This is a genomic window from Ruegeria sp. YKSE079 (assembly GCF_059612845.1).
This window is the reverse complement of sequence record NZ_JBXWRJ010000014.1, coordinates 1-53625: the sequence shown is the minus strand read 5'-3', so window position 1 is coordinate 53625 and position 53625 is coordinate 1. Positions and strand designations below refer to the sequence as shown.

Annotated in this window: 64 protein-coding genes and 2 pseudogenes (1 of these 66 only partly in view); 32 read left to right on the top strand and 34 right to left on the bottom strand. The window is 61.7% G+C overall.

Annotation, left to right across the window (positions count from 1 at the left end; genetic code table 11):
* The 11 genes in view from AC2FMY_RS14115 to AC2FMY_RS14065 are tightly spaced (at most 43 nt apart) and all read right to left on the bottom strand, a layout consistent with a single transcriptional unit that may run on beyond the window.
* Positions 1-1123, bottom strand: the 5' portion of a protein-coding gene (locus AC2FMY_RS14115) for a TraB/TrbI/VirB10 family type IV secretion system protein (RefSeq protein WP_496807621.1). 257 nt of this gene lie to the left of the window's left edge; 1123 of the gene's 1380 nt are visible here — the first part of the coding sequence; the start codon lies at positions 1121-1123; the stop codon falls past the left edge of the window.
* A complete protein-coding gene (locus AC2FMY_RS14110; protein ID WP_496807585.1) occupies positions 1120-1815 on the bottom strand; it encodes a TrbG/VirB9 family P-type conjugative transfer protein in 696 nt (231 codons plus the stop codon). The genes AC2FMY_RS14115 and AC2FMY_RS14110 overlap by 4 nt, the downstream gene beginning before the upstream one ends.
* A 2-nt stretch (positions 1816-1817) precedes the next feature.
* Positions 1818-2471, bottom strand: a complete 654-nt coding sequence (locus AC2FMY_RS14105; protein ID WP_496807620.1) for a VirB8 family type IV secretion system protein — start codon at positions 2469-2471, stop codon at positions 1818-1820.
* 17 nt (positions 2472-2488) lie between these two features.
* On the bottom strand, positions 2489-3298 hold the full coding sequence (locus tag AC2FMY_RS14100) for a type IV secretion system protein (protein WP_496807584.1): 810 nt from the start codon (positions 3296-3298) through the stop codon (positions 2489-2491).
* Positions 3295-4452: a lytic transglycosylase domain-containing protein gene (locus AC2FMY_RS14095; protein WP_496807583.1), complete on the bottom strand. Its 1158-nt coding sequence runs from the start codon at positions 4450-4452 to the stop codon at positions 3295-3297. Before AC2FMY_RS14095 ends, AC2FMY_RS14100 begins: the two co-directional genes overlap by 4 nt.
* Positions 4442-4609 carry a hypothetical protein gene (locus tag AC2FMY_RS14090; RefSeq protein WP_496807582.1) on the bottom strand — a complete coding sequence of 56 codons (168 nt, stop codon included), beginning with the start codon at positions 4607-4609 and terminating at the stop codon, positions 4442-4444. Before AC2FMY_RS14090 ends, AC2FMY_RS14095 begins: the two co-directional genes overlap by 11 nt.
* The gene (locus tag AC2FMY_RS14085) at positions 4606-6969 is read right to left on the bottom strand and encodes a VirB4 family type IV secretion/conjugal transfer ATPase (protein ID WP_496807581.1); all 2364 of its coding nucleotides are present in this window, start codon (positions 6967-6969) and stop codon (positions 4606-4608) included. Before AC2FMY_RS14085 ends, AC2FMY_RS14090 begins: the two co-directional genes overlap by 4 nt.
* The gene (locus AC2FMY_RS14080; RefSeq protein ID WP_008327373.1) at positions 6959-7237 is read right to left on the bottom strand and encodes a VirB3 family type IV secretion system protein; all 279 of its coding nucleotides are present in this window, start codon (positions 7235-7237) and stop codon (positions 6959-6961) included. The genes AC2FMY_RS14085 and AC2FMY_RS14080 overlap by 11 nt, the downstream gene beginning before the upstream one ends.
* Entirely contained in the window at positions 7230-7523 is a 294-nt protein-coding gene (locus tag AC2FMY_RS14075; protein WP_496807580.1) for a TrbC/VirB2 family protein, read from the bottom strand. The genes AC2FMY_RS14080 and AC2FMY_RS14075 overlap by 8 nt, the downstream gene beginning before the upstream one ends.
* Positions 7520-8134, bottom strand: a complete 615-nt coding sequence (locus AC2FMY_RS14070) for a lytic transglycosylase domain-containing protein (RefSeq protein WP_496807579.1) — start codon at positions 8132-8134, stop codon at positions 7520-7522. The genes AC2FMY_RS14075 and AC2FMY_RS14070 overlap by 4 nt, the downstream gene beginning before the upstream one ends.
* A gap of 43 nt (positions 8135-8177) precedes the next feature.
* A complete protein-coding gene (locus AC2FMY_RS14065; protein ID WP_012187165.1) occupies positions 8178-8531 on the bottom strand; it encodes a hypothetical protein in 354 nt (117 codons plus the stop codon).
* A 203-nt stretch (positions 8532-8734) separates the two neighbouring features.
* Between AC2FMY_RS14065 and AC2FMY_RS14060 the strand changes: the two genes are divergently transcribed.
* The 3 genes from AC2FMY_RS14060 to AC2FMY_RS14050 all read left to right on the top strand — a co-directional run bounded on the left by AC2FMY_RS14060 (position 8735) and on the right by AC2FMY_RS14050 (position 9773).
* A complete protein-coding gene (locus tag AC2FMY_RS14060; RefSeq protein WP_035252604.1) occupies positions 8735-8995 on the top strand; it encodes a hypothetical protein in 261 nt (86 codons plus the stop codon).
* A 124-nt stretch (positions 8996-9119) separates the two neighbouring features.
* Positions 9120-9377, top strand: a complete 258-nt coding sequence (locus AC2FMY_RS14055) for a helix-turn-helix domain-containing protein (RefSeq protein ID WP_093994222.1) — start codon at positions 9120-9122, stop codon at positions 9375-9377.
* A gap of 168 nt (positions 9378-9545) precedes the next feature.
* Complete coding sequence (locus AC2FMY_RS14050) at positions 9546-9773, top strand: hypothetical protein (RefSeq protein WP_496807578.1); 228 nt, start codon at positions 9546-9548, stop codon at positions 9771-9773.
* Positions 9774-9893: 120 nt separating this feature from the next.
* On the opposite strand, the gene AC2FMY_RS14045 is transcribed toward AC2FMY_RS14050, so the two are convergent.
* From AC2FMY_RS14045 to AC2FMY_RS14035, 3 genes are all read right to left on the bottom strand, one after another.
* Positions 9894-10640, bottom strand: coding sequence for a hypothetical protein (locus AC2FMY_RS14045; RefSeq protein ID WP_496807577.1), 747 nt, complete (start codon positions 10638-10640; stop codon positions 9894-9896).
* A gap of 372 nt (positions 10641-11012) precedes the next feature.
* A complete protein-coding gene (locus AC2FMY_RS14040; protein ID WP_496807576.1) occupies positions 11013-11342 on the bottom strand; it encodes a chaperone modulator CbpM in 330 nt (109 codons plus the stop codon).
* Positions 11339-12283: a DnaJ C-terminal domain-containing protein gene (locus AC2FMY_RS14035; RefSeq protein ID WP_496807575.1), complete on the bottom strand. Its 945-nt coding sequence runs from the start codon at positions 12281-12283 to the stop codon at positions 11339-11341. Before AC2FMY_RS14035 ends, AC2FMY_RS14040 begins: the two co-directional genes overlap by 4 nt.
* 175 nt (positions 12284-12458) lie before the next feature.
* Here AC2FMY_RS14035 and AC2FMY_RS14030 point away from each other — a divergent pair, with 175 nt between their 5' ends.
* Genes AC2FMY_RS14030 through AC2FMY_RS14020 form a run of 3 tightly spaced genes read left to right on the top strand, consistent with a single transcriptional unit; the run spans position 12459 to position 15528 of the window.
* On the top strand, positions 12459-13649 hold the full coding sequence (locus tag AC2FMY_RS14030) for an efflux RND transporter periplasmic adaptor subunit (protein WP_496807574.1): 1191 nt from the start codon (positions 12459-12461) through the stop codon (positions 13647-13649).
* Positions 13649-14854, top strand: a complete 1206-nt coding sequence (locus tag AC2FMY_RS14025; protein WP_496807573.1) for an ABC transporter permease — start codon at positions 13649-13651, stop codon at positions 14852-14854. The genes AC2FMY_RS14030 and AC2FMY_RS14025 overlap by 1 nt, the downstream gene beginning before the upstream one ends.
* Positions 14851-15528 carry an ABC transporter ATP-binding protein gene (locus AC2FMY_RS14020; protein WP_496807572.1) on the top strand — a complete coding sequence of 226 codons (678 nt, stop codon included), beginning with the start codon at positions 14851-14853 and terminating at the stop codon, positions 15526-15528. The genes AC2FMY_RS14025 and AC2FMY_RS14020 overlap by 4 nt, the downstream gene beginning before the upstream one ends.
* 17 nt (positions 15529-15545) lie before the next feature.
* Here the strand turns inward: AC2FMY_RS14020 and AC2FMY_RS14015 are convergent, their stop codons facing one another.
* From AC2FMY_RS14015 to AC2FMY_RS14000, 4 genes are all read right to left on the bottom strand, one after another.
* Positions 15546-16301, bottom strand: a complete 756-nt coding sequence (locus AC2FMY_RS14015) for an SDR family NAD(P)-dependent oxidoreductase (protein ID WP_496807571.1) — start codon at positions 16299-16301, stop codon at positions 15546-15548.
* Between the two features lie 409 nt (positions 16302-16710).
* Positions 16711-17022 carry an ElaB/YgaM/YqjD family protein gene (locus tag AC2FMY_RS14010; RefSeq protein WP_496807570.1) on the bottom strand — a complete coding sequence of 104 codons (312 nt, stop codon included), beginning with the start codon at positions 17020-17022 and terminating at the stop codon, positions 16711-16713.
* An 81-nt stretch (positions 17023-17103) separates the two neighbouring features.
* Entirely contained in the window at positions 17104-17535 is a 432-nt protein-coding gene (locus AC2FMY_RS14005) for a cupin domain-containing protein (RefSeq protein WP_456039443.1), read from the bottom strand.
* Positions 17536-17780: 245 nt separating this feature from the next.
* Positions 17781-19601, bottom strand: coding sequence for a PHA/PHB synthase family protein (locus AC2FMY_RS14000; RefSeq protein WP_496807569.1), 1821 nt, complete (start codon positions 19599-19601; stop codon positions 17781-17783).
* Between the two features lie 268 nt (positions 19602-19869).
* Here AC2FMY_RS14000 and atpD point away from each other — a divergent pair, with 268 nt between their 5' ends.
* The 17 genes from atpD (at position 19870) to AC2FMY_RS13915 (ending at position 33408) form a co-directional block, all read left to right on the top strand.
* The gene (gene atpD / locus AC2FMY_RS13995; RefSeq protein WP_496807568.1) at positions 19870-21348 is read left to right on the top strand and encodes a F0F1 ATP synthase subunit beta; all 1479 of its coding nucleotides are present in this window, start codon (positions 19870-19872) and stop codon (positions 21346-21348) included.
* Complete coding sequence (locus AC2FMY_RS13990; protein ID WP_496807567.1) at positions 21345-21755, top strand: F0F1 ATP synthase subunit epsilon; 411 nt, start codon at positions 21345-21347, stop codon at positions 21753-21755. The genes atpD and AC2FMY_RS13990 overlap by 4 nt, the downstream gene beginning before the upstream one ends.
* A complete protein-coding gene (locus tag AC2FMY_RS13985) occupies positions 21752-22045 on the top strand; it encodes an AtpZ/AtpI family protein (RefSeq protein ID WP_496807566.1) in 294 nt (97 codons plus the stop codon). The genes AC2FMY_RS13990 and AC2FMY_RS13985 overlap by 4 nt, the downstream gene beginning before the upstream one ends.
* Positions 22042-22332 (top strand): N-ATPase subunit AtpR, encoded by a 291-nt coding sequence (locus AC2FMY_RS13980; protein WP_496807565.1) that lies wholly within the window; start codon positions 22042-22044, stop codon positions 22330-22332. The genes AC2FMY_RS13985 and AC2FMY_RS13980 overlap by 4 nt, the downstream gene beginning before the upstream one ends.
* Entirely contained in the window at positions 22329-23042 is a 714-nt protein-coding gene (locus tag AC2FMY_RS13975; protein ID WP_496807564.1) for a F0F1 ATP synthase subunit A, read from the top strand. The genes AC2FMY_RS13980 and AC2FMY_RS13975 overlap by 4 nt, the downstream gene beginning before the upstream one ends.
* On the top strand, positions 23042-23287 hold the full coding sequence (locus tag AC2FMY_RS13970; RefSeq protein WP_213633090.1) for a F0F1 ATP synthase subunit C: 246 nt from the start codon (positions 23042-23044) through the stop codon (positions 23285-23287). Before AC2FMY_RS13975 ends, AC2FMY_RS13970 begins: the two co-directional genes overlap by 1 nt.
* 4 nt (positions 23288-23291) lie before the next feature.
* Entirely contained in the window at positions 23292-24029 is a 738-nt protein-coding gene (locus tag AC2FMY_RS13965; protein WP_496807563.1) for a F0F1 ATP synthase subunit delta, read from the top strand.
* Entirely contained in the window at positions 24019-25542 is a 1524-nt protein-coding gene (locus tag AC2FMY_RS13960) for a F0F1 ATP synthase subunit alpha (RefSeq protein ID WP_496807562.1), read from the top strand. The genes AC2FMY_RS13965 and AC2FMY_RS13960 overlap by 11 nt, the downstream gene beginning before the upstream one ends.
* The gene (locus AC2FMY_RS13955) at positions 25539-26393 is read left to right on the top strand and encodes a F0F1 ATP synthase subunit gamma (protein ID WP_496807561.1); all 855 of its coding nucleotides are present in this window, start codon (positions 25539-25541) and stop codon (positions 26391-26393) included. Before AC2FMY_RS13960 ends, AC2FMY_RS13955 begins: the two co-directional genes overlap by 4 nt.
* A 64-nt stretch (positions 26394-26457) precedes the next feature.
* Positions 26458-26979, top strand: coding sequence for a hypothetical protein (locus AC2FMY_RS13950; protein WP_496807560.1), 522 nt, complete (start codon positions 26458-26460; stop codon positions 26977-26979).
* 63 nt (positions 26980-27042) lie between these two features.
* The gene (locus AC2FMY_RS13945; RefSeq protein ID WP_496807559.1) at positions 27043-27405 is read left to right on the top strand and encodes a hypothetical protein; all 363 of its coding nucleotides are present in this window, start codon (positions 27043-27045) and stop codon (positions 27403-27405) included.
* A 381-nt stretch (positions 27406-27786) separates the two neighbouring features.
* Entirely contained in the window at positions 27787-29238 is a 1452-nt protein-coding gene (locus tag AC2FMY_RS13940; RefSeq protein ID WP_496807558.1) for a YfcC family protein, read from the top strand.
* Positions 29235-30458: an arginine deiminase gene (locus AC2FMY_RS13935; RefSeq protein ID WP_496807557.1), complete on the top strand. Its 1224-nt coding sequence runs from the start codon at positions 29235-29237 to the stop codon at positions 30456-30458. Before AC2FMY_RS13940 ends, AC2FMY_RS13935 begins: the two co-directional genes overlap by 4 nt.
* Positions 30459-30468: 10 nt before the next feature.
* Positions 30469-31470 (top strand): ornithine carbamoyltransferase, encoded by a 1002-nt coding sequence (gene argF / locus AC2FMY_RS13930; RefSeq protein WP_496807556.1) that lies wholly within the window; start codon positions 30469-30471, stop codon positions 31468-31470.
* On the top strand, positions 31448-32488 hold the full coding sequence (arcC, locus tag AC2FMY_RS13925; RefSeq protein ID WP_496807555.1) for a carbamate kinase: 1041 nt from the start codon (positions 31448-31450) through the stop codon (positions 32486-32488). The genes argF and arcC overlap by 23 nt, the downstream gene beginning before the upstream one ends.
* 535 nt (positions 32489-33023) lie before the next feature.
* A complete protein-coding gene (locus AC2FMY_RS13920; protein ID WP_496807554.1) occupies positions 33024-33164 on the top strand; it encodes a hypothetical protein in 141 nt (46 codons plus the stop codon).
* Between the two features lie 79 nt (positions 33165-33243).
* On the top strand, positions 33244-33408 hold the full coding sequence (locus AC2FMY_RS13915; RefSeq protein ID WP_496807553.1) for a DUF3309 family protein: 165 nt from the start codon (positions 33244-33246) through the stop codon (positions 33406-33408).
* Positions 33409-33415: 7 nt separating this feature from the next.
* Here AC2FMY_RS13915 and AC2FMY_RS13910 read toward each other — a convergent pair whose 3' ends face one another.
* A complete protein-coding gene (locus AC2FMY_RS13910; RefSeq protein ID WP_496807552.1) occupies positions 33416-34159 on the bottom strand; it encodes a Crp/Fnr family transcriptional regulator in 744 nt (247 codons plus the stop codon).
* Between the two features lie 168 nt (positions 34160-34327).
* Between AC2FMY_RS13910 and AC2FMY_RS13905 the strand changes: the two genes are divergently transcribed.
* Positions 34328-34549 carry a hypothetical protein gene (locus AC2FMY_RS13905; protein ID WP_496807619.1) on the top strand — a complete coding sequence of 74 codons (222 nt, stop codon included), beginning with the start codon at positions 34328-34330 and terminating at the stop codon, positions 34547-34549.
* A gap of 63 nt (positions 34550-34612) precedes the next feature.
* Here the strand turns inward: AC2FMY_RS13905 and AC2FMY_RS13900 are convergent.
* The 3 genes and pseudogenes from AC2FMY_RS13900 to AC2FMY_RS13890 all read right to left on the bottom strand — a co-directional run.
* Positions 34613-34717 (bottom strand): annotated as a pseudogene (locus tag AC2FMY_RS13900) (IS110 family transposase); the annotation flags it as partial.
* A gap of 116 nt (positions 34718-34833) precedes the next feature.
* Positions 34834-36264, bottom strand: a complete 1431-nt coding sequence (locus AC2FMY_RS13895) for a dihydrolipoyl dehydrogenase (RefSeq protein ID WP_496807551.1) — start codon at positions 36262-36264, stop codon at positions 34834-34836.
* On the bottom strand, positions 36251-36628 hold the full coding sequence (locus AC2FMY_RS13890) for a cupin domain-containing protein (protein WP_496807550.1): 378 nt from the start codon (positions 36626-36628) through the stop codon (positions 36251-36253). Before AC2FMY_RS13890 ends, AC2FMY_RS13895 begins: the two co-directional genes overlap by 14 nt.
* A 144-nt stretch (positions 36629-36772) precedes the next feature.
* Here AC2FMY_RS13890 and AC2FMY_RS13885 point away from each other — a divergent pair, with 144 nt between their 5' ends.
* The 4 genes and pseudogenes from AC2FMY_RS13885 to AC2FMY_RS13870 all read left to right on the top strand — a co-directional run bounded on the left by AC2FMY_RS13885 (position 36773) and on the right by AC2FMY_RS13870 (position 40336).
* A complete protein-coding gene (locus tag AC2FMY_RS13885) occupies positions 36773-37063 on the top strand; it encodes a sll1863 family stress response protein (RefSeq protein WP_496807549.1) in 291 nt (96 codons plus the stop codon).
* Between the two features lie 36 nt (positions 37064-37099).
* Positions 37100-37207: pseudogene (locus AC2FMY_RS13880) on the top strand (DUF302 domain-containing protein); the annotation flags it as partial.
* 179 nt (positions 37208-37386) lie between these two features.
* A complete protein-coding gene (locus AC2FMY_RS13875) occupies positions 37387-37890 on the top strand; it encodes a rhodanese-like domain-containing protein (protein WP_496807548.1) in 504 nt (167 codons plus the stop codon).
* Between the two features lie 112 nt (positions 37891-38002).
* Entirely contained in the window at positions 38003-40336 is a 2334-nt protein-coding gene (locus AC2FMY_RS13870) for a heavy metal translocating P-type ATPase (protein WP_496807547.1), read from the top strand.
* A gap of 31 nt (positions 40337-40367) precedes the next feature.
* Here the strand turns inward: AC2FMY_RS13870 and AC2FMY_RS13865 are convergent, their stop codons facing one another.
* The 11 genes from AC2FMY_RS13865 to AC2FMY_RS13815 all read right to left on the bottom strand — a co-directional run bounded on the left by AC2FMY_RS13865 (position 40368) and on the right by AC2FMY_RS13815 (position 50812).
* Positions 40368-42950, bottom strand: a complete 2583-nt coding sequence (locus AC2FMY_RS13865; protein WP_496807546.1) for a cation-translocating P-type ATPase — start codon at positions 42948-42950, stop codon at positions 40368-40370.
* A 317-nt stretch (positions 42951-43267) separates the two neighbouring features.
* Positions 43268-44194, bottom strand: a complete 927-nt coding sequence (locus tag AC2FMY_RS13860) for a transglutaminase family protein (protein ID WP_496807545.1) — start codon at positions 44192-44194, stop codon at positions 43268-43270.
* A gap of 48 nt (positions 44195-44242) precedes the next feature.
* Positions 44243-44452 carry a hypothetical protein gene (locus AC2FMY_RS13855; protein ID WP_496807544.1) on the bottom strand — a complete coding sequence of 70 codons (210 nt, stop codon included), beginning with the start codon at positions 44450-44452 and terminating at the stop codon, positions 44243-44245.
* Positions 44452-44985 (bottom strand): hypothetical protein, encoded by a 534-nt coding sequence (locus AC2FMY_RS13850; protein ID WP_496807543.1) that lies wholly within the window; start codon positions 44983-44985, stop codon positions 44452-44454. Before AC2FMY_RS13850 ends, AC2FMY_RS13855 begins: the two co-directional genes overlap by 1 nt.
* Before the next feature lie 346 nt (positions 44986-45331).
* Entirely contained in the window at positions 45332-46138 is an 807-nt protein-coding gene (locus tag AC2FMY_RS13845; RefSeq protein ID WP_496807618.1) for a transglutaminase-like domain-containing protein, read from the bottom strand.
* Between the two features lie 31 nt (positions 46139-46169).
* The gene (locus AC2FMY_RS13840; RefSeq protein ID WP_496807542.1) at positions 46170-47150 is read right to left on the bottom strand and encodes a hypothetical protein; all 981 of its coding nucleotides are present in this window, start codon (positions 47148-47150) and stop codon (positions 46170-46172) included.
* Complete coding sequence (locus tag AC2FMY_RS13835) at positions 47147-47626, bottom strand: hypothetical protein (protein WP_496807541.1); 480 nt, start codon at positions 47624-47626, stop codon at positions 47147-47149. Before AC2FMY_RS13835 ends, AC2FMY_RS13840 begins: the two co-directional genes overlap by 4 nt.
* Positions 47627-47896: 270 nt before the next feature.
* Complete coding sequence (hflC, locus tag AC2FMY_RS13830; protein ID WP_264773796.1) at positions 47897-48985, bottom strand: protease modulator HflC; 1089 nt, start codon at positions 48983-48985, stop codon at positions 47897-47899.
* Positions 48982-50049, bottom strand: a complete 1068-nt coding sequence (hflK, locus tag AC2FMY_RS13825; protein ID WP_496807540.1) for an FtsH protease activity modulator HflK — start codon at positions 50047-50049, stop codon at positions 48982-48984. Before hflK ends, hflC begins: the two co-directional genes overlap by 4 nt.
* A gap of 107 nt (positions 50050-50156) precedes the next feature.
* Positions 50157-50501 carry a hypothetical protein gene (locus AC2FMY_RS13820; protein WP_298976163.1) on the bottom strand — a complete coding sequence of 115 codons (345 nt, stop codon included), beginning with the start codon at positions 50499-50501 and terminating at the stop codon, positions 50157-50159.
* A complete protein-coding gene (locus AC2FMY_RS13815) occupies positions 50498-50812 on the bottom strand; it encodes a hypothetical protein (RefSeq protein WP_496807539.1) in 315 nt (104 codons plus the stop codon). The genes AC2FMY_RS13820 and AC2FMY_RS13815 overlap by 4 nt, the downstream gene beginning before the upstream one ends.
* 274 nt (positions 50813-51086) lie before the next feature.
* On the opposite strand from AC2FMY_RS13815, the gene AC2FMY_RS13810 reads away from it, so the two are divergent.
* From AC2FMY_RS13810 to AC2FMY_RS13800, 3 genes are all read left to right on the top strand, one after another.
* Positions 51087-51512, top strand: coding sequence for a hypothetical protein (locus tag AC2FMY_RS13810; protein WP_496668431.1), 426 nt, complete (start codon positions 51087-51089; stop codon positions 51510-51512).
* Complete coding sequence (locus AC2FMY_RS13805) at positions 51509-51922, top strand: hypothetical protein (protein WP_496668433.1); 414 nt, start codon at positions 51509-51511, stop codon at positions 51920-51922. The genes AC2FMY_RS13810 and AC2FMY_RS13805 overlap by 4 nt, the downstream gene beginning before the upstream one ends.
* 213 nt (positions 51923-52135) lie before the next feature.
* Positions 52136-52324 carry a hypothetical protein gene (locus AC2FMY_RS13800; protein WP_496807538.1) on the top strand — a complete coding sequence of 63 codons (189 nt, stop codon included), beginning with the start codon at positions 52136-52138 and terminating at the stop codon, positions 52322-52324.
* A gap of 56 nt (positions 52325-52380) precedes the next feature.
* On the opposite strand, the gene AC2FMY_RS13795 is transcribed toward AC2FMY_RS13800, so the two are convergent.
* Positions 52381-53115 carry a Crp/Fnr family transcriptional regulator gene (locus AC2FMY_RS13795; RefSeq protein WP_496807537.1) on the bottom strand — a complete coding sequence of 245 codons (735 nt, stop codon included), beginning with the start codon at positions 53113-53115 and terminating at the stop codon, positions 52381-52383.
* Positions 53116-53264: 149 nt separating this feature from the next.
* Here AC2FMY_RS13795 and AC2FMY_RS13790 point away from each other — a divergent pair, with 149 nt between their 5' ends.
* Positions 53265-53507, top strand: coding sequence for a hypothetical protein (locus AC2FMY_RS13790; protein ID WP_274838673.1), 243 nt, complete (start codon positions 53265-53267; stop codon positions 53505-53507).
* The last annotated feature ends 118 nt before the right edge of the window (positions 53508-53625 follow it).

The following is a 53625-nucleotide window of genomic DNA, read 5'->3' as shown; positions in this document are numbered from 1 at the left end:
TGACGCCAGAACGGCCCAGTTCATCACCTCCGAAGGAGCTGATCTGGACGGTCTGGTTGTCGGGCAGGATGATCCGGTCCCAGGCGATCGTGACGCGGCGCTGCGCGATATCGACGCCAGTGCGGTAGCGCCCGACGAGACGGGATCCGCGGGGGATCAAGAGGCGCACGCCATCGACGCTGTAGACATCCTCGGACACCACGGCACGGGTCTGGCCGGGCAGGGAGCTGTCAAGGGCAGTTTCCATGACGGCCTGGATCATGGTGCCCTGTAGAATCGTGTTGGAGGGATTGGCGATCACCTCGGCCTGCGTCACGGTGGAGGGCAACGCACCGTTCAGCACGAAATCCGTCACCTCGCCAAAAGTGCGTTCGGTCAGAGCCGTTTCATTCGCTCCGGACGTGCCGCCAAACGCGATGGTGGGCGAGGCGATGCGCCGCTCCTGGAAGGCGCGTTCCTCCGCGGCGCGGCGCTCCAGTTCGGCCATGCGCCGGCCTTCTTCCTCCCGGCGCAGTCGCTCTTGCTCGCGTGCGCGCAGCTCATCTTCCGTGGGGCCCGCTGGCGCGGCTTGGGGTCGGCTGGCCTCGAGTTGGGCCAGTTCCAGATCCATGCGGAGTTGCTCAAGGCCGCGATCCCGCGCCGTCAGTTCGTCCTGGAATCGTTGCTGTGCGGCTTCCGAGGCGGCTTGTAGCGCAGCGATCTGAGCGGTCAGCGCGTCGATCGCCTCTGCGGCGGCGGTGTCTTCCTCGACGACCGGTTCGGGGGCGTTGCGCAACTCCTCGATCTGAGCCTGCAGGGCGGTGATCTGCGCCAGAAGCTCCGCGTTGGGCTCGACGGGGTCTGGTCCGACGAACACAACCTCGGGCTCGGGCGGGGGCAAGGTCTCGATGGCGCCGAACCCGTCGCCTTCGTTCTGGAACACGTCCGGTGTCGCTGTGGGCAGGGCTTCCTCTTCCTCGGGTTGGGACAGGTGATAGAGTAGGGAGCCGCCAGCGGCTATCACGAGGACAACGGCCAATGCGAGCAGTGGCGAGCGCCGAGGGGTAGGGGGCGATGCTGCGCCTTTGCCTTGCTCGAGAGCAGCGAGGCGTTTCTCAAGTTCCGCGTTTCCAGTGTCGCTCATGATCCCACCCCCGCAGGCGGCGTTGCCTCGATGCAAACCACCTCGTCACCGATCCGCAGCACCCATTGACTGTTCACCCCGGAAACCCGGATCACGCCGTCCTCGGTAGCTTGTGTGTTGACCGTCCGTTCTCGGCCATTCGCGTAGCGGAAGATCGCAGGCACCGGCGCGTTCTGCGGAAATTCGAAATACGTGAACGTCCCGTCATCCCAGATGCGGGTTGGCGTGAACTCGGTCCGCGCGCTGGCACCGTAATTGTAGTTTGGTGCTTGGGCGGCGATGGCCCGGGTCGGGCGCGCATTGTCGTCCGGATAGCGGAACTGCACCACGTAGAAGGTTGGGCTGCGGACCTCCTGGACGTTGAAATAGTAGCTCCGCCTGTTCGTGTAGATGGTAACGTTTGTATGGACACCGCGCGCCACCGGCTTGATCGCGAAGGCCTGACCGCCGGGCACGCCGTCAATCTCGAAGCCTTCCGTGTCGCCGGCGATGATCGAACGGATGCTCTCGCCTTCGCCGAACTCGATGGTGGTCACATGCGTGAGCGAGACATTGAGGCGATAGACCTGGCTCTCCTGATAGGTTGCCAGCCGCACACGGTTGTCATTGGGTCCACCGCGCGGGATGGCTTCGGCGGAGGCAAGGCCGGGCAACAGGGCAATGACAAAAACAAGCGATCTTGTGAACAACAACGTCAGTTCTCCAATCTGTCGGAGCGGATGGAATACTCGAGGACCGTGAAGCCGAAGGGGTTGGTCCAGACCTCATCGATGGAGCGACGGGTTTCGGGGCTGAACTCGAAGAGAAGCGTGGCGGTGAAAAGGCCTGTCTGGACGCCGTTGATGGAGGTCAGGCGCTTGCGCAGGCGCACGGTGGCGCGGTTCGTACCGATCCGGTTGATGCTGAGGATTTCCACATCAAGCCGGGCATTGGGGCCATAAACTGTCGGCGGGTAGTTCTCATTGGCGCTGTTCCAGATCTGGCGCAGCCCGCTCTCGGCAGTACCATCCGAGCGGCGCAAGACGCTGCGGATGCGCAGATCGTTGTCGAGCTGGTTATAGACCTCCCGGTCGGCCACATAGCGGAACACCTCCGCCTCGATGATCGCCTGGTTGGCTGTGACCGATGTCGCGCCCACCGAGGCCTCCGGCAGGGCAAAGCCGGTGGCGGGATCATAGGGCACGACCACAGGTGGCGGATCTACATCGAGGATCGCGACAGCCGCCGCGCTCAGGCATCCGAGAATGCCAAAGATGAGCCCGATGAGACCAAGGCGCTGCCAGAGCCGTTCGCGGCGCAGCGCGCCATAGACCAGCTCTTCCTCGATGATTTCATGTTCAGTCGCCACCACTCATGCCTCCACAATCAATCTGCGCGCAGATCCGGCAGCGTGAAGTCCATGAAGCGCTGCTCTTCGGCAATGGTGGCAGCATCGATCACGCCACCGGTGCCATCGCCCACGGTCTGCACCGCTTCGAGCTGCCACATAGCGACAAGCGCGATCGCGAGTTCCGCCGTGACGCGCGTGTTGAGATCGATGCTTTCCTTGAGTTCGTCCATGTCATCGATCAGCCCGACCAGCCGGTCGACACGTTCCAGCGACTGGCCGGCGTCCTCATAGCTGTTCTGGGCGGCGGCCGAGACGAGTGCGCCGGTTGTGGCTTGGGTTGCCACGCGATTGGCTCCGGGATTGCCGCTCGTGGCCATTTTCGAGAGGGTGTCCTCGTCAAAGCCGAGATCGGCCAGCACCCGGTCCATCTGTGTTTCAATCTCGCCCGCGCTGGAACCAGAGAGGCCAGAGAAGTCTCCGGTCTTGATGGCTTCGATCGTCGCAAGGATGTCGCCGAACTCCTGATCGAGCAAGCCGTTCAGCTCGTCCTCCATCTCGGTGCGGATGATTTCCGGCAGTTCGGCGAGGCGGGTGAGGGCTTCATAGGTGCGTTGCAGCTCCGCGAGTTGGTCCGTGAGAGTGGCAAGCTGTTCACGGAGCTGCGTCAGCTGCTCGTTTTGCAGGATCTCGTCTTCGATCATCTGCCGGAGCTGCTGGATGTTTTGCGCGATGTTCTGAGTGTCGACGACGGGCACACCTTGCGCCTGGGCAGGGGACAGGGTGCCGACATGCAAACCGATCCCAAGCGTCGTGGCCAAGGCCGTTCTCACGAGCAAATCTCTCATCGGTCTATCTCCCTGATCGTGAATTCCATGAACGCGCCCTCGGCCATGCGAGCGCTGGCCTGGGCCAACTCTTCGGCGGAGAGCACGCGGGTCCGCGCCGCCTGTAGCCGGATGCGCGCGGCGACGAGACGCACGAGTTCAGCGCGGGCATAGGTGTTGAGCGCGATGCTTTCTTGAACATCTTCCGTCTCGGAAATCTGCTCGACGATATCCGCAATGCGCAGGGCGGCCTGTCGGATCGCGGCGGGGGAGTTGTTACCATAAAAGGCGGCCCCATGCCCGGTGATCGAGAGGTTGGCATTGGCCAGTAACGCCGGATCAATCGTGCCGAGCGCTTCGATCCCGCCGATACGGCTCAGGTACAGATTATAGCGTTCGGGGATGACCTGAACGTAATGCAGTGTCTCGGCGAAAGGCGGCACGCCCCCATATTCGAACACGCGGCCTGGTCCGGCGTTATAGGCGGCGAGTGCATTGATGATATTGCCGTCGAAGGTGTTGAGCTGGGCCGCGAGATAGCGCGCGCCGCCATGCACCTGTAGGTAGGGGCTGTCATAGTATTCCGGATTGATACCGAGATCGCTGGCGGTGCCAGGCATGATCTGGGTGAGACCGAAGGCGCCGACGGGTGAACGGGCACCGATAGTGAAGCGGCTTTCCTGCCAGATAAGAGCCTGCAGCAGAGCCCGCCATTGAACCGGGGAGAGACCAGCGCGGCCAACACCGGCAAACCCGCTGGTCTCCTGAGCGACGCGGATGATGAGCTGCTCGATATTTTCTGCCGCATCCCCGAACATCTGCGCGCCGCCGGGATTGGGATCGATTTCGGCATTGCCATAGACGGCCTCGACGGAACGGTTCGGGTCGCCGCTGCCACTTTCCAGCCGGGAGACCATGGCCGGCAGGCCCTGACCGCCAAAGCTGGTCTGGGCATCGAGGATGCGCTGCAGTGTTTCCAGCTGCTCCCGTTCGATCTCGGCGATGAGTTCGCGCACGGCAAGCTTGTCCGCCTGAACGGCCAAGTCGGCCTCGCGATCGCCGGTCTCGACGATATCGCGCGCGGTCAGCCCACTGTCATTGGTCGGCACGCCTTGGGGCGAGGCGAGACCGGGCAGCAGGCAAAGGGCCAAGATATGGGGCAGGCTAGACTTCAATGTCGTCCTCCGGTGCGCCGAGGGGCGTGAAAGTGCAATCCGGCGCGACGGGGGCCGTTGAGGCGAGGAAGGTGAAGCAATTGGCCTGCGGTTCCTGATACTGGGCGCAGGAGGCCAAAGCGCCGAGGGCGGCAAGCAATAACAAGATACGGATCATGAAAGCCTCCAGAAGTCCGGGCGGTTGCGGTAATCGGCGCCGACAAGCGCCTCGCCTTTTTCCATGCCGCCGAGGATGGTGAGATTGGGCCCGAGGGCGCTCAGATCGGCATCGACGACGATCGAGCCCTGGTCGTCGCGGATGAGCGCAAGGCGGCTGTCGCTGCCGGTGTTGAGAAGCACATCGAGTTCCTTCTCATAGAGGTTCAGCATCGCGTAATCGGCGGCATGGGCGCGGATGTTCGGAAGCAGGATTTGTGTGGGCACCGCTTCGACGATGGTCTTGCCGGTTCGGGTGCGCTCGAGCTGGCTGGCGTATTGCGTCATCATCACCGCAACGGTGTTCTGCTTGCGCGCGGTCACGAGCCAGTTCGACAGCCGCTCGGCGAAATACGCGTTATCGAGCGCCTTCCAGGCCTCGTCGATGACGATGATGGTGGGGCGGCGATCCTCGATCTCGCGCTCAACCCGGCGGAAGAGATAGGAGAGGACCGCCATGCGTTCCTTCTCGGCCTCGCTGTCGAGAATGCCGGTCAGATCGAAGCCAACCACATCGCCCTTCAGCGAGAAGGTGTCTTCCAGCGTCTGTCCGAAAATCCAGCCGTAGCGGCCCTCTTCGGTCCACTCGAGCAGGCGCTGGTGCAGATCGCCGCCATCATCGGTGGACACAAAGAGCGATGCGAAATCCCGCCAGTTGCGCAGGGCCGGGTTCGTGGCTTGTGCGTTCTGGCGGACGACTTCCTGGATGCGGTTGGTCTGCGCCGGCGTCAGCGGCTTGTCGGAACGATAGAGTAGGGTGGCGAGCCAGTCCGACAGCCATGCTGTGCCGCGACTATCGGTTTCGGTCCAGAGTGGGTTAAGGCCCGTGGGCTGCCCTGCTTTCAAAGATGCATAGCGCCCGCCATTTGCGCGGACCGCCATCTCCATACCGAGACGGTAATCGAAGACGAAGATCCGCGCCCCTGCTCGACGGGCCTGTGTCATGAGGAATGCCGACAGCACCGATTTGCCAGACCCGGGCCGTCCCATGATGAGCGTATGCCCGCTGGTCGGTTCTTTTTCGGGGCTACCCTGTTCGTGATAGGAAAACCGGTAGGCGCTTTGTTCGGGTGTGGGCAGATAGGTGATGACCTTGCCCCAGGGTGTTTTCCCTGCCGGCTTGCCGAGTTGGGTCCGATGGAACGCCGCGAAATCCGCGAAGTTGCGATTGGTGACGGCGCTTGCGCGCACCCGTTTTGGCTGGTTTCCGGGATGCTGGCTGAGGTAATGCGCCTTGGCAGCGACGCGCTCACCGATCATCTTAACACCTTCGGCGGCGGCGGCGTTTACGATCTCGGCGCTAAGAGTCTGCAATTCGTCCAACGTATCGCAGAAAATCGTCACGACCATGTGGTGCTCGCCGAAGCTCTGCCGCTTGGCCTCCAGATCATCGGCAGCGATATCGAGGGCTTCCATGAGCGAGAGGGCCGCGTCCTGGCTGGCCTGCATCTGGCGCTTCTGGCGCTTGATCCGGCCCGCCATGAGGTTCGAATTGATCGGCGTGAAGGAATGCGTGACGATCATGTCGACCGGCAGGTTCAGCATGTCGAACATGGTGCAGGAGGTGCCTTCCGAGTATTCCCCGATGGTGAAACTCTTGCCGTAGCGGTGTCCCACGACGCCTTCGGAGAGTTCGAAGTGATCGCCTTGAAACGTCACTCGCGTGTTGGCGACGTTGAAGGACAGGAAGCCATAGGTGTTCGCCGGATAGAGCGGCAGTTCCTGGCCAGTGTTGAGGGCCCCTAGGAAGCCAATCAACTCGCCGGACTTGGCCGAAAGCACACGTGGGTTAAGCTCCGTCAGGCCAGACAGGAACACGTTCACGGCCTCGCCCAATCGGCGAAGGCGCTTCTCGGTCGCTTCCTTGAGGCGATCCGGCGCGCTGCGGTTCAGGAATGGCAGGACGCTTTTTGGAGGCGGGCGATGGATGATCGTAAGGGTGAGCGTCTTGTCGCGCAGCCCGCTGGTCTCTAGCTTCTTGCGCCAGAGCCGGTCGACTTCTCCCGCGAAACTGTCCTCGCGCAGCGGCTCGAGGTCCGGCGTGATCGCCTTCGAGACCTTATGGACGTAATAGCTGAACTCCGGCCCCAATTGCGCAATGATCCGGGCAAAGAGCGCGGTCACCTTGTCGAGATAGGCGTCATCGGTCGTATAGCTATTGACCCCGTCGAGCCGGATGCACTGGAAAAGCTCGTTGACCCGGGTCCGCACGGTCTGGTGATCGACGAGGCTCACATAGGGCAGCATGTGCGCGAGGCGGGTCTCGCGCGCATACCACTCCGGCGTCATCGTGCGGAGATCAAGCGCGGCTTCACGGGGCATAGCTGTCCCCGCCGTGGATGGAGCGGTTCCGCGTGGGCGGCGTCTCTTGCAGCGCCGTCATCATCACGTCGATGAAACGCGGATCCCAGTCCGCGGCCTTCCAGAGAACCGGGTAGAGCAGGGCGGCTACGCCCAGCACCGCAATGTGCTGGACCCAGACGAACAAGAGCACCGAGCCGAAAAGCCAGACCATCGCGTACATGATGGGCAGGCCCAGAAGCTTCGGCGGGCGCACGAGGCCCAGAAAGAGAGGCGAGCGCTCAGCCACCGGCGAAAACCGCGGCGACGATGGTGGGAGCGGCCGCAACACCAGCGATCCCGACGAGGACCCAGAGCGCCTGACGCAGATCGATGATATTGAAGAACCAGCTCAAGAAAACGCCCAGCACGGCAAGCGTGGCGATCACCACACCAAGCGGGCCGGTTAACGCATCGACGATGCCCTGCAACAGGCTCTGAATCGGTGAGAGATCGATGCTTTGTGCGAGGGCCGGTTCGGCAAGGAGCAGGAAGATCGCCAGTGAGGCGACGAATAGGTGTGAGATCTGTCTCATGAATTTGATCCTTCCAATCGGGCGACGACGGCCATGACACGGGCCACGTGGTTCTGGGTTTCTCGGTAGGGGGGAATGCCGCCATACTGGCGGACCGAATCCGGGCCGGCGTTGTAGGCAGCGAGGGCAAGACGCGGATCGCCGAACGTCTCCAGCATCATCGCGAGGTATCGGGCGGAGCCGTCGAGGTTTTGTTGAGGGTCACGCGGGTCAACGCGGAGATCGCGCGCGGTCGCGGGCATCAATTGACCAAGGCCAATTGCGCCTGCACTCGAGATCGCATCCTGCCGGTAGGCGCTCTCGACCTCGATATTGGCGCGGTAGAGGGTCAGCCAACCACGAACCGAGAGATCCGCGCGGCGCAGCCCGGGATGCCCGGCGTAGCGTAGCGCAGTGGTCTCGATGGCCGAGAGAACATCGGCGCGGGGCAGGGGCGCAGGCCGCGAGAGGGCTGCTATCTGGATTTCGTCTGGTCCAAGGTCAGTCTCACCGAGGATCGCCAGCTCATCAGCAGCGGACCTCTGACCAATGCCGTCATTGTAGTTGCGGGCAAAGCTGTCCTGGGAGCGGGACGGGGTCAGAGAGCCATCGCTCTCCATGACCAGTACCATCTGCGCAGTGGCGGGACCCGCGAGATACCAGATAAGGAGGAGGCTACTTGCTGCCGCCCTTGTCGGTTGCAGCCAGCTTGTGTGTCGTCCGCTGGCCTTCTTCGAGCGGCACATCGGCATGGGAGAAGCCGATCCCGATGAGGAAGGAAACCACGCCGGTGATGGTTTTGAATTCGCGGATCTTGATGTCGTTGTAAGTCGTCCGGGTGCGCGCAGTAACAAGCAGCTTTTCCACGCCCTCGTCAGAGACGACACGCATGATCCAGACCCCATAATAGCTGGGGCCCTTCTTGTGTGCCGACTCCTGGCAGAGGATTTCAGCGCTATAGCCGCTTTCCACGAGTTCGCGGAAACGTGCTTCCGTAACCACATTTGGTGCTTCGATGTCCCAGTTCATGGCCCGGCTCATGCTTTCTTCAAACGCGCAACGCCTGGGCATTCCCACTTGAAGCCCAGTGTTACGATAGTATATTATTAACCGCAAGATATAATGCGGCAGATACGGCTGTATCTCGGTTACTCAAACTCTAGGCACGGCCATTGGCGTCTATCAAGGAAAATAGGGGTTTCAGAAACCTGCGGTTGAGCCGATGGGTGACGATGCAGGCTGTGGCCTTGCTGATGCTCGTTCCGGTCGCAAGCCAAGCCGGATCCTGTCTTGCCCCGGTCCGGCCTTTTGTCCCAAGCGATTCGCAAGCGGCCCGGGATTATGCGGACATCATCCGACGCGACTTTGAGGTCTACATCGCGGACATTCAGGACTACTTTCGCTGCCTCGAGCAGGAGCGTGCGCGTGCTTTTGAGGAAGCCCGCGAAGTCAGTCAGGACTACGGTCGGTTTCTCGAACTGGTGGGGGATTGATGGGCTTCTGGGCATGCACCAGACTTGCAACCCTTGGAAACCAGACGCCGATAACAACCTCAAATATCTACTTTTTAGATAACAGATTTCATCCGCTAGCGACGTCACAAAAGGTATGTGACGCGTGTCGAAAACAATCTGGAGTACCGGGCATCTGGCCCTTTGTCAGTCTTTGGTCGAGGCCCGAAAACACGCGGGTCTGGGGCAGAAAGACTTGGCGGACAGGCTCGACTGTCATCAGTCTCTCGTCGCGCGCATTGAAAGTGGCCAGCGACGGATCGACGTTGTCGAGTTCATCGTATTGTCCCGAGCGCTTGGCTTCGACCTATCGGAGGTTCTGGCGATCGTCGAAGCCGCCACGGAGCCCGACCACAAGATTTGAAAGCAATTCAATTTTGGGGCGTTCCGCTTTGGATGTCCCCGCGTGAGATCAGCTACCTCAATGAAGAGCAGTTAGCCAACATCCACCACGTGCGGCCTACGGCGCGAGTGAGCGCCTTATGACACCATGCCGCAAATTCAGCGCCAGAGTGCAGGAAGTCAGTAAACAGTGAACGATGATAAAGGTGAGGGCGTCGCGATCGCCAATCTGATCGGGACCGATGGGTGCAGCGTGGTTGGTTGGGTGTATCGCTGGAGTACAGGCGGGCATGCGGTGATGTGGGACGTCCACGGGCCACAGCCGGTGTCGGAAATCCGGCCGGATCTTACTGCGGAACAAAAGCAGGAAATTGACTTCGACGGATTGACGCGGATCGGGATAGACGAGGGCGGCTGAGGAGGGTGTTCTCGCGGCGTTTGCCGAAGTGCCAATCTGCTCTTCGACGACCAGGCGCGCGAGGTGTCATTTCACATGACGGCGAAACAGGTCTCACGGACCCAGCCAATTGCCGTTGGCTTAGTAGTTTACCTGTTCAAAGCCGTAGTTGCCCTCGTAGTCACGCCAATCGACGAAGACGGATCGATGATAAATACCAGGACAATTCTGGCCCCATCGTTCAAGTCCCACATGGGCTTCGGGCAGGGCGGTAATGGAAGATCTCTGCCAAGCGAAATCGCCTTGGGTTCCGTATGTGCCGAGGACCACGGTGGCGCTACGATTGCAGTCGCCGTCACGTCCGGATTCGTGCTGTCGCGCATACCGGACATCAAAGACGCGGATGGACCGCACGAAGTTGAATTCAGGTCCGCTGATATCTATGTCCGCGCGATCTTGAACGAGCCGGAGGGCCTGATCGGCGGGAACAAGGTAGTCTGGGGCTTCCGGGGTGCGCCAAGCAGCCGCAATTGGGTCAGCGGCGCCGCGCGCTGGAAAGGATTGTCGCGGTCCAGTGCTGTTGTTCTGGAAGAACGCTTCAAAGATGCGGTCTACACTGTTTGCTGCTGGAGCTGTCTCAAAGGACGCGCCCATAGGACAGCGCCAGATTTGAAGCGGGGGTTCCACCGGCCACGGCGTAATGCGTCGGATGAATTCGGCGCGCGCTCGTGCGCAAGGGACGGAAGCAGGCCAGCCGCCAGACAGGCACAGGAGGATCGCGCAATCGATCGGGTATGTCTGCGCGCGGGCGGGCATCGGCAACGAAGAAATAGTCACAGTCAAAGCGACTGCGACTGAGGGGAGGAGCTTCTTGAGTAGATGACGCATGCTGAGGACCCTCTGTGACAGGCTTCAACATACATACGAAAATGTACTATCGCAACATTAAGTATATTTGCGCATAATGAAGTTTATGTTAAGTAATTTGTGGTGCCAGTATCCGCACAAGGTTTGCTGAGCCAGATCTGCTAACCAGAAGAAGCATAGAGCAAATCCATCCGATCTTCCATCGGCGCCAGAAGCGACTGAGTCTCAGAAAGACCTTAGCAAAGACGTTGCGACGATTATGCGACAAGAAAAACCATTCTTCTTTGATGGGGCAGGCGCTGCGTGACCCGCATGCCAACGTCGGCGCCGGGAACAGGCGTAGCGTTTTGTTGGACGTAGGAACACCGCTTCTCGGTCCCGCTGGAATTCCGCTCAAGGCCTTTTCATTTCCGCCATGATCCGGGCCTGCAGTTCGGCCGGCAGGGCGGCTATCACGCGTGCCATGGTCGCGAGATCCTGCCGCGCGGTGTGCAATTGGTCGATGAGCGAGATCACGATGCCCAGGCCGGTCTCATCCAGATCGAGATCTTGGGATAGATCGCACAAAAGCTCCAGCCGCGCGAGATCGATGCGGCGAAAGACATACGCGCCCGCTTCGCGCTCTGGCCTGACGAAATCACATTCGATGAAGGTGACAAGCTGGCTGCGGGTCAGCCGCGTCACGCTGGCAACGACGTCGTCTTCGGAATAGCGGTCTGTCATGTCCCTGCCCCTTTCTTCAGATCGGCGCGCGGGTCGTAGGCATGGGTCTTGCGCCATTCCGCAAGGAACTCGCGCAGTCCAACGTCCACGTCAGGCGGCGCGACGATCTTCAGCTCGACCCGCTGGTCGCCCTTTGTCTGGCGCCCTGCCCGTGCGACCCCGCGCGCCCGCAGACGCAGAACCTGGCCCGAGCTTGTCCCCGGGGGAATGGTGAGACCTACGGGGCCGTCGATGGTCGGTGCCGTGACCTTGCCGCCGAGAACAGCCTCGTCGATGGTGATCGGGAGCGTCAGGAGAATGTCGTCGCCGTCACGACGGAACACCGGGTGGGGCCGCACCAGAACGGTGACGAGCGCATCCCCTGCCGGACCACCACCGAAGCCGGGCGCGCCTTTTCCGCGCAACCGGAGCGTCTGGCCGTCCTCGGTGCCCCTTGGGATCTTGACGGCGAGGCTCTGGCCATCCGGCAGTGTGATACGGGTCTCGGCACCTCGTGCTGCATCCAGAAACGGCACCTCAAGCGTATAGCGCACATCCGGGCCATGGGCTGAAAACCCACGGTCAGAAAAGTCGCCACCGGACGACCGCGAACGATTGCGCAGGATCTCCGCGAAGATGTCAGCCGGATCGGCATTCTGCCCGTACCCGCGCGTTTGCTGGTAGGCGTTATCCGACGCGTCTGCAAAATCACGATAGTACTGCCGCTGTGGGCGCTCTGCGCCGCGCCCGTCGATCTCTCCCGCATCATATCGGGCGCGGGTCTCGGGATCTTTCAGGATCTCATAGGCAGCAGAGATTGCCTTGAACCGCGCCTCGGCCCCGGCATCGTCGGGATGCAAGTCAGGATGGCTTGTCCGCACCAGTTTCCGATACGCCTTCTTGATGTCGTCGGCCAATGCGGCCTTGGTCAGGCCAAGCACCTCATATGGATCGTCGGGCATCGGGGCCTCCCATTGGACAACCGGCTCAAGGCCGGGCGACGCGCGCGCAGGTGGCCTCTTCCCTTTCTAAATGCCATGGCGATGCCGGTGGCGTCCCTGATCCATGTCAGGGCGCGGTCGCGCTGGCCGGATATCTTGTCCCGGCCGCTGTCTGATCGGAGCCATCACTCCGCCCATGCGGAATGACGTTCGGAAAGGATCCAGCTTGGCCTCGGCAAACACCATGGAGACACGGGATAACCCCCGCGCCGCAACGGAAAACGAGGCTGCATCCGCGCCGCGCGTGCCAGCCCTGCGCCCGGTCGCGCCCGCGCCTGTCAAAAGGCGTCGCCGATGGCTTTGGGGGGTTGCGGGCCTGCTGGCCCTTGCGGTTGGCGGCCTGGTCTGGTCGCAGGTCTGGATGGCACGGCCGACCGTTGTCACGGTCGAGATCGCGACCCTCGCCCCGGTCACGCGTGTGCTTGCCGTCAACGGCCGGATCGCGGCGGTTCGGTCCGTCGATGTCAGATCGGTGGTTTCCGGCACCCTCGCGCAGCTTCCGGTGGCAGAGGGTGACATGGTCGAGGCAGAACAGATCCTCGCGCAGCTCGATGCGGGCGCGCAGACCGCCGCCGTCCGGCAGGCCATGGCCGCGCTCGACGCTGCGCTCGTGACGCAGCAACAAGTGTCGGCGGCCTATGATCGCGCTGTCGTGCTGGGCGACAACGTCGCTCGGACCGTGCTTGAGGCAGATGCCTTCGCCCTGCGATCCGCGGCACAGGAGGTGGCGCGCCTGACCGCGCTGCTCGACCAGGCGCAGATCGTGCTTGGCACCTACACGATCCGGGCGCCCGTTGCGGGTACCGTCCTTGAGCTTGACGCCGAGGCGGGGCAGATCGTGGGCCCGTCGGCACGTTTGCTGACCCTGGCCGATCTCACGGAACTGGTCGTCGAAGCGGATGTGGACGAGGCCTATGCGACGCAGATCGAGGTCGATCTGCCCGCCATCGTGCAACTGGCCGGGGAATCCACCACGCGCGAGGGTCACGTCAGCTTCGTGTCGAACCGCGTGGACGAGGCCACCGGGGGCCTTGCCATTAAGATCGCCTTCGACAGCCCGGTTTCGGCCCCCATCGGCCTTACCGTGGCGACGAATATCATCGTCGAGCAGCGCGAGGCCGCGATGACCGTGCCGCGCACCGCCCTGCTGAACGGCGACGGGGTTTTCGTGGTGTCGGACGACGTGGCGGAGTTGCGGCCCGTGACGGTGGTGGACTGGCCAGCCGCGCGCCTGATCGTGACCGGGGGCCTTGAGGCGGGCGAGGCGGTGATCGTGGACGCCACAGGCATCGCGGATGGGCAGACGGTCGCGGTGGATCAACCCTGATGCTCTATGTCCTGAAGATCGCGACCCGGTACCTGACGGCGAGCAAGGCCCAGACGGCCCTGTTGGTCACAGGCGTGGCGGTGGGCGTGTTCATCTTCATCTTCATGTCGGCCCTGATCGGGGGGCTGGCCGAATTCATCTTGTCGCGCACCGTCGGCGACATCAGCCATATCACCATCGAGGCCGAGACCGACGACCCGTCCGTGCTGATCTCGCCCGAGGGCCATGTGCTGGTCGTGGCCGAACGGGGGCGCACGCGTACCGCGACGCTGTCCGAGGCCGCGACCTGGCTGCCCCTGATCGAAGGGGTTCCGGGGGTCAGGGCCGTCTCGCCGCAGATCAGCGGCGCGGGGTTCGTCACGCGCGGGGCGCAGGTCGCACAGGTCAGCGTGACCGGGGTGGAGTCGGGTCGCGAATCCGCCATCCTCGATCTGGCGGGCTACATGGTCGAGGGGGATGTGCGGCTTGGGTCGGGCCTGATCGTGCTGGGTCGCGATCTGGCCGATGATCTGGCGCTGTCGATCGGCCAGACGCTGCGGCTTGAAAGCTCGAACGGTGTCACGGCGGCGCTGACGCTCAGCGGTATCTTCAAGACCGGCAATGGCGGCATGGACAGCGCGCGGGCCTTCGTCAGCCTGGCGACCGCCCGGACGCTCTATGCCATGCCGCAAGGCATCACGCGGATCGAGATCAAGCTGGACGATCTGAACGCGGCCGATGCCACGGCCCTGCGGATCCGCGCCCTGACGGGCCTTGACGCGGTGCCCTGGACGGACGGGGCGGAGCAACTGATGGAGGCGCTGAACGCACAGGCGCAGACCGGGTATTTCCTCAAAACCTTCGCGCTCATCACCATCGTGATCGGCGTCGCCTCGGCGCTCTTGCTGTCGACCTACCGCCGCCGCCCCGAGATCGGGATCATGCGCGCGATGGGAGCCGGGCGCGGGTTCGTCATCTTCGTCTTCGTCACGCAGGGCGCGCTGATCGGGCTGATGGGAGGTATCATGGGCGCGGCGCTGGGATACCTTGCCCTTCTGCCGTTTCCGTCGCGCGACGCGTTTGAGCCGGGAACCCTGCCGATGGACATCACGCAAGGATCCTATGGCCTGGCCATCACGCTGACCGTGATCGGCGCGATCCTCGCCTCGATCCTGCCCGCACGTTCGGCCGCCCGCGTGGATCCCGTCACGGCGATAGGCCAATGAGCGCGCTTCTGGAGGTAACCGACCTGTTCAAGACCTACGGGACGGGAGAGGCCGCGACACGGGTCCTGCGCGGCCTTTCCTTGCGCCTGGACACCGGCGAGATGGCGGCACTGCTGGGGCCGTCGGGGTCGGGCAAGAGCACGCTCTTGACGATACTGGGCACCTTGATGAAGCCGACATCGGGCAGCTATGTCATGCTGGGCGAGGACATGATTTCCGCCGATGACTGGGCCCTGACTGAGTTTCGCAATGCCCACATCGGCTTCGTTTTCCAGTTCCACAACCTTTTGCCGGATTTCACCGCGCTCGAAAACGTGGTCTTCCCCACGGCCGTACGTGAAGGGCGCGAGACGCCTGCCGCCCGTGCGCGTGGCCGCGATCTCTTGTCCCGCATGGGGCTCGCCGACCGCATCGAATTCCCCTCGGCCAACCTTTCGGGCGGGCAAAAGCAACGAGTCGCTGTTGCCCGTGCCTTGATGAACAGCCCGGAACTGGTGCTGGCGGACGAGCCGACCGGGAACCTCGACCGAGACTCGGCAAACCAGGTGATGGACCTGATCGGACAAATCAACCGCGAGGAAGGCACGACCTTCCTTATCTCGACCCATGACGAAAAGATTGCCGGTTTCTGTCGGCGACAGATCGTCGTGGGCGATGGGGTTGTTACCGGTTAGGCCCACGCAGCGGGTGCTTACTGCGCGGTATAGCCCCCGTCGACGAGGTGGTAGCTTCCAGTGATGAAACTGGCCTGATCCGAGAGCAGGAAACAGGTCATCGCCGACACCTCCGCAGCCTCACCGAGCCGCCCGATTGGGTGCAGGGCGGCGATGCCGTCCAGCGCCGCTGCGTCGAGGTTCTTTTCCAGAAGCGGCGTCGCGATGAAGCCCGGACCAACCGCGTTTACCCGAACCCCGGCCTTCGCGCATTCGATGGCCGCGACCTTTGTCAGGCCAACGACCCCATGTTTCGCGGCGACATAGGCACCGGCCGTCGCAAAACCGACCGACCCGAGGATAGACGCCATATTGACGATCGCGCCGCCGCCCGCCTTGACCATTTCGGGAAGGCCAAAGCGCATGCCATGAAACACACCGGTCAGGTTGACGTCGATGACCTGCTGCCATCCATCCAGAGGATATTCCCCAACCGGGTGCGCAGGGCCACCAATACCAGCATTGTTGACAAGCAGGTGCAGTCCACCCGTCTGCGCTACAGCAAAAGCCACAGGAGCCTCCACATCAGCGGCAGCACTTGTGTCGGTCTTGTGGATGAAAGCGGTGCCACCGGATGCCTCGATCTTTTTGACCACGGCGGCCATCCCCGCCTCGTCCATATCCACCAAGATAACCCTAGCCCCAGAGCCTGCCAGATCCTGCGCAATTGCGGCACCAATTCCCGACGCCGCACCAGTCACGATGGCTGTCTCGTCGTTGAAATCAAAGGTCATTATGAGTCTCCTGCAAATGGATAATTCTGGGAGAGGCTGCACAGATTGAATCGTGGCGCGCCAACTTGGGTGAACCGGGCCAATTTCAGTCCCGCCTGCCCTCGCCCAGGGATCGCGCCAGAACAAATGCTGCCGTGAACGCAATCTGAGAGGCTAATCCGGTTTCGCCGGTTGCAGGTGCCGCCGGTTGGGAGACCGGTGGGTCGGTCAGAGCCCTTTTCGCAAATCGACTTCTGGCGAAGACCAGAAGGACCGCAGCCAAAATTGTTAATCCGAGGCCGATCAAGAGGGACGCCGGACCTTGCCCTACCGCGATACTGAGCGTGAGATACGCCCAGGCCGTCAGGAACGCCACTCCTGCGGCTGCGGTCAGTCCCCCGGCCAGAGCAAGCAAGATCGGCAATACCCATCAGCGCCGCGACAGGGCGCCAACCAAAAAACCCGCACCCGCGGCGAGGCCAATTGTCATGAAAGGGTGGGCCGCAACGGACTCCTCCAGTTGCGCCTCTGCAGAGCGGCCCTTGCTTGCTGCATAATGCTTCGCTTCGTCAAAGCCTTCCGCGATGTCCGCGGCCATGCGGCTGCCGCGCCGTCCCGCGATCCCGCTGACAGTCTCGCTGAGTCGCGACAAATCCTCTCGCAGGGCGGCCAATTGACGGCTGACCGCCTCGATATCAGTTGCGGCGGTAGCTTGAGGGTTCGTCTTGCTATCAAGTGACATTTTGATTTCCTTTGTTTGTTGGGGAGTGGGGTATTGTGCCGCCTGACCTTCTGTCCGAGAGCGGCCTGAATGCATCGCGCATCATGTTTGGGCCGATACCCGGACCACCTCTGCCGTCTGCTCGGTGGCTTCTCCCGAGAAAGCCTCGTCGGATGCATCCGCCTCGGCCTTGGTCTTTTGAACCAGTTGGTCCTCGTGATGCGGTGGACCGTAAAGGGTATAAAGCTTGAGCGCCTCATGGCCCGTGCAGATCACGTTGTGATGGGCACCTGCGGGCACAACCACACCATCGCCGGGGCCAACCTTGTGCGGCGTGCCGTCGATCACGACACGTCCCTTGCCGTCTTCGATGCGAAAGAACTGGTCCGTGTCAGCGTGTATCTCGCCACCGATTTCAGTCCCCGGCTCGAGTGACATCAGAACCAGTTGCAGCTTTGTTCCTGAATAAAGAACACGCCGAAAGTCGGTGTTTTCTTCCGTCAGTTCCTCGATATTCGCAACATATCCGATCATGACGCCTCTCCGTTCATTTCATCGTCTGGCTGGACGACACGAACGTGTGTGCCGCAGATAAATCTTCACCGCACTGATCGGCGTTAGCTGCGTGCTACGTTTATCTTCACTGCGGTGCGGTTGGCCATTATCCGCCTTAGGTCGAAAGTCCCCACCACGGGGTTCATGAATCGCGCCGCTTCGTTTCATGGCCCGATGACGCGTCCACTCACTGCGGCCTACCACCGTCAAAAGTGGGCGTGGTATCAGGTTTGGTGAACGTAGGCGCCAGGTGCCGACACGAGTGGGACCAAGCCCTTATCTGGCACACCGACGGAGGGTGCCGGCGTGACACCGCTGCTATTCTCTTCCAGCCAGGTCGTCCACGCGGGCCACCAAGAGCCTGGTTGCGGCGTATTTTGCGCAACCCAAGCTTCGGGACCCACGTAAAGAGACCCGGCAGTACGACGCGAGATCCGATGGTGACCGCGCGCCAGCTTTGGCTCGTTTATGATCCCGCTGTTGTGGCCGCCGCTCGTCAAAACAAAAGTCATATCGCTGTCGGTAAACAGTTGGGTTTTGTAGACGGACTTCCACGGCGCGATGTGGTCGGTTTCTGTGCCCACGGCGAATATCGGAGCCGAGATGTCCTTGAGCGCGATCACTCGTCCGTTGACGGCAAACCGGCCTGCCGTCAGCCGGTTTTCAAGGAACAGGCCGCGCAGATACTCTGAATGCATTCGGGCTGGCATCCGGGTCGTGTCCGAAACCCAGACTCCCATGTCGGTCGGCAGGTCCTCTTTCCCAAGGTAATAGCGCCGCACGGCACGGGAATAGATAAGGTCTTCCGACCTGATAGCAGAAAAGGCGCGCGCCATTTGGGGCCGGTCAAGATAGCCTTTCTCCCACATCATGTCCTCGAGGAATGCGATCTGGCTTTCATCCAGAAACAACAGCAACTCGCCCGCCTCGGCAAAGTCGACCTGTGCTGCCATGAGCGAGATCGACGCAAGCCGTTCGTCGTTTTCACGCGCCATCGTGGCCGCCGCGATCGCGAGGATTGTGCCACCCAAGCAATAGCCGACCGCATGAACCTTGCGCTCCGGCACGATGGCATTCACCGCATCGAGAGCCGCGATCACGCCGCGTTCGCGGTAGTCCTCCAGCGACAGGTCTGCTTGATCAGCGGTCGGGTTGCACCACGAAATCATGAAGACGGTAAATCCCTGATCCACAAGGTGTTTGACCATTGAATTATGCGGCGAGAGATCAAGAATATAGTACTTCATGATCCAGGCCGGAACGATCAGGATCGGCTCGGCCTGCACTTTATCGGTCTGTGGCGCATACTGGATCAACTCGAAAAGATCATTGCGGAACACCACCTCGCCGGGTGTACAGGCCAGATCCTTACCGATCTGAAAGCCCTCTGGTGCGGGTTCATGGACCTGAGCAACGGTGTTTACAAAATCATGCATGAAGTTGCGCGCACCCTCCACCAAATTCTTGCCGCTGCTCTTGCGCGTTTCCTCGATGATCTCGGGATTAAGGGCGGGGAAATTGGACGGAGACAACAGGTCCAACACCTGGCGCGCCATGAAGCGGGTCCTGTCTGCATCCTCAGGACGCAATCCGCGCAGATGGTCGGTTGCATAATCCCACCAGTCCTGCACCGCGAGAAACCCCTGCTGCATGTTTCTGAACGGCGGCTTTTCCCATCCGGGATGCCGGAAACGATGATCGTAGGCCTTTGGCACAAAGGCCGGTTCCGCGTCGCTGTTTGGCAAAAGCGACTGCCCTAACAGCCTTGTCATGTTTTCCTGCGCGCGCTCGGCCAGTTCAAGCTGGCGACCCGGAGCCTTGGCCAGATGCTGTGCCCAATCGCTCCAGGCTTCGATGAACGCATGCGGCGACACGCCGGCCGACATATAGGCGACCGCTGCCCGTGACGCGCGATCAAGGTTTTCATGCGAATGCGCCTCTTTTGACTCGGCTTTCTGCTGTGACGCAGCGGCGATCTTGGCGGGAAGTTGGACCTGCTGTGCGTCTGGCGTAGGTGCTTGGGGCTGCGGCGTGCGCTTGGTCATCTTTGCGGTCCTATGCTTATGCGTTTTGTGTCTGACCGCCTCTTCTGGATTGATCTGTTCGTGCTGACCAAAGCCGGAGCGGCGCATACGCCCTGTGTGGCAAACGACCGTGGTGGACGCATTGATGCAGGTTAGCGCCCACCGACGCTGAAAATTCTATGCTGCTTTCAAGTGTTCCCCGCAGGCTGTTGTTTTCTGACTGGCTGCCCGCGACAGGCAAACTAAGAGGCCCCGTTTGACACCCAAAAGCTCAGATCAGACACCGAACATGGACACTACCCGGGTCGGGAACGGCGCACAGGTGGATGATTGCGGCTTGCCTCTCGACGGTGTTGTGCATGCCGTCAGAGGGGCGGTTGTAGATGTTGTCTTTGCCGGGGCCGAGCTGCCACCGATCAATTCTGCCCTGGTCGTGAAATGGGACCGCCCGACCGTCCTTACTCTCGAAGTCCACAGCCACCTCGATCAAAAGACAATACGCGCGGTGGCGTTCCAATCCACCGCGGGCCTTGCCCGTGGCGTTTTGGTTCATTCCAGCGGCGGGTCGGTTACCGTGCCCGTGGGCGAAGCCGTTCTTGGAAGGCTTCTGGATGTCGTGGGCAACGTGCAGGACGACGGGCCTGCCCTTCCTGACGATACACCGCGACGGTCGATCCACGCCCTGCCACCGCTTCTGAAATCCCAGACTGGCGCCACCGATGTGTTCGAGACGGGGATCAAGGTGATCGACCTGCTGACGCCGATGGCTCAGGGCGGCAAGGCCGCGATGTTCGGCGGCGCAGGCGTGGGCAAGACCGTTTTGGTGATGGAACTGATCAGCGCCATGGTCGAGAAATACGAAGGTATCTCGGTCTTCGCGGGCGTCGGTGAGAGATCACGCGAAGGGCATGAGCTACTGACTGAAATGCAGGACTCGGGCGTGCTGGAGCGCACCGTGCTGGTCTACGGCCAAATGAACGAGCCACCCGGAGCGCGCTGGCGGGCTCCGCTGACAGCCTTGACGATTTCGGAATACTTCCGCGACCAGAAGCACAAGAACGTCCTTCTTCTAATGGATAACGTATTCCGCTTTGTTCAGGCCGGGGCCGAGGTATCGAGCCTTTTGGGCCGCCTTCCCTCGCGCGTGGGCTACCAGCCGACGCTTGCGACCGAAGTGGCGGGCCTGCAAGAGCGTATTGCCTCTGTGGCAGGCTCTGCCGTGACCGCCATTCAGGCGGTCTATGTGCCTGCCGACGATTTCACGGACCCCGCTGTGACCACGATTTCCGGGCACATGGATTGCGTCATCATGTTGTCCCGCGCCCAGGCGTCCGAGGGGTTTTATCCGGCGATTGATCCGCTGGGCTCGTCATCGATGCTGCTCGATCCGCTGGTTGTCGGTGACGAGCATTACCAGACCGCCGAGGCGGTCCGGCAGGCGCTCGCAAGGTTCCGCGAGTTAACTGACATCATTTCACTTCTGGGGGGCGAGGAACTGGGCACCGCCGACCGCTTGATCGTCAAACGCGCACGCCGGTTGCAACGGTTCCTGACCCAGCCCTTCATGGTGACCGAGGCCTTTACCGGCACACCGGGCGCCAGCGTGCCCCTCTCCGAGACCTTGTCGGGGTGCCGCGCCATTCTGGACGGCGAAGCCGACGCGTGGTCCGAAAGCTCGCTCTACATGGTCGGAACGCTGGAGGACGCAAGACAGAAAGAGGCCGCCGCAAATGCCTCGGAAGCCACCGACGCCGAGGCCGCTGCATGAGATTGCGGATCGTGACCCCCCTGTCCGTCGTTGTGGACGAGGATGCCGAAAGCTTGCGGGCTCAGGACGCTAGCGGCAGCTTCGGCATTCGGCCAGGCCACGCCCCATTCCTGACCGCGCTCTCGGTTTCCATCCTCAGTTGGAAGACCGTCGGTCTCGAGCGGTTCTGCGCATTGCGCGGCGGGGTGCTGACTGTGACTGGCGGTAGCAGTGTCGCGATCGCAACCCGCGAGGCCGTAGCGGGCGACGATCTGGCCACGCTGGACGCGGAGGTTCTGACCCGGTTTCAGACCGACGCCGACGAAGAACGGGTCGAACATGTCGAGACGATGCGCCTGCAGATGGACGCCATCCGCCAGATGGTCAGCAGGTTGCGCCAGGGCGCGGATACGGGACGGTTCCGATGACCGAAGACCCATCAAAGCCCCCCGAAACTGATCCTCTGATCGAGGAAATCCGCAAGCATCGCAGCCGTCACGAGAAATGGCTGCGAGAAGGTGACATGTCCGTCGGTCGACGTTTGGCGCAGATCGGCGTGCTGGGCTGGATCTTCGTGGTGCCGACTCTGGCGGGCCTGTTCTTCGGACGCTGGCTCGATACGCAATTTGAGACGGGCATCTTCTGGAGCGCCCCGATGATGCTGCTCGGGCTTTGCATAGGCGGCTGGACCGCTTGGAAATGGATGAACGCACGATGACCGATCCCTCCACTCTCCCGCTAATCGTCCTTCTTCCGGTTTGCTTTCTGGGTGGGTTCTTCATCGGATGGGGCTATTTCCGCGCACTGCGCGAGACTGCCAACCTGATCGTGGGTGGTGGCCAACCGCTCGGGGCGGTCGTCCTGACCCTCGCGCGCATCTCGCTTCTGGCCACCGGGTTCTTCATCGCCGTGCTGGCAGGCGGCCTTGCCCTTTTGGCGACCCTTGCGGGCGTTCTTTGCGCTCGGTGGATCATGCTGCGCAACCTGCGGGGAACCCAACCATGAACTCTCCGCTCGACTCCACCGTCCTGTTCCAGATTGGACCGGTTCCGATCACGCAAGCCATCGTCACGACATGGGCGATCATGGCGATACTGGTGTTCGGGGCTTTTGCCCTGACCCGCCGCTTAGACCTCAGACCAACCCGGCGGCAGGCCGCGCTGGAACTGATGGTCGCCACGCTCGACACCCAGATTAACGAGACAACGGGCGCGGCGCCCGCACCCTACCGAGGGTTTATCGGCACGCTCTTTGTGTTCATCCTCGTGGCGAATTGGTCCTCGCTTGTCCCGGGGGTCGACCCTCCGACCGCACAGCTTGAAACCGACGCAGCCCTCGCCGTTCTGGTGTTCCTGTCCGTGATCTGGTTCGGCATACGCGCGGGCGGCGTTGGCGGCTGGCTGAAAACTTTCGCCGCGCCCAATCCGGTGATGATCCCGCTGAACATCCTGCAAAGCCTGACGCGGGTCTTTTCCATGTTCGTCCGACTGTTCGGCAACGTGATGAGCGGCGTGTTCGTCATTGGCATCGTCGCCTCGCTGGCGGGCCTGCTGGTACCGATCCCATTGATGGCGCTCGATCTGCTGACCGGGCTGGTGCAGGCCTACATCTTTGCGGTGCTGGCGATGGTGTTCATCACCTCCGCAGTCGAGGACGGCGCGCGCACCCCACCGAATACCGACCTTGCCCCTTCCACAACGAAAAAGGATTCATGATGGACTATGCTCCGCTTGCCAGTATCTTCTGCGCCGCCTTTGCGGTGGCCTTCGGCGCTATCGGCCCCGCACTTGCCGAGGGGCGCGCCGTTGCCGCCGCGATGGATGCCATTGCCCGTCAGCCCGATGCCGCAAACACGATTTCGCGCACGCTGTTCGTTGGGCTTGCGATGATCGAGACGACGGCAATCTATTGTCTGGTGATTGCGCTCCTGCTGCTCTTCGCCAACCCGCTACTGGCATGAGCGCATGACCCTCGATTGGTGGGGACTGGGTCTTCAGGCCATCAACGTCCTGATCCTCGTCTGGCTGCTCAGCCGCGTTTTCTGGCGGCCGATAGCCGGGGCGATCACCCGGCGCCAGGAAGCGGCGCAAGCCATGTTGGATGAAGGCAAGACAGCACAAGCGAAAGCCGACGCTGCGCTGGCCGAGGTGGTTGAGACCCGCGCAGGAATCGCGGCGGAACGCGATGCCATACTTGTCGAGGCCAAGGCGGCGGCGGACAAAGTCGCGAAAGCCACGCTGAAGGATGCGCAAACCAATGCAGACTCCCTGATCGCTGCCGCGCGCGCCGCCATTGACCGCGACCGAAACACCGCGCGGAAAGAGAACGCAACGAGGGCCGCCGAATTGTCGGTCGAGATTGCTGCCCGGCTTCTGGGACGGTTCAACACAACCGAGGTTCAGGCGACGTTCCTTGCGCAACTTGTCGAGGCGATCGCGGAAATGTCCGATTCCGACCGAACGGCGCTTTTAGCCTCGGCAGGCGATATCGAGATCATCACCGCGACAGCCCCGGAGGGTGCGGAAAGGGCCAAGATCGAACAAGCGGTAAAGGATGCGTTGGACGGCACGCCCAGCGTTCGTCTTGTCACCGATCCCGATCTGATCGCCGGACTGGAACTCCGCAGCGGGCATTTCGTGCTTCACAACAGCTGGCGGGCCGATCTGGAGAATATCCTGAAGGAGGTCGAGGATGCCGGTTGATACACCGGATTGGTTCGCATCGGCGCAAGGCGCAGTGCGTCGCGCGGCACTGGGTCCGCGACCCGAACACAGAGGCCGTGTCGAAGAGATCGGGGACGGTGTGGCGATGATCTCGGGATTGCGCGACGTTCGGCTTGACGAAGTCCTGCGGTTCGAGGGCGGCCAGTTCGGGTTCGCCCGGGTTCTGGACCCCGATCTGATTGGCTGCGTGTTCGTTGATGCCGCGACCAAGGTCGAGGCGGGCGATGCCGTTTTCGGCACCGGCGAAGTGGTAAGCGTGCCTGTCGGAGAGGCGCTGCTCGGGCGCATCGTCGACCCGCTCGGCCGCCCGCTGGACGGAAAGGGGGCAATTGAGGCCGAAGAGCGGTGGCCGATCGAGCGCCCAGCGCCGTCGATCATCGAACGAGATCTCGTGACCCAGCCGGTGCAAACCGGGATACTCGTGATGGACACACTGTTCGCGCTTGGCCGGGGCCAGCGCGAGTTGATCGTCGGCGACCATTCCACCGGAAAGACGACACTGGCCACCGACACGATGATCGCCCAAGCGCACAGCGACATGATCTGCGTCTATGTCGCGGTGGGGCAAAAGACATCCAGCGTGCGGCGCGCCATCGACGCGCTGCAGGCGCATGGGAATTTCGCGCGCTGCATCGTGATTGTCGCGGGCTCCGCCTCGGCGCCGGGGCTGCAATGGATAGCACCCTATGCGGGCGTCACGATGGCGGAGTATTTCCGCGACCAGGGCGGTCATGCCCTCGTGGTGATCGACGATCTGTCCAAACACGCCGCCACCCACCGCGAGATCGCCCTTCTGACCCGGCAATCTCCGGGGCGCGAGGCCTATCCGGGGGACGTGTTCTACATCCATGCCCGCCTGCTGGAACGGGCGGCTAAACTGTCTCAGGCGCGTGGCGGCGGGTCTTTGACCGCCTTGCCGATCGCCGAAACTGATGCCGGGAACCTGTCGGCCTATATCCCGACCAACCTGATCTCGATCACCGACGGGCAGATCGTGCTGGATTCGAGCCTGTTTCATCAGGGGCAGAAACCGGCGGTGGATGTGGGGCTGAGCGTCAGCCGTGTCGGCGGCAAGACCCAAGCGCCCGTGCTGCGCAAGGCGGCCGGCACGCTGCGGCTCGACTATGCGCAGTTTCTGGAGCTCGAGGTCTTCACCCGGTTCGGAGGCATGCCCGAAGGTCGCGTGCGCGACCAACTCAGACGCGGGAAAAGGATCCGCGCAATCCTGCGTCAGCCGCAGAACGCACCGCTTCGCCTGGCAGATGAGGTGGCGCTCCTGCTCGCTGTGCAGTCGGGACTGCTTGACCCCCTGTCACTCGATGCTGTTGCCACCTTTCGGGATGAACTGCCGGATATCCTTGACCGGGACGCCGCCGATGTCTTGCGCGTCCTTTCCGAGACCGGGGAACTGAATGAGACGGCGCGGGCCGCCTTGATGGCCGCGATGACCCGCCTTGCGACGCAGCTTGAAGATACGGAACCAGCGACATGACCGAACGACTGGCCGATGTCAGCGCCCGGATCGACGGCATTCGCCAGTTGGGAGCCGTGGTAAACGCGATGAAGGGCATCGCCGCCGCGCGCGCCAGCACCGCCCGCGCCGAGATCAAGGCCGTCGACAGCTATGCCGCAACAATTGCCGCCGCCATATCCAACACGCTTGGACCCGCAGGTCCTATGTCACCGGCCGAGACCTCTCGCGGCCGAACCGACGGTCGCATCGGTCTTTTGGTGTTCTGCGCCGAACAGGGCTTCGCCGGTGCCTTCAGCGAACGCGTTCTTGACAGCATCCAAGACGACCTGCCGGCCACCAGCCTGTTTCTGATCGGCACCCGTGGTCTGTCGATCGCTGCCGCGCGCGGTCTCCATCCGGTCTGGTCCGCGCCGATGTCCTCGCGCACGCCTGGCATCCCGAGACTGGCCGATCAGATTGCCAAGGCGATCTACCGCGCCCTGGGCGAGGGTCGTTTTGAGCGTATGGATATGATCCATGCCGGATGGGCGTCCGGGCGACCTCAAGTCCTCCGGCAGGTTCTGTTGCCGGTCGATCTGTCGGCCCTGCCGCCGCCTGGAACGACACGTCCGCTGACCCAGCTACCCACCGACGCCCTGATCAATAGTCTCAGCGGTGACTATCTCCATGCCCTGGTGTGCAAGGCGGCGCTTCATGCTTTTGCCGCAGAGAACGAGGCAAGAATGGAGGCCATGTCCGCCGCGGGCAGCCAGATTACGCGCGAGTTGGGCGAATTCGAGGCGACGCTGCGCCAGGTACGACAGGAAGCGATCACAGCCGAAATCATCGAACTGGGGACCGGCACGGCGTCGGCACGCGACGCAAGGTGAGCGCTACGGGGCTATCGTAGCCTTCTATTGATCTGCGTCAACACAAGGTGGCGCGGTTTGGGTCATGTTGGTCGTGACCAAAGGTGTGGCACCCGCCCGTTTTGGTTCGACCGGCACCATGACATCGGCCAGTTCGGCTCATGCAAACGGCGCCAGCAAGGATCCCGCAATGGCATACGCCCCGACGCAACTTGGACAAGACCCGCAATTTGAACCGTTTCTGTACGCGCCCTTGGGTGAAGATCGACGCGGAAGCAGCGTCACCGTTCTATCGATGCTCGCCCGGCTCGGCGTTGATCCCTGGAGCGAAGCCTCGGAGCTTTCCAGGTTGCCCGCAGCGGCAGCACGGCAAAGGTTGGAGGCGCTGATGACACGTTTCCATGATGTACCGACCCCTGTTCCGGATCGGAGCAGGATTGTCTCGGGACTTCTTGCCCTGCTGCCGAGGCGGGCGACGACCGCAATTTCACCCCAGGACGGCACTTCGGCCAAGCTTGCACTGCCACCGCAGGGATCCCCATTCTACTGGATCATTGCTGCAGCCCTGTTCGTTGGCTGGGTCGCCATGCTTGCACAAGGCCAGTGAGATGAACCCCTGCGCGAAACAGCCATCACCCAGCACAACCGCCAATCTTGAAAGGAGCCTTGAATGACTGCAGATGACACCCTCTGGGATCTGGAAGAACGCTTCTGGACACAAGGCGCTGACAGTGCGCGTCACGCGACGGCAAAGGGCGCTGTCTTCGTCTTGCCGTACCCTGCAGGCATTCTTCAGGGCGACGCGCTCTGGAGAGAAAAGGACGTCGCCCAACGGTGGCGTTCGGTCGTGATGAGCGAGCGTTACCTGTCACGGCAAAACAACATTGCCGTGTTGGCCTATCGCGTCTCCGCCGAACGGAGCGACGAGCCGATCTATGAGGCGCTCTGCACCTCGACCTACCTGAACGACGATGGCAAGTGGCTGCGCCTTGCGCACCAGCAGACGCCGGTTGAGGGTGCAAGTGACGGGTGAACTTGGGGGAGGGATTGTCCGCTTCGAGCCCTTTGCCGTCATCCGATTTCGGACACACAGAGGGCCGCGCCCGACCGCGGGTGGGCGTCACCACCAGATCAGGCGGGCACTTTATGGTGCCAAATTTCCGGTGTGCAATCAATGCAGTGCCACCCTCACCAAAGCGCCCGCCCATGGGGCGGTCGGGCGCTGCCCGGCGGCGCAAGCGCCTTGATTCCGGGCATTGTGGTTGTCGTCAAAGGTCCGCTTTGTCCGCACTGCGGACTCCTCAGCCTTAAACATCCCCACTAACCTCCGTCAGTCCGCCATCTGCCATCCTCGTCTAGCCTTGCTGCAACAGTCGCGCACCAAATCGCGGCCCTTGCTGGCAAAGGACACCCAATGGCAACCCCCACAGCGCCCAAACCCGAAACCGCCACCCGTTTTCACTTCCCCTCGGCCTATACCATTCTTTTCGCGCTGATCGTCATCATCGCAGGGCTGACATGGGTGATCCCGGCCGGCCAGTACGAGCGCGTGACGTCCGAGGCGCTTGGCAAGGAAGTTCCGGTGGCGGGAACCTACGCGCCCACCGACGCCAATCCGCAAGGCTTCTTCGACGTCATCCTCGCTCCCATCGCAGGCTTCTACGATCCGGGCAGCTACTCTGCAAATGCCATCGACGTCGCGTTGTTCGTCCTGATGATCGGCGGTTTCATCGGTGTGGTGACGGCCACTGGAGCCATTGATGCGGGCATCAAGCGGGCGATGGCACGGCTCGAAGGGCGGGAAAAGTGGATGATCCCGATCCTCATGGCACTCTTTGCGGCGGGCGGCTCGACCTATGGCATGGCCGAGGAAACGCTGGCCTTTTACGTCATCCTGACGCCGGTGATGATCGCGGCTGGCTATGACGCGCTGACCGCCGTGGCGGTGATCCTGCTGGGCGCCGGGGTGGGCGTGCTCGGCTCGACCGTGAACGCCTTTTCGACAGTGATCGCGTCGGACGCCGCCGGCGTACCGTTCACGGAGGGGCTAATGCTGCGGCTGGTTCTGTTGGCGCTCACCTTCGCCGCAGCCGTCGCTTACGTCATGCGCTACGCCGCCCGGGTCAAGGCCGATCCGTCGCGGTCGCTGGTCTTTGACAGAAAGGCCGAGAACGAAACGCATTTCCTGAGCGCGACCGAGGCCGCGGCGAGCGACTTTACGGGTTTGCACAAGATCGTCCTGCTTCTCTTCGGCGCGACCTTTGCAGTGATGATCTGGGGCGTGTCCTTGGGCGGCTGGTGGATGGCCGAAATGAGCGGGCTGTTCCTCTTCGCCGGTATCGCCATCGGGTTAATAGGACGGCTGGGAGAAAAGGGACTGGTCGACGCCTTCGTCGGCGGTGCGCGCGACCTGCTGGGCGTGGCGCTGATCATCGGGCTGGCGCGTGGCATCGTCGTGATCATGGACGCGGGCCACATCACCGACACGATCCTGCACTGGGCCGAAGGCACCGTCGCGGGCCTCAATGAGGTCGTCTTCATCAACGTGATGTACTGGATTCAGGTCGTCCTGTCCTTCTTCGTGCCCTCGACCTCGGGCCTTGCCGTCCTGTCGATGCCGATCCTTGCCCCCGTGGGCGATTTCGCCGGAGTATCTCGCAGCCTCGTGGTGACCGCGTTCCAGTCGGCAGAAGGCGTGGTCAATCTGGTCACACCCACCTCTGCGGTTGTCATGGGTGGCCTCGCCATCGGGCGGGTGCCCTATGAACGCTGGCTACGCTTCGTCTGGCCGGTGCTCTTGGGCCTCACGATCATTGTCATGGCCGCCCTCAGCCTTGGCGTACTTTTGCAAGGATCCCCCACATGACCATTTCCTACGGCGTCCATTCCGAAGCGGGCAAGCTGCGCCGCGTCCTCGTTCACAAGCCAGGGGCCGCCATGGCGCGACTGACGCCCGCCAACTGCGCCGAGCTGCTGTTCGATGACGTGATGTGGGTCAAACAGGCGCGGATTGACCACATGACGTTTACCGATGCCATGCGCAATCGCGGGGTCGAGGTGGTGTTCCTGCGCCAGTTGCTGATGGAAACGCTCAGAGACATGGAGGCCCGCCGCTGGCTGCTGGAGGCGCGGATCAGTGACAATACCGTGGGCGTGGGTCTGGCCGATGACCTCATGGCCCACCTGATGGAAGTCGACGCCGATCTGCTGTCGACCATCCTGATCGGCGGGATGAGCAGGGCCGAACTTCCGATCCCGGACAAGGGTGTGCTGGCCCCCATGCTGGAGCCTGCCGACTTCATCCTGCCGCCACTGCCCAACCACATCTTCACCCGCGATACGACGGCTTGGATCTATGGCGGCGTCACTCTCAACCCGATGCACTGGCCCGCGCGGCGGCTGGAGACGCTGAACCTCGCCGCAATCTATCGCTTTCACCCCGACTTCAAGGACGCGGGTTTTCCCGTCTGGTGGGGAGATCCAATGCAGGATCATGGCCCGGCAACGGTTGAGGGTGGTGATGTCATGCCGATCGGCGGCGGCACTGTGCTGATCGGCATGGGCGAACGCACGACACCCCAGGCCGTCAGCCAGATTGCTCGGGGGCTGTTCACCGGTGGCGGTGCGACACGTGTCATTGCCTGCCAGTTTCCCCGTGCGCGCGGCTCCATGCACCTCGATACGGTCTTCACCTTTTGCGACCGCGATCTGGTCACGGTCTTTGCCGAAGTCACCGAAGCCATCCGTTGTTATAGCCTGCGCCCCGGCAAGGGTGAGGACGTCGTCGTGGAGGCCGAGACGAAACCGTTTCTGGAGGTGGTAGCCGCCGCACTTGGCCTCAAGAAACTGCGCACCGTGCCCACGGGCGGCGATGCCTACGAATCCGCCCGGGAACAATGGGACGATGCCAACAACCTGCTTTGTCTCGAGCCCGGCGTTGTCGTCGGATACGAACGCAACGTCTACTCCAACACCCTTCTGCGCAAGGCGGGTGTTGAGGTCATCACCATCCCCGGATCGGAACTTGGACGCGGGCGCGGTGGATCACACTGCATGACCTGCCCCCTGATTCGCGACCCCATTTAAGGAACATCCAATGCCACAGAACCTGCGCGGACGTAGTTTTATCAAACTGCTCGATTTCACACCGGACGAGATCCGGCACCTGTTGCAACTCGCCGCCAGCCTCAAGATGGCGAAAGCAGGCGGTTATGAACAGCAAATGCTTCAAGGCAAGAACATCGCCCTGATCTTCGAGAAGGACAGCACCCGCACCCGCAGCGGGTTCGAGGTCGCAGCTTACGATCAGGGTGCACACGTCACATATTTGGGGCCATCGGGCAGCCATATCGGCCACAAGGAAACCATGAAAGATACGGCGCGGGTTCTGGGCCGATTTTATGATGGGATTGAGTATCGAGGCTTTGGTCAGAAGGATGCCGAGGTGCTGGCGGAGTTTTCCGGCGTGCCCGTGTTCAACGGGCTGACGGATGATTTCCACCCGACACAGATCCTCGCCGACCTGATGACCATGCGCGAGTTCACCCACAAACACCTGTCTGATATCGCTTTTTGCTTCATGGGGGATGCAGGCAACAACATGGGCTCAAGCCTGATGGTTGGTGCTGCCCTGATCGGCATGGACATCCGCCTGTGTGGCCCACAGAGTTGCTGGCCTGACGCGGGCCTCGTCACGCAGTGCCGAGACCTAGCGGAATCTACAGGAGCCCGGATAACCCTGACCGAGAAGCACGCCGAAGGGCTTGAAGGAGCCGATTTCGTCTATACGGATGTCTGGGTCTCGATGGGCGAACCAGACGAGGTCTGGGAAGAGCGGATCGCCCTCCTGTCGCCCTATCAGGTCAACACAAAGGTCATGGAGATGACCGGCAACGCTTACGCCAAGTTCCTCCACTGCCTTCCTGCCTTTCACAACCGTGACACCGAAGTGGGCGACGCGACGTTCCAGAAATTCGGCATCGACTGCATGGAAGTGACCGAAGAGGTGTTCGAAAGCGCAGCCTCGGTCGTTTTTGATCAGGCGGAAAACCGAATGCACACGATCAAGGCCGTTCTTGTCGCCACGATGGGGTCCTGAGATGCGGGTGGTGGTGGCCCTTGGCGGCAACGCGCTTTTGCAACGAGGCGAGCCTATGACGGCCGCAGCGCAACACACGAACGTCCGGATCGCGGCAACCGCGCTGGCGGACCTGGCCCGCGATCATCAGATCATCGTGGCGCACGGCAACGGGCCGCAGGTCGGTTTGCTGGCGCTGCAAGGGGCGGCCTATGATCCGGCAAAGCCCTGGCCGCTGGATGTGCTGGGCGCCGAGACCGAGGGCATGATCGGATATCTGATCGAGCAGGAGCTAATGAACGCCCTGCCTGAGGGCTCGCAATGCGCCACCCTCCTGACCCGGGTCGAGGTCGATCCGAAAGACCCGGCGTTTGAGACCCCAAGCAAGCCCATTGGACCCGTTTACACAGAGGCCGAAGCAAAGCAGGCGGCGCAAGATCATGGCTGGGCCATGGTGACTGAGGCATCCGGTGGCCAGCGTCGCGTCGTTCCCTCGCCGTTGCCGCTCAGGATCGTGGGGCTGGACGCAATCAAGGTGCTGCTGGCCGGCGGGCACACCGTGATCTGCGCCGGGGGGGGCGGCATTCCCGTCGTGCGGAACGCGGATGGAGAGATGACAGGCGTGGAAGCGGTAATCGACAAGGATCGGACGTCGGCCTTGCTGGCTTTGGGGCTGGGCGCGGACGCGCTCTTGCTGCTGACCGATGTGCCGGCGGTCTTCCGCAACTATGGCAAGGCGGATCAAAGCGCGATTGGCGCAGCGACACCCGAGGCGATGGGCGACCTCGAGCTCTCACCGGGGTCGATGGGTCCGAAGGTCGGTGCCGCAGTCGCCTTTGTCCAGGCCAGCGGCAAGCTTGCCGGCATTGGCCAATTGACAGACGCTCGCGCGATCTTGGAAGGCAAAGCCGGAACCCGCATCCTGCCGGATAAGGTCAAAACCAGTAGAAACGCCAAATTCGGCCTAAAAACCTCCGGATTCACGGGCCAAGACCAACCTGTATCAGTGTGGCTCGACGACGGCGGTGCGATCGTCTGAGTGTTAGCCGAATATCGGTGGACATGTACCAGTACGAGTGAGCCAGAGACACGCTAGGCAAGTTGTCCCCTCGTTCCCCTGCCTTGCGTGTTTCTCGTTTCCGGACCGTCCGAGAAAGAACAATGCAATGACACCCGAAACAAACAAATAGACCAACGCTGCCGCTTGGCGATCGCGCACGAGCCAAATTCCGTCCGGAGTATCGAACAGATTTCCGCCCCAACAGACCAAAGGATTATCAGATGTACTTCAAAGCCATTCTTCTCCTGCCGGTCTTGTTTGGCCTCGGTGGATGTCTCGGAAGCGATACAGAACGCGGTGTTGCCGGTGCTGCAGGCGGCGCGGTGATTTCCGGAGCAACTGGCGGAAGCCCTGTTACCGGCGCTGTTATCGGCGGCGCTGCGGGTTACTTTTGCAGAGACCTGAACGTGCCCGGATGCCGCAACGAATAGTGGGTCAAAAGCCATCGGAGTGAGCTCTTGATGCACTTCACCTCGGACACGCCTAACACCGGAAAGCTGAAAGGAAGACGGCAATGAGTCGCAACTTCTTGTTCGTCTTGATTGGAGTGCTTGCCGTCTGCGCCGTCGGGGCAGGCTACCTCTACTATCAGGAACGCCAAAGCGGCATCGACCTCAAGATCGATGAGCACGGCTTGACCATCGAGGGGAACTGAAATGGTCGACCACGCCCCAAAATTTTGAAATCCGGGACCGTCGCATGACGAGCCGCGCCCCATCAAAGGAGAAATCACTATGTCACTCGGTACGATACTCGTTGTTCTACTTATCATCTTCCTTCTGGGCGGATTCAGCGGGCGCTTCGGGGGTTATGGCTATGGCTTCGGACATGCCGGGACCGGTGTGCTTGGCACGGTTCTGATCATCGTCGTCATTCTGATGCTGCTTGGCCGCATCTGACGGCAGGCTAACGCGCAGCGACGTCAACGGAGAAGCGGCCCTTTTGATCCATGTAAGACGGATCGAACTGGGCGTACTTGGCCAGTTGGTCGTAGTCGTCGAACGCAACAAACCCGTCCCGAAACGTAACCATTCCTGCTTCGCGCAACTGCCTCAGCACCCGGTTGACGTGGACGGCGCTCAGCCCGAGCGCGTCGGCCAGAAGGTATTGAGACAGCGGACAGGCATAACCGTCCTTGCTCCCCAATCCGATCAGGGCAAGCCTGGCGCCCAGCTCCAGCAGAAAATGCGCCATGCGTTCGGCCGCATCGCGGCGTCCAATGCCCACCAGATGCTCGACCACCATCGCCTCGTCCCGGGACGCGGCCCACAGAACCGCAGTGGCCAGCCGGGGCGTTTGCGCAAATGCGTCCAGAAGGTCGGCAACATGAATTTCCGTCACCTCGATGTCCGTCACTGGCTCGATGCTGTGATCCGAGACATGCAACAGGACGCTGCGCAGCCCCAGGAAATCGCCGGGGATCTGGAAATCCACGATCTGCCGCTGCCCGTCCTCAAGAAGCTTGTAGGAACAGGCCCAACCAGAGGCGAGGATATAGGCAGCCTGATCCGATTGGCCCTGATGGACAAGATCGCGCCCCGCCACGAAGGTGCGGCGGCGTTTGTGCAAGGATGCAAGCACGGAAAGTTCGGGATCCGACAGGGCGACGAATGCGCCAAGCTTGCGGACAAGTGGGGTGTTTTCGATCATTTGTCCCTCTTCGACACACATTGAATTTCTAACAAAAGAAATCGCACCTGTGACTGATGTCTATCAGCACAGTATAGCAGAATCCTTGCCAGTCTGCTCCGTAAGCAGCAGGCGCATCCCCCGCGTCGCACTTGTCGGAAAGGTCAATACCCTATGACGGACGACCAAATGCATTCAGGAATGGCTGCACTTACCATCTGCGAAGCCCTGCTTCTCGCTCTGAATGACGCGCAAATTTTGCCCGAGAAAGAAATCATGGGCGTTCTGACAGACGCCGCGGCAACCCATGAGAACGCGGTGGGGTCCGAGGCCGATGCCGCAAAACACCGCGCCGCTGCAGCACTGATCCGTCGGATCATCGCCGGAGGAAACTCGGTCCGCAGACCGTGACTTTGCACTGCCGCGCTCGGGCTGGCACGGAGACTGCCCCGCCATGAACCGCCCGAACTAAAGCCGCGACAGCTTCTTGCGGAACACGACGGACCCGTCCGCCGACGCCGCTTGCAACTGGAACACGTTCTTTGCCAGATCGACACCGATGATGCTAACTTCTCCCATGGATGACCGTTCAGTCTGACCGCCCGACCGACGGTGTGCCTGGGAGATAGTGTCCATCGGTGGATGCAGCATCCATTATCGAAGACGCAAATCATACCGGCACGACAGGGCCGTCGTCAGTCCAGGGCATCATGACCCATCGGCTTGCAGTCGGACAGGTCCGAGCCACCGACGGCCGCCACACCCTCCGCAAGATCGCGCAGGGCACGGCGCAGACCCTCCTCCAGCACCGGATGGTAGAACGGCATGGCCAGCATGTCCGCCACGGTCATCTGCCGTTCGACCGCGAGGGCCAGCAGGTGCGCCAAGTGTTCGGCGGCTGGCACGCACATCTCGGCGGCCAGGAGCCGCCCGGTCTCGCGCTCGGCGTGAACGCGCAGCAAGCCCGCAGCGGTCTGGGTCATGCGGGCGCGCGGCTGATCCGAGAAATCCGCCCTCCCCGTAGCGATGGTGTCTTCATTCAAAACCGACAGAGGTGGCCCGATCCGCGCCACCTGCGGCGATGAAAACACGATCGACAGGGCCGTGCGCCGGCACAATCCGTGATCCGAAGCATCCGGTGCAGCCATGCGCCCGGCGATATGCCCCTCGTCGGCGGCCTCGTGCAGCAGCGGGCGATAGCCGTTCGCATCGCCGACAAGAAACATCTGCAAATCGTCGATACGCAGCGTGGCGGGATCGATCCGGGGCATCCCCTTGTCGTCAAGCGGAACACCCAACGTGTCCAGACCCAGCCCATCGATGTTGGGGCGACGCCCTATCGCGACCAGCACGGCATCAGCCTCGAAGACCCCACCCGCGCCGCTCACCCGGATCGCGCCGCCCGCGTCCTCGAGTTCGGCGGACGCGCCCATATGCAAGCCCATCTCGGCCTCGATCAAGGGACGGAAAGCCTCCAGCACCTGACGGTCGTCAATGCCGCCCAGCGTTTCGGCCGCGTCGAACCCGGACACATCCAGCCCCAACCGGGCCAGGGCTTGGGCCATCTCGACCCCGATGGCGCCCATACCGACCACCGCAACGCGACGGGGCAGGTCGTCCTGCTCGAACAGGCTGTCCGTGGTCAGGATTCGGTCTCCGAAGTTCCGCCAGAGTCCGGGCACCACAGGGCTGCTGCCCGGCGCGAGGATGATCGCGCGCGCCTCGATCTCGTCGCCATTCACCTCCAGCCGGCCGGGCCCCAGAAGTCGCGCGCGGCCCGAAACGGCGCGGTCGCCCAGCTTGTCTGGCACGCTCTCTGGCCCCTTGACGAACCCGTCACGCATCCTGCGCACTCGGGCGAGCACGGCCGGGATGTCGGCGCGCAACCCCTCAACGCCCTGAATGCCGAATTCCTCGAAGGTCAGGCGTCGGTGAAACGCGTGCGCCGCCTCGATCAGCGCCTTCGACGGCATGCAGCCCACGGCGGCGCAGGTGGTCCCCCAATGGCCGTCGTTCACCACAAGAAAATCGTCGGTATAGCGGCGCACCTCACGCAGGGCGGACAGCCCGGCGCTCCCCGCGCCCACGATGACGGTGTCGACCTTCATGGGCTTATTCGTCTGCATCAGCCTCAGCCTTGGTGGCGTGCTCAGTGCCCGGCTCATGCTCAGGCGGGCTGTAGGTAGTGAACAATTTCAGCATCCCGGACCCGGTATTACGGAAGTTGTGGAAGACGCCCGAGGGCACGATGCCGACATCGCCATCGGCGATGTCCGTTTCCACATCGCCAATCCTGGCCACACCTGTGCCCGCGACGAAGTAGAGCAGCTGGTCGTGTCCCTGATGCACCTCGCCGCCGATCTCGCCGCCCACGGGGATGGCCATCAGCACCAGCTGTGTCTTTTCGCCGGTCCACAGGACCTTGCGGAACTCGTTATTTTCGCGGGCGAGTTCGACGACAGGCAGCGTCATTTTTTCCGTATCGGGCATCTATTCGTTCTCCATCACTCAAAGCCACAGGATGGACGTCAGAGATGTGCGCCGTCACTAACCCAAGTCAGTCGGGCAAACCCAACTGTGAGCTACGCTTCAACTTCTCAGGTTTTTCAGGTCAAAATTAGAAGGAGATCATGAATGTCCGAACGCGAACAGTATATCGAGAAGGCCAAGGCGCGCATCAACCAGTGGAACGCCGAGATCGACAAGATGAAGGCCAAGGTCGACGAGGCCGAGGCCGACGCCAAGATCAACTATCAAAAGCAGCTCAAAGAAATGCGGACGCAACGCGACGAGGCCGAGGCCAAGCTGAAGGAATTGCGCGAAGCCAGTGACGACGCCTGGCACGACATGAAGTCAGGCTTCGACAAAGCGTGGGACAGCCTCTCCAGCTCTTTCAGCAGTGCCATGTCGCGGTTTAAGGGCTGAGGTCTCCGATGTCTTTGTCTTCCCCGAAGATCCTTCAGCGCCGTCGACCCGGTGGCGTCGGTGAAGGCTATCGAAAACGCTGAACTGACGGCCGTCGCGGGCGAGCTCCGCGACCTTCTGGCGACGGCCGTCGAGGCAATTTGAGACGAACCTCCGCGCCGTCATCCTTGCTGCGATTGCAGTCTTGGGGTTCGCCGCATTCGGGGTCGGGTGGTTTGAACTGTCGGTCTTGGCCGACACCCGGAGCCTGATGCAGCGCGAGACTCTGAAGGTGCTGATGGCGCGGGCAGCTTAATGAAACAGAACCGGACCGGAGATTGATTGTGGTTGAACTGCTCGAAATCACGGCGGACGAGACAAAACGGGTGGTCGAACTGACTGGCGGACCGGTTGGAATCGAACGCCACCGGAACGACATGCAACTCATTACCGGGTATCTGCAACCGATGGTTCCGATAGACGGCGTTACACCTGTCGGGGAGCTTGAGGTTCTGGACTGCCTGGGAGATGACGACCATGTCGTGGTAGACATGCGAGATCCCGATTGGCGGCTGAAGGGAACGATTCCGGGAAGCATGTCAATTCCGTTTGGAGAAGTTGCCGACCGTCTGGACGTGCTGGGATGTGTACGTTCATCGTCAGGTTGGAATTGTGACGCCGCCAAGAAAGTCGTGGCGTTTTGCAATGGCCCGGCCTGCCCTCAGAGTTCGATCGCGATGCACGCAATGGTCGACAACGGCTTTCCGCCGGAAAAAATATATTACTACCGCGGCGGAATGCAGGACTGGCTGGTGCTGGGCCTGACGACACAGGCTCCGGCCGCGTGACCGTGCCCTGCGGTCATGTGGGGATTGCCGCCGACCTCTCGGAGCGAAGGTTCCGGCAGGGCCGATCACTGGAGGCGTAAAACTGCAACAGAACCAGAAAGGCTGGCACCCCATGGATCACGATCATCCTCACGCCGCGCCCGACATTCCGGCGGGAGCCGAGACGGCAAAGGACCCGGTCTGCGGGATGACGGTCGCGGTCAAACCCGACGGGCGGCACGCCGAGTTTCAGGGCGAGACCTTCCATTTCTGCTCGGAGAAATGTCAGACCACCTTCAAGGCTGATCCGTCATCATATGCCTCTGGTGACCCTGAGCGGCAAGACAAGGCCACCCCGGCCAACGGTCAGTATACCTGCCCGATGCACCCCGAGATCATCCGAGATGCGCCGGGCGCCTGCCCGATCTGCGGCATGGCGCTTGAACCGATGGAGCCGACGGACGAGCCGAATCAAGCGTTGATCGACTTCACCCGCCGCATGTGGATCTCGGTGGCTGCGGCTGCCCCGCTGATCGTGCTGACGATGGGGCCGATGGTGGGTTTGCCCGTGCGCGACTGGCTTGGGGCTAAGACCGCGGGCTATCTTGAGTTTGCGCTGGCGACGCCCGTCGTCCTTTGGGCCGCGTTGCCGTTCTTCAAACGGGGATGGGCTTCGGTCGTCAACAGGTCGTCGAACATGTGGACGCTGATCTCGCTTGGCGTCGCGGCAGCCTATATTTACTCGCTATTCGCGGTGTTCCTGCCAGACTTGTTCCCCGCGCAGTATCGTACGGGCGATGGCGTCGGCACCTATTTCGAAGCATCGGTGGTGATCGTGGCGCTGGTCTTTTTTGGCCAGGTACTGGAACTGCGCGCGCGCGAACGCACGGGCGATGCGATCCGAGCGCTTCTTGATCTCGCGCCAAAGACCGCGCGGCGCATCGAGGCAGATGGCTCCGAAAGCGACGTTCCGTTGGACTCCATCATAGAGGGCGATCGCCTGCGTGTGCGACCCGGCGATGCGGTCCCGGTCGATGGCGTGGTGATCGAGGGGCGATCCTCCTTGGATGAAAGTATGCTGACCGGCGAGTCGATGCCGGTGGAAAAAAGTCTGGGCGATGCTGTAACGGGTGCCACGATCAACAAGAACGGCAGCCTTGTGATCGAAGCGAGCAAGGTCGGTGCCGATACCGTGCTGGCGCAGATTGTTGAAATGGTGTCGAATGCGAAGCGGTCGCGTGCGCCGATCCAGGGTCTGGCCGACAGGGTCTCGGCAATCTTCGTGCCAACCGTGGTCGGGGTGTCGATCTCTGCCTTTACCCTATGGATGATCTTCGGCCCCGAACCCGCGCTGGTCTTTGCCATGGCCGCAGCCGTGTCGGTGCTGATCGTCGCCTGCCCCTGCGCGCTTGGGCTGGCGACACCGAGCTCGATCACAACGGCGGCGGGGCGGGGCGCGCAGGCTGGCGTTCTGATCAAGGATGCCGAGGCGCTGGAACGCATGGCGGGCGTCGACACGCTGATCGTCGATAAGACCGGCACGCTGACCATGGGCAAGCCGAAGCTGACCGATATAGTGGTGCTGGGGGATGTGGCCGAGGCCGAGCTGCTGTCACTGGCCGCGGCACTGGAACGCGGCTCGGAACACCCGCTGGCCGAAGCGATCGTGGAGGGGGCCGAAGCGGTAGACGCCGCCCGGCAAGAAGCATCAGATTTCGAGGCGCTCACCGGCAAGGGTGTTCAGGGTACAATCGACGGACGCTCAGTCGCCCTCGGCAACGCGGCGATGATGAAGGAGATGGGACTGGACACGGGCGCGGCCGAGGAAAAGGCCGACGCCCTTCGCGCCGAGGGAAAGACGGCTATGTTCATCGCGGCAGATGGAACCCTCGTGGGTATCGTGGCCGTGGCCGACCCGATCAAGGACAGCACCGCGCAGGCCATCAAGGAACTTCATGCTCTGGGCCTGCGGGTCATCATGGCAACCGGCGACAATGAACGCACGGCGCAGGCTGTGGCAGGCGAGCTGGGCATCGACGAGGTGCGTGCGGGTGTCCTGCCGGAAGCCAAGAAGGTGCTGATCGACGAGTTGCGCAAGGCTGGCCACAAGATCGCGATGGCGGGCGACGGGGTGAACGACGCCCCTGCCCTAGCCGCGGCAGACGTCGGTATTGCCATGGGCACCGGAGCCGACGTCGCGATGGAGAGCGCAGGCATCACTCTGCTCGGTGGCGATCTGATGGGCATCGTGCGGGCGCGGAAACTGGCCCGCGCCACCTTGCGCAACATCAAGCAAAACCTGTTCTTCGCCTTCGCCTATAACGCGCTTGGCGTGCCGATTGCTGCAGGTTTGTTGTACCCCGTCACCGGCCTGTTGCTATCACCGATGATTGCGGCGGCGGCGATGAGTCTGTCCTCCGTCTCGGTCATCACCAACGCGCTTAGGTTGCGGCGCGTCGATCTCTAGCGGCTACGGGACCAGACGGCAGAACAGTCGATCAAGCTGGTTCCGCTTTCACCGCCGCCGGTTCGCTCGCGCTCAAGACCATGCGCCAGAACGGCTTCAGCGCCTCCAGCGCCAGCAAAACCCCGATCCCGGCCAAGGGCGGCACGGCCAGCCAGACGCCACTTAGTACGCCAAAGCCGAACAGATCACGCGCCGGTGCCCAAAAGAGCGTCACTGCCAGCAGTGACGCGATGATCGGGAGCACAACCGCCAGCGCCTTGTTGGGTCGCAAGAGCGCCGACAGGATTGAGTTGGAGTTGGACCGATCAATCAGGATCAGCGCCACGACGCCCAGAACCAGCGTGGCGAACGCCAGTCCGCGCACCTGATCGGGGTCAAGGCCATAGCCCGGCGCAAACCACGCGGCAGACCCCGCAACACCCAGCACCATCACGCCCTGAAGTAGGCTCCAGACCACTGTGGGCCAGGAAAACAGTGGCTCATCCGCCGGACGCGGCGGGCGCTGCATCACGCCGTCCTCTTCGCGCTCGGCCTCGAAGACTAGCGCACAGACAGGGTCGATCACCATCTCCAGAAAGGCGATATGAACCGGGCCAAACAAAAGCGGCATCCCGAACAGCAGCGGCATCAGCGCAAGGCCCGCAATCGGCACATGGACGGCGAGGATAAAGCTCATCGCCTTGCGCAGGTTGTCATAGATGCGCCGCCCCAGCCGTACCGTTGTGACGATCGAGCCGAAATCATCGTCCAACAAGACAATCGACGCTGCCTCGCGCGCAACATCCGTGCCACGTTCGCCCATCGCCACGCCGATATCGGCGGCCTTGAGGCTGGGTGCGTCGTTCACACCGTCGCCAGTCATCGCCACGACGGCACCTTCGGCCTTCAGGGCATTGACGATCCTCAGCTTTTGTTCGGGCAGGATACGGGCAAAGATCGTCACACTCGTGACCGCCTTGGCAAGGTCATCATCGGCCATCGCGGAAAGATCATCGCCCGTCAGCACAACATCGCCGCGCAACCCCGCCTCAGCGGCAATCGCGCGCGATGTTACCGGATGGTCGCCGGTGATCATGATGATCCGAATCCCTGCGGCCTGACATTCAGCCACCGCGGCGGGCACCGAGCCGCGCAACGGATCAGCCAGACCCACGAGGCCCAGAAGCCGAAAGGTAAACCCGGTCTGCGTCTCGGGCAGGTCTTGCCCCATTGGCCATGATGCCTCGGCCACAGCCAGAACGCGCAGACCCTTGGCGGCCATCGCGTCCAGTTGCGCCTTGATAACCGCGCGCTGATCTGGTTCCAGTTTGCACAGATCGGCAATCGCCTCGGGCGCGCCCTTGGCACCTATGGCAAAGCCATCACCGGCCTGCCAGACCTGCGACATTGCCAAAAGATCGGGGGATAGCGGATAGCTGCGGATCAGGGTCCGCCCTGCCCCCGGCAAGGTTTCACCTTCCCGCAGGTCGTCAGCCGCCAGTGCGTGAAACGCCACTTCCATCGGATCGAACGGCTCGAGTGCCGAGGCCATGACACCCGCCGCGGCCAGCTCGCGAAAGGCGGGGGGCAAGGGCACTTTCCCTGCAATCTGGTGGGCTGAGCCATCGACCAGTTGCAAGGTGACAATTGTCATGCGGTTCTCGGTAAGAGTCCCGGTCTTGTCAGTGCACAGCACGCTTGCCGACCCCAAAGCTTCAATGGCGGAGGCGCGGCGCGTCAGCACTCGGGCCTTGGAAATGCGCCAGGCCCCCATTGCCATGAAAACCGCAAGGACCATCGGAAACTCTTCGGGCAGCATCGCCATGCCGACCGCGATCCCGGCCAGCAGGGCATCCAGCCAGCCGCCGCGCAAGAAACCGTAGAGCGCTACCACAACTGCGCTTATGCCTATGCCTATTCCAGCCATGGCAATCACAAGGTGCCGCATCTGGCTTTGCAAATGCGGCGTCTCGGGCTCGATCTGGCTCAGGCTTTTGCCAATCTTGCCAATCTCGCTTTCGGCACCAATAGCTGTGACCTCGGCCAGCGCCGATCCCCGCACGATCAGCGTGCCGGAAAAAACCTGCGGCAGGTCGTGGCCGCCGGGGCGCACATCGACTTCTCCCGTTCCCACCTTCTTACGGACCGCCTCGGCCTCACCTGTCAAAAGCGACTCATCCGCTGACAGGTCTGTGGACTCGATCAACAAAGCGTCGGCAGGCACCCGGTCGCCCTCGGACAGAACGATGAGATCGCCTCGCACCACTTCGCGTCCGGCGATACGCAGGCGGGCGCCATCCCGGACCACCAGCGCACGCGGGCTGGACAGATCGCGCAGCGCCTCAAGCACCCGACCGGTCCGCGCCTCCTGCACCGCCGTGATGCCGATGGACATGCAGGCGAAGGCCAGAAGGATCAGCGCTTCGGCCCTGCTTCCCAGTAAAAGATAAACCACGCCTCCAACCAAAAGCAGTACCAGCATCGGCTCTTTCAGAACATCCAGCACGATGCGAAACGGGGACCTTCGCTGTGTCGTCGCCAATTCATTGGGCCCGTCTGCGGTCAGGCGCGCCTTCGCCTCGGCTGCAGTTAGCCCAGATTGGGCCAGTTCCGGAGCGAGCGTCGTTGCGTTCATACCTGTGATCCATCATGCGTCGATTCTGGTGTTGCCGCGATGGTGGCGCAAACGCCCCGCGGAAACCCTGATCTCGGTCAGCACCGTGTTTCGGTGCGACGAGAGTCAAAATCGCAAGGTGAACCGCGGCTGTGATAGGGAACGTCGTATCGCCGCTTTCAAAATCGCGAGCTACCCGATGACGGGCTTTAGAGCAAAAAATGAATTCATAGGTTCAAACAGACTTCAAATAGACCAGATCGACGCAACCGCCAATCGCTGAGCGAAGCGCGCCATAGCGCGACTTCAAGTTGCATATACAGCGCTCACGACATCCATTAAGCTTCTGTATTTAAATACAAAACTGTCGAATCCATCATAGCAGCTGCATCATCGTGTGCTGCAAGTCGCACCTCAACTCCGACCGCAAGATCAGAAAGGGCACCCCTCCCTCCTGAAAAACTGCCCGAGACCGGCACGATTTGGTGAATGCCGCGCCCGACTGCGACTGGAATCAGGTTCTGAGACCCGACGCTCCGGTTCGTTGGATCGAAGGCAATCCATCCAGCACCGGGGACAAATATCTCGACCCAAGCATGGGTAGACCCTGAACCCAGCGACCCAACGAGGCTCATTTCGGGATCGGACAGATAGCCCGAGACGATGCGGGCGCCAAAGCCAAGTCGGCGGGCTGACTCGGCAAGCAGGACCGCGAAATCTCGACAAGAGCCCCATCGCCGGTCAAGGGTCTCGATCGGCGACTGGGTGCCTTCGTCATCGCGGCTCTGGTAAAGAATTTGCGTGGAAACGCCGTTGCTGATGTCCTTCAGCAAAGACAGCGTGTCGGTCGGGCGTGCCATGACAAATCCCTCGACCCATCGGGCAAGGCGGCCGTCTGGATCGCAGTATTGCGGTACCGTCAATGCACCCAGATCCGTCCATTCGTCGGCGGCGTAGACAAAGGGGTACTGGGCAGCCGAGGCAGCGATGGCAAAGACCGGCCAGGCTGGCGCGGTGAGTTCCACGGAAGCGCGGCTCTCGATCACCAGATGATCTGTCAGGCCGTCAAAGACGGCGGTGGCGATGGCGTTGCCGGCCACGTCATGCGCCCAGGTTACCGTCGCCGTTGGAGAAATGGAGAGGGCATGCGCAAGTAGTCGCAATTCCCTTGTTTCGCGGGGACGCAGCATCAACCTGTGCGGCCCGAGAGACACCTCGTGACGGTATCGGTAGGTTGTGGTGTGAACGATGTCGAGGCAGGCCAAAATGATGTTCCAGTTAGGTTTGAGGAAGACGGCGCGCGGCTGTGGGGATCAGCGGCGGCGAGATGCGCCCGGGCTTACGGGCACGGCGTTTCTCCAGGCGTTCAGACCCTTGCAGCGCCTGCAAATGCGCTCGCCGAAGCCTTCGCTCCAGAACGAAGTTTCACATCGCAGGCATTTGCGGTCTTGCGGAACGTCACCCACGGCCCATGGGGTCGCGATGTCCGGTATGTCACCTTCGGCGATGGCCTCGTCCGCCATCACGTTTCCCCCGCAGCCAGACGGGTGCGCAAGGACGGCGCCGGGTCCGGTCGCGATGGCATACCTTCGTTTTCGGCGGTCCGGATCGCACCTTCTTCCTGCGTCCTTTGGGTGGTCTTCTTCGGCACCGGCACATTCAAGCTCTGATCAGGTGTTCCGAGCCTGGAGTAGAGATGTCTCAGATGCGCGGCGGAGACGCCATCTGCCTCCATCACGAGACGCACCATCGGATCAGCCAGCATTTCCTCGAGGAAGACGTCGGACAACTCCCTGCCCGTCAGCTTGTCCCTGGCTCTCGCGTGGTCGAGGTCAGCGAGAGAAACGGTCAGGGTCCTCGCAAGTCCAGGATGCGATGCCCGGGGATGAAGTTTCACCATGACGGAGGCCTTCCAGGCTGCAGGATCCTGTTGATCCGGGGGAGAAACCAATTCCGTTTCGATCTCGTACTCTCCCGCCGGAAGCATCTCGTTGAAGCCCGGAACGGTGAAAGGGCGGGAAAAAACCGCAATGGTCTTGCTCGTCAATTCTTCCATTAGTATGGACCTTTCCCTTGTTGCTGTGGGTGGTCCGCGCGCCCGTTGAGAATTGGGCGCGTGGCCGGTGCAAATCTCAAGATGTCTTGGACTTCGCGGGTGGTTTCTTGCCAGCGGCCTTGGGCTCGGTCTCCTTGGCAGGGGTCGTTGCTGTTTTCGCAGGCTTGGGCTTTAACGCAGCCGCAGCCCTGGCGGTCAGGTCCTTGAAGGACATGTCATCAATCCTTTGATTGGCCGGCGCCAACTCCTCATCCATGACGGACCGGGATGTTTGACATCGGTACTTCATATATGGGGATTGGCGACGTGATTTACGATGGTGTATCGAAAAGGAGGCCAAGATCATTCAGGCCAGTTCATCCGTCCAGACCTTGAATTCCGTTAACGTATTTTCACCGAATGTCTGGGTCAGCGGTACATCGGCGGCATCGCGCCCGCGTGCAATCAGAATTCTCGCGAACCTCGGCTTGTTGTTCCGCGGGTCGAACATGTGCCATTCGCCAGAGAGAAAGATCTCCATCCACGCGGCGAAGTCCCCCGGCGGATGAGGGAGAGGTTCACCGATGTCGCTCAGATATCCTGTGCAGTAGCGTGCAGGAATGTTCATGCAGCGACACAAAGCGATGGCAAGATGGGCAAAGTCGCGGCAGACGCCCTGTTGCTCGGCCATTGCCTGCGATGCGGTGCGCGTCGCTTTCGCCTGCATGTAGTCGAAGCGGACATGTCCGTGCACGAAATCGCAGATCGCTTGAACGCGGGACCAACCGGGTTGCGTGGTCTCGAAAAGACGCCACGCCTCCTCCGAAAGAAGATCGGTATCGCAATACCGGCTGCCCCGAAGAAACACGAGGGTCTCGAAAGGCAGATCCTGGACCGCGTGCTGCTGCGCGCCAGGGGACGCGGGATCGGGTCGACCATAGTCGCGGAAGATGCCATCCGTTGACAGCGCGAAGTCACCCGCCGGAGCCAGGAGGCGCGTACACCAGTTGCCGAAGCCGTCGCGGTAGCTTTCGAGCGGCACGCTTGGCGACGTCACGAGGTAATCGGCACGCTCCAGATCGCCAAAGCGCGAGTAGTGGACGTTCAGCATCGCAATCAGCGGCGTCGGCTGCGGGAAGCTGTATCGCAGACGGCACCCGATGCGGACGCGCATGCCGGACCTGCCACGACGAGAAACATCCGCATCACCGTCCAAGGATGCACATCCCGTCCGAGAGCCGGAAGCCTCGATTGCAGCTCCACCGGTTGCCGGATCGGTCGAGATAGGCGTTCTCTGGCAGATCGATGGCGACGCAGGCGCCATTCAGCGGCTCGTATCCGCGCTCGCAGCTCCAGCCCGGTCCATAGGATGCCTCGTCCAGATAGGCATGCGATGGCACGACAACGGCGTCGCATCGGTCGTCGATCTTGACGAAGCCTCGCTCGCAATCCCAGGCGTCTCCATAGTTTGCGTTGGTCAGATACGCGTTCGCTGGCATAGCAATCGGCAAACATGTCCCTGCAACAGCCTCATAGCCACGATCACAGGTCCATCCCGTCCCCGAGTTATCTTCTGTCAGGTAGGCACGCTCGGGAAGAACGATGGGCACGCATGCCTCGTCCTCCTGCCGGAACCCGCGTTCGCATTGCCAATCGTAGCCGGAAGACCGGAGGAAGGCATTGGCGGGGACCGGGATGGGATTGCACGACGTCCCGTCCACCTCCTCGTACCCTCGGTCGCACTCCCACCCCGTCCCGTAGGAGCGCCCGGTTGGATAGGCATGCTCAGGGATATCGAGAGGCAGGCATTCGGCGCCCTCCACACGGAAACCTAGATCGCAGACCCATCCGCCGCCATAGCTGCGCGGCTGGGCGTTCTCCGGCATTGGGCCGGTTCCATCCTGCGCAAGCACGGGAAAGGCGAAAGAGGCGATCACACCGGCTATGGCTGCCGTCCTCGCGATCAGCCTCGTCAAGGGATGTTTCATCGCAACTTGTTCCTTGGCGGACCAGAGTCCGCGGGTTGCCGCGCGGGTCTTCGATAGCCCTAGCGTCAGCGTTCCGGTCAACCGTCGAGCGGGCATTGGCGGGGAGCCCCTGGAGTTCGATCTCGATGGCATGCCTTCGTTCTCGGCCACCTGGATCGAGAAGTCCTGTGGGACTGTCGGATGAGTACTAACGGTCATCGGGGCGACAATTTGTGCAAGGCCGCAGCCGCAAGGGCATGCTCCTTCTCGTGGTAGTCGCCGCGGAACTTACCATCTACCTTAACCTCCCAGATGCCGTTTCTTTCGTTTACCTGAACCCAATCGCGCTGCGTTGGCCGGTCCATGAAAGACCCCTTTTCTCCTCTGCTTTTCGGTTGCTCAGGTTGCTTTTCGGTCATCTCCGGCTCCTTCGCGTTGGGCGCGCGCACTTCTCCGAGGAGCATCACGGCGCGAATGAACTCTTCCGCGTAGTCGTCGGTTTCGCGGTGGTCATGTTCGTGCCGGGTCAATCTCATCGGTTCCACGAACCGTTCTCTCAAATGATCGATGAACCGCGGCTCCGTACGGGCCATGTAGGCGATCAGAGCTTGCAGGATCCGTTCATGGGCCAGTACACGACGTTCAAGATCGGTTGTCTCTGCGGCCGTCTTGGTAAGATCTTTCACTGATGTCATGGCGTATCATCCTTCACGCTGCATGCTGTGACGCTGGATCTCGTGTGCTCGAGCGTGTGCAGGCAGGCCCTCGCCTCATCGCGATCCAGCTCTTGCCATCTACCTAACAGCCAAGCGTAAATCGTGCGCTGACCCAGGTTAGGGGCACGGAATTTAAGTGGGTGTGTCTTGCTCAGAAGCGGACAGAAACCGACCTCGGTGGTCCAGATGTCATTGACGTGCTTCCCAATTGATACCCTCAATTCATGCTTGAAACCTTCCAACATGAACCTACCGGCCTGCTTCGACCTCCGTCTGTGTCAAGATTGGCGTCGCGGGGTCTTGCGCTGGTCGGGCCCTGCCGGTTGACGCCACGCCACCGTCGCCCGGGTCACTGCCGGGATCGAGGAAGGGGTTTGCCTCGCCCTGCATGCCGCGCAGGAACTGGAACAGATCGCTGTCCGTCGTCAGGACAAGCGTTGTGTCGTCCGAGATCATGTCGCCGTAGGCCTGCATGGTTCGGGTGAAATCGTAGAATTCGACCGAAACGGCATCGACATTGTAAGCGCCCGCATAGATTGCCGCTGCTGCGGCATCGGCGGCACCGCGGATTTCCTCGACGGCGCGATAGGCTTCGGACTGGATCTTGTTCAGATCCCGCACCCTGTTGCCTTGAATACGGGCCGCTTCGCCGTTGCCTTCAGACAGGAAGCGTTCGGCGATCTGCCGGCGCTCCGAGATCATGCGGTCATAGATCTTGGGTCGCACGCTTTCGTTGTAGTTTATGCGTTTGAAGCGGATATCGAGAAGCTCGATCCCGAAAACGCGCACCTTTTCCGCGGCCGCCTCGAAGATCTGCTGCTCGACCAGCGCCCGCCCCTTGGTGATGGGAACCAGTGCGCCAATGTCCTGCGCCAGCTCCTGATCAGTCAGAAGCGTGTCCCGAAGAGGTGTCCGGCCCCTGGTCGTGCGCACAATCTCGATAAGTTCGTGCTTGGCGACGGCGTTCCGCGTCTCGCTACCGAGGATATCATCGAGGCGCGACTGGGCGCTGCGCTCGTCGCGCAGGCGCAGAAAGTACTGCAGAGGATCGGTGATCTTCCAGCGCGCGAAGAGATCGACTGAGATGTAGAGCTTGTCTTTGGTGGGCATGTCCGACGGCGAGCCGTCCCACTCCAGAACCCGGCTGTCGATCCGGTTGACCTCCTGAACGAAGGGGAGTTTCAACTTGAGACCAGCCTCGGTGATCGGCGCGCCGACCGGCTTGCCGAACTGGGTGATGATGGCCTGTTCGACCTCGCCGACCGTGTAGACGGCGGATGACGCAGCGACGACCCCGGCAACCGCGATCCCCGAGGCAATAAGCGAAAGGGTTTTCATCGTTGCTCTCCTGTCTGTCGGTCAAGGTTCAAAAGCGGCAGGATGCTTGCCGTGGACCCGTCGACAATGATCTTGGAGCCAATTCCCGGCAGAACATCTTGAAGGGTTTCGATGTAGATCCGGCGCCGGGTCACTTCGGGCGCCAGACGGTATTCCGTGAGGAGCGCCATGAATCGGGCCGCATCGCCCTCGGCTTCGTTGATCCGCCTCAGGCGATAACCATCGGCTTCGCGGATGCGCTGGTCCTTTTCGCCTTCGGCCAGAGGTATGACGCGGTTGTATTCGCGGCGGGCCTCGTTGATGATCCGCTCCTTCTCTTGTTGTGCCTGGTTGACCTCGTTGAACGAGGCTTGAACCGGCTGGGGCGGATTGATATTCTTCAGCTGTACCTGATCGATGCTGATGCCCATCGCGTATTTGGTCGCGAGCGCCTGCATCTTCAGCAGGGCTTCGCTTTCGATTTCCTGGCGCCCGACGGTGATCACCTCGTCGACTGTGCGGTCTCCCACGACTTCGCGCATGACGGACTCCGAGACGTAACGCAGGGTCGCGCTCGGCTCACGCACCTCGAACAGAAATTTCCGAGGTTCGGAAATCCGGTACTGCACCACCCACTCCACGAGCGCGGCGTTGAGATCGCCAGTCACCATCTCGGTCTCGCGGCGACCGTCCGTCGGGCTCTGATAGGGATCGGAGGCACCCGGAGTCGTGAACCCGAACTCCTGTTTCAGCTGGCGCTTGACCGGGACCAACGTGGTCACGTCAATCCCGAACGGGATCTTGAAGTGCAGCCCCGGAGGGACCTCGGCCGCGTACTTCCCGAACCGTTGGACAATTGCGACGGAGTCGCTCGGCACCGTGTAATATGAGGTCCACGCCCCAAACGCCGCAAGCGCAATGGCGGCCCCGATTGCAAGACGCTTCACCGGTGGCAGACCGTCCGGCAGGATGCCGTGCAGCCGATCCCGGCCCCGCCTGAGAATTGCATCAACCTCAGGGGGAACGCGGGTCTGCTTGTTTTTCCAAGGTCCGCGATCTTCCGGTCCATTATCATCAGAAGGCATCGCAAGCTCCTATCTCGGTTTTGGCACTCGGGGCGATGCCTGGCTCGCGCGTTTGACGGTGCGACCCGGTTTGCGCCATCACATCGTCGGCTCTGAACGGCATGACCTCAGAGGTCCAGTTCCTTCAGGCAGGCTTGCGCAATGTCTCGGTCTGGGGCATCGGTTCCTGGCATCGTCGCCCAGCCGGCTGTCATGAGAGCGTCGCGCTTCTGGTAGGTTGAAGCTGCCCGGATCGTTGCAAGCTTGTCCGCCCGAGCCGGGTCTGACCGCGCCATGTCGAGGCAGACCGGTACCATTGAGGCGACGACATCGTTACGTGACATCGCCACCGCCCTGTCATTCGAGGTGCCGCCGGTCACCCAGCCACCCCATGAAAATCCGACGACGCCGACAAAGACAGCACCGATCACAGCACCATAGATGCCGGGTTTGAGCCATTCGGGAGTATTCATTTCAAGTCCTCCTGCGGAGAAAGCGCCGCTTCGCTGTGGTTGTTCATCTCAGTGGGACCCTGATCCCGGCTCAGCGCCTCATTCAGGTCGCGCTCTGATATCTTGTACAGTTCCATCCAACCCGCCCGATCTCCTCTGCCAGGAACGGTCATATGGATCGCCGTCCTCTGATACGTTTCGAAACCTTGCCCGCGGAGAAGTTGTTCCTGAATCAGGACTTCGTAGTCCCCGGCCGGAAGTTCGTCCGGAAAATCGGCTAGGCTGAACGGGTGCAGGAAAGTCACCCTCAAACTGGATGAACGCACGCTCATCTCTGGCCTCCACGATTTTGGCAGATCCGTCGCTTGCCACTGTTGACGGCCCCTTGGATTCCGGACCTGACCAGTCGAACGATTTAGTGTCTTGTACCTCGGGATCGTCCGACTGGTGCTGACGCATGTTAGTCCCGGGCACCGAACCGGCTGCGACCCCGTCCTTTGGGCAGTCGCCCGCACTGACCTGTGTAAGGGCGGCGAGACCGACCTGCGCGTATCCTTTGGGAAACAGGGGCGATCTGCGTTCCTGCAACCCTTGAAAGGATTGGCGATGGCCGACCTCAATGTTCTCAACCCGCACCCGCCCGAGTTTGATCGGTTTCTCCATGCTACCGTCGGCGAGGACCGGAACGGCTATGCCGTGACTGTGCTCTCCACGCTCGCGCGGCTCGGTCTCGATCCATGGAACGAAACCGCTGAACTGGTCACGCTAGGACACGACGGCGCGCGCGCGCGGTTGGGAACGCTGCTTGCCCGGTTTCAGGATGTTCCCACCCTCGCAAGCGATCATGGCAGGGTCGCACGAGACTTGAGCCAGCTGCTTCCTGAAGGCCGGACGTCAGGTGCCCTGCAGCGCACTGCGTCGACGGTGGCCGATGGCCGCCCAGGAACAAGCGGAGCGATCTGGGCGGTGCTCGCGATCATCTTTGTGCTGTTTCAGATGTTCATGGTTGGCGGGTCGGGGTCAGGCGAATGACCGTTTCAACCGCGACCGCGAGGAGACCGGACCATGCAGCGCACAAGTCCGGTACGCTTTCTCCACACGAACAGGGCAAACTCTGGGACATGGAGGAACAGTTCTGGACCAGCGGCGCCGACAGTGCGCAGGCGACCACAGCAACCAACGCCGTTATGGTCTTCCCCTATCCGCCCGGCATCCTCCAGGGCGACCAGATCTGGCCCCATCTTCGCGAAAGGACCGGCTGGCGTTCCGTCGTCATGGCCGAACGGCGCGTGACGCGATGCGGTGACATCGCGATCCTCACTTACCGGGTCTCGGCTGAAAAAACCGACGTGCCGATCTACAAAGCGCTTTGCGCCTCAACGTACCTCAATGATGAGGACACCTGGCTGAGGATTTCCCACCAGCAAACTGTGGTGATTTAAGAACCGCAGAGGCAATCGACCTGCCGCGGGCGCCGGGACTAACCTGCGTCAGTGCGGCGAGGCTCTGGCACGGTTAGAAGAGACGTGCCCGCCGAATATTTGGTGGTGCATTTTTCCGAGTACCCGAGAAGCGTGTGGGCGTGTCGATGCCCTACAGTGTCGGCATGTCGGCACGCTTCTTATTCTCGGAACGTCCAGGAAAGGAAAATTCCAATGACTTCCGAACAGAACAAGACTGCCGAGAAGATGACCTCCGTGAAAGCCGCGTGTGACCAGGCGCCCGCCGGCCCGAAGAAGGATGCGGCGCTGAGGCACTACCAGGCAGCCGAGAAGGCGAACACGGCGAAGAACGACGCCGAGGCCAACAAGGAACTTGATGCGGCGAGCGAGAAGCTCTCATGACATCCGACACCTGATGCAAACCTTGGCCGCCCCTCGCTTAGCGGAGGGCGGCCCTCTCATTTCAGGAGCGGGCCGCTCTGATCCAGATACGCCGGATCGAACTCGGCAAGTTCCACCAGCCCCTCATAGTCGTGAAACGTCACGCGGCCGTCCCGAAAGGTCACCAGTCCGTTCTCGCGAAGCTGCCGCAGGACGCGGTTCACGTGAATCGCACTAAGCCCCAAGGCATCTGCCAGGTGATACTGGGTCAGCGGGCAATCATACCCATCCTCAGTCCCCATTCCCACCAGCACAAGCCGCGATCCCAGTTCCAGCAGGAAGTGCGCCATGCGGGCGTCAGCATCGCGTCTGCCGATCCCGACGAGATGTTCCACCACCATCGCCTCATCCCTTGACGCCGCCCAGAGTATGGCGGTCGCCAAGCGAGGGGTCTGCGCGAACGCATTAAGAAGGTCGCTCTTCAACACTTCAGCGGCCTCAATTTCCACGATAGGTTCGAAACTGTGATCCGAGGTGCGCAACAGCAAGCTGCGCAGTCCCAGAAAATCCCCCGGCACCTGGAAATCCACGATCTGGCGTGTCCCGCCAGGCTGGAGCTTGTAGGAACAGACCCAACCTGCGGATAGAATATAGGCGGCCTGAGTCGACTGGCCCTGATGCACCATATCACGCCCCGCAACGAAAGAGCGGCGACGTTGGTGCAGGCGCTTGAGCACATCCAACTCCGCCTTTGACAAAGCGACAAAGGCCGAAAGTTTGCGGGTCAGGGGGCTGGTCACGAATGGTGTCATAGCTTCTCCCTGACAGTTCCGTCAGCCGCGTGGAAATCGTTTCTTCAACTGCTCTCGATCAGTCCAGCATAGCTCATTTCGTGCGAGAAGTACGGATAGGTCCGGCGCGAATTCAGCCTAGATCGCGAAACAAGAAGGGAATTCCGAAGATGTCTACGGCGAACGAGCATTCAGGACAGGCCGCCCTTTCAATCTGCGAAGCACTTCTGCTTGCCATGAACGATGGCGGACTGCTGCCGGAGCATGAGATCGTAGGTGTTCTTCGCGACGCCGCAGCAACCCATGAGAACGCAAAGGGATCGGAGGCCGAAACGGAAATGCACCGATCTGTTGCGGCACTCATCAACCAGATCATCGCTGGTGGCAACTCCGTTCGGAGGCCGCAAGTGTAAACGCTCATGTCGCGTTGCCTTTAAATCTGAGACGCGACGCTTTCGGCATCGAGTTTTGCCCTTAATTGCGAGATTTGGCTGTCATGGGGCCTTTGCTTCTCGCCCGCCTCTGCGCAAT

Coding starts and splice junctions, on each gene's coding strand:
- AC2FMY_RS14100 (WP_496807584.1), bottom strand. CDS start 3,298: ATGAGAGATTTGCTCGTGAGAACGGCCTTGGCCACGACGCTTGGGATC.
- AC2FMY_RS14090 (WP_496807582.1), bottom strand. CDS start 4,609: ATGATCCGTATCTTGTTATTGCTTGCCGCCCTCGGCGCTTTGGCCTCC.
- AC2FMY_RS14085 (WP_496807581.1), bottom strand. CDS start 6,969: ATGCCCCGTGAAGCCGCGCTTGATCTCCGCACGATGACGCCGGAGTGG.
- AC2FMY_RS14075 (WP_496807580.1), bottom strand. CDS start 7,523: ATGAGACAGATCTCACACCTATTCGTCGCCTCACTGGCGATCTTCCTG.
- AC2FMY_RS14070 (WP_496807579.1), bottom strand. CDS start 8,134: ATGGTACTGGTCATGGAGAGCGATGGCTCTCTGACCCCGTCCCGCTCC.
- AC2FMY_RS14065 (WP_012187165.1), bottom strand. CDS start 8,531: ATGAACTGGGACATCGAAGCACCAAATGTGGTTACGGAAGCACGTTTC.
- AC2FMY_RS14060 (WP_035252604.1), top strand. CDS start 8,735: ATGCAGGCTGTGGCCTTGCTGATGCTCGTTCCGGTCGCAAGCCAAGCC.
- AC2FMY_RS14045 (WP_496807577.1), bottom strand. CDS start 10,640: ATGCGTCATCTACTCAAGAAGCTCCTCCCCTCAGTCGCAGTCGCTTTG.
- AC2FMY_RS14040 (WP_496807576.1), bottom strand. CDS start 11,342: ATGACAGACCGCTATTCCGAAGACGACGTCGTTGCCAGCGTGACGCGG.
- AC2FMY_RS14035 (WP_496807575.1), bottom strand. CDS start 12,283: ATGCCCGACGATCCATATGAGGTGCTTGGCCTGACCAAGGCCGCATTG.
- AC2FMY_RS14030 (WP_496807574.1), top strand. CDS start 12,459: ATGCGGAATGACGTTCGGAAAGGATCCAGCTTGGCCTCGGCAAACACC.
- AC2FMY_RS14025 (WP_496807573.1), top strand. CDS start 13,649: ATGCTCTATGTCCTGAAGATCGCGACCCGGTACCTGACGGCGAGCAAG.
- AC2FMY_RS14020 (WP_496807572.1), top strand. CDS start 14,851: ATGAGCGCGCTTCTGGAGGTAACCGACCTGTTCAAGACCTACGGGACG.
- AC2FMY_RS14015 (WP_496807571.1), bottom strand. CDS start 16,301: ATGACCTTTGATTTCAACGACGAGACAGCCATCGTGACTGGTGCGGCG.
- AC2FMY_RS14010 (WP_496807570.1), bottom strand. CDS start 17,022: ATGTCACTTGATAGCAAGACGAACCCTCAAGCTACCGCCGCAACTGAT.
- AC2FMY_RS14005 (WP_456039443.1), bottom strand. CDS start 17,535: ATGATCGGATATGTTGCGAATATCGAGGAACTGACGGAAGAAAACACC.
- AC2FMY_RS14000 (WP_496807569.1), bottom strand. CDS start 19,601: ATGACCAAGCGCACGCCGCAGCCCCAAGCACCTACGCCAGACGCACAG.
- atpD (WP_496807568.1), top strand. CDS start 19,870: ATGGACACTACCCGGGTCGGGAACGGCGCACAGGTGGATGATTGCGGC.
- AC2FMY_RS13990 (WP_496807567.1), top strand. CDS start 21,345: ATGAGATTGCGGATCGTGACCCCCCTGTCCGTCGTTGTGGACGAGGAT.
- AC2FMY_RS13985 (WP_496807566.1), top strand. CDS start 21,752: ATGACCGAAGACCCATCAAAGCCCCCCGAAACTGATCCTCTGATCGAG.
- AC2FMY_RS13980 (WP_496807565.1), top strand. CDS start 22,042: ATGACCGATCCCTCCACTCTCCCGCTAATCGTCCTTCTTCCGGTTTGC.
- AC2FMY_RS13975 (WP_496807564.1), top strand. CDS start 22,329: ATGAACTCTCCGCTCGACTCCACCGTCCTGTTCCAGATTGGACCGGTT.
- AC2FMY_RS13970 (WP_213633090.1), top strand. CDS start 23,042: ATGGACTATGCTCCGCTTGCCAGTATCTTCTGCGCCGCCTTTGCGGTG.
- AC2FMY_RS13965 (WP_496807563.1), top strand. CDS start 23,292: ATGACCCTCGATTGGTGGGGACTGGGTCTTCAGGCCATCAACGTCCTG.
- AC2FMY_RS13960 (WP_496807562.1), top strand. CDS start 24,019: ATGCCGGTTGATACACCGGATTGGTTCGCATCGGCGCAAGGCGCAGTG.
- AC2FMY_RS13955 (WP_496807561.1), top strand. CDS start 25,539: ATGACCGAACGACTGGCCGATGTCAGCGCCCGGATCGACGGCATTCGC.
- AC2FMY_RS13950 (WP_496807560.1), top strand. CDS start 26,458: ATGTTGGTCGTGACCAAAGGTGTGGCACCCGCCCGTTTTGGTTCGACC.
- AC2FMY_RS13945 (WP_496807559.1), top strand. CDS start 27,043: ATGACTGCAGATGACACCCTCTGGGATCTGGAAGAACGCTTCTGGACA.
- AC2FMY_RS13940 (WP_496807558.1), top strand. CDS start 27,787: ATGGCAACCCCCACAGCGCCCAAACCCGAAACCGCCACCCGTTTTCAC.
- AC2FMY_RS13935 (WP_496807557.1), top strand. CDS start 29,235: ATGACCATTTCCTACGGCGTCCATTCCGAAGCGGGCAAGCTGCGCCGC.
- argF (WP_496807556.1), top strand. CDS start 30,469: ATGCCACAGAACCTGCGCGGACGTAGTTTTATCAAACTGCTCGATTTC.
- AC2FMY_RS13920 (WP_496807554.1), top strand. CDS start 33,024: ATGAGTCGCAACTTCTTGTTCGTCTTGATTGGAGTGCTTGCCGTCTGC.
- AC2FMY_RS13915 (WP_496807553.1), top strand. CDS start 33,244: ATGTCACTCGGTACGATACTCGTTGTTCTACTTATCATCTTCCTTCTG.
- AC2FMY_RS13910 (WP_496807552.1), bottom strand. CDS start 34,159: ATGATCGAAAACACCCCACTTGTCCGCAAGCTTGGCGCATTCGTCGCC.
- AC2FMY_RS13905 (WP_496807619.1), top strand. CDS start 34,328: ATGCATTCAGGAATGGCTGCACTTACCATCTGCGAAGCCCTGCTTCTC.
- AC2FMY_RS13895 (WP_496807551.1), bottom strand. CDS start 36,264: ATGCAGACGAATAAGCCCATGAAGGTCGACACCGTCATCGTGGGCGCG.
- AC2FMY_RS13890 (WP_496807550.1), bottom strand. CDS start 36,628: ATGCCCGATACGGAAAAAATGACGCTGCCTGTCGTCGAACTCGCCCGC.
- AC2FMY_RS13885 (WP_496807549.1), top strand. CDS start 36,773: ATGTCCGAACGCGAACAGTATATCGAGAAGGCCAAGGCGCGCATCAAC.
- AC2FMY_RS13870 (WP_496807547.1), top strand. CDS start 38,003: ATGGATCACGATCATCCTCACGCCGCGCCCGACATTCCGGCGGGAGCC.
- AC2FMY_RS13865 (WP_496807546.1), bottom strand. CDS start 42,950: ATGAACGCAACGACGCTCGCTCCGGAACTGGCCCAATCTGGGCTAACT.
- AC2FMY_RS13855 (WP_496807544.1), bottom strand. CDS start 44,452: ATGGCGGACGAGGCCATCGCCGAAGGTGACATACCGGACATCGCGACC.
- AC2FMY_RS13850 (WP_496807543.1), bottom strand. CDS start 44,985: ATGGAAGAATTGACGAGCAAGACCATTGCGGTTTTTTCCCGCCCTTTC.
- AC2FMY_RS13845 (WP_496807618.1), bottom strand. CDS start 46,138: ATGCGCGTCCGCATCGGGTGCCGTCTGCGATACAGCTTCCCGCAGCCG.
- AC2FMY_RS13840 (WP_496807542.1), bottom strand. CDS start 47,150: ATGACCGTTAGTACTCATCCGACAGTCCCACAGGACTTCTCGATCCAG.
- AC2FMY_RS13835 (WP_496807541.1), bottom strand. CDS start 47,626: ATGACATCAGTGAAAGATCTTACCAAGACGGCCGCAGAGACAACCGAT.
- hflC (WP_264773796.1), bottom strand. CDS start 48,985: ATGAAAACCCTTTCGCTTATTGCCTCGGGGATCGCGGTTGCCGGGGTC.
- hflK (WP_496807540.1), bottom strand. CDS start 50,049: ATGCCTTCTGATGATAATGGACCGGAAGATCGCGGACCTTGGAAAAAC.
- AC2FMY_RS13820 (WP_298976163.1), bottom strand. CDS start 50,501: ATGAATACTCCCGAATGGCTCAAACCCGGCATCTATGGTGCTGTGATC.
- AC2FMY_RS13815 (WP_496807539.1), bottom strand. CDS start 50,812: ATGAGCGTGCGTTCATCCAGTTTGAGGGTGACTTTCCTGCACCCGTTC.
- AC2FMY_RS13810 (WP_496668431.1), top strand. CDS start 51,087: ATGGCCGACCTCAATGTTCTCAACCCGCACCCGCCCGAGTTTGATCGG.
- AC2FMY_RS13805 (WP_496668433.1), top strand. CDS start 51,509: ATGACCGTTTCAACCGCGACCGCGAGGAGACCGGACCATGCAGCGCAC.
- AC2FMY_RS13800 (WP_496807538.1), top strand. CDS start 52,136: ATGACTTCCGAACAGAACAAGACTGCCGAGAAGATGACCTCCGTGAAA.
- AC2FMY_RS13795 (WP_496807537.1), bottom strand. CDS start 53,115: ATGACACCATTCGTGACCAGCCCCCTGACCCGCAAACTTTCGGCCTTT.
- AC2FMY_RS13790 (WP_274838673.1), top strand. CDS start 53,265: ATGTCTACGGCGAACGAGCATTCAGGACAGGCCGCCCTTTCAATCTGC.